Below are 57671 nucleotides of genomic sequence, written 5' to 3'. Positions count from 1 at the left end.
CTGCCCGGCCAGCTCACCGAGCTCGGCGATCTTGCGACTCGCCTCGGGCTCGCGGGACTCACCGAACTCCCGCTCCCCCAGCTCGATGAGCCGGGCCACGTCGGCGGCCGGGAAGAACTTCGTCACCACCAGCAACTCGACGTCACCGGGCTCTCTGTCCGCGGCCGCGACCGCCGCGTCGAGCGACTCGCGCACCGCGGCCAATCGCCCGGCGAGCTCCGCGGTCCGCCGATCGTTCATCGTCCGGCCTGCTCGGCCCCCGACGGTCCGGGCTCTGGTTCCATCCAGATGACCGACGCGAGCCGGCCGGTCGGCGCGCCGCGCCGATGACTGAACAGGACCCGGTCGGAGATCGTGTCTCGCGGATCTACGGCCACCGCGTTCACTCCCATGGCCAGCAGCTGACGCCGGATACCGGCCCTCAGGTCCAGGCCCGCGGTTCCGGCCGCGGTGCGGCAGGCACTTCCCGGCAGATACTCCTCGACGTCACGCTGCATCGAATCGGGAACCTCATAGTGTTCGCCGCCGGCCGCCGGACCCAAGAAGGCGCCGATACGTTCGGGCCGCGCGCCGAGGGTGATCATCGCCCGCAGCGCCGCAGGCACGATGCCGATCCGGGCACCCACCCGACCCGCGTGGACCCCGGCGATAACGCCCGCGACGTCGTCGCTGAGCAGTACCGGCACACAATCTGCCGACAACACCGCCAGCGCCACCCCGGGCAGCGCGGTCACCAAGGCGTCGGTGGCGGGCACCCGGATCGAGGGCCCGACGTGCTCGACATCCGACGACGAGAACGTCGACTCGTCGACCACGGCGACATTGCGACTGTGGATCTGCTCCATCCACACCAGCCTGGCCTCGTCCACCCCGATCCGCTCGGCCAACCGGGTGCGATTGGCCGCGACCGCAGCCGGGTCGTCGCCGACGTGATCGCCGAGGTTGAAACCGTCGTACGGTGCCGGCGACACCCCGCCCGCCCGGGTGGTCGTCACCCGCCGTACCCGAACCGCGGCCGGCGGTCGCCGCACCGCGCCCGCGTCGTTCACGCCTACCGCTTCATGAACGACGGAACGTCCACGTCATCGTCGTCGTCGAGCGTTACGTTGTTGCGGCGGGGACGTTCCGGGGCCGGCGACGCGAAAGGGTCGCCCTGGCCCGCCGGCATCTCACCGAACAGCGGATCGTTCTTGGACGCTCGGGTCACGTCGCCGGCCTGCGCCGCACCGACCTTGCCCGCGCCGGGCGCCGCGGCCGGGATGTCGGCCCGCTTGCGCGGTGATCCACTGTCGAATCCGGCGGCGATGACGGTCACCCGCACCTCGTCGCCGAGGTTGTCGTCGATGACGGTGCCGAAGATGATGTTCGCGTCCTCATGTGCGGCCTCCTGCACCTGGGTGGCGGCATTGTGGATTTCGAACAGGCCCAGGTCACTGCCGCCGGCGATCGAGATGAGCACACCACGTGCACCCTCCATCGACGCCTCGAGCAACGGCGAGTTGATGGCCGACTCCGCGGCCTTCTTCGCACGGTCCTCACCCCGCGACGATCCGATACCCATCAGCGCGCTGCCTGCATCGCTCATGACGCCCTTGACGTCGGCGAAGTCGACGTTGATCAGGCCGGGAGTGGTGATCAGATCGGTGATGCCCTGCACACCGTTGAGGAGTACCTCGTCTGCGCTACGGAAGGCGTCCATCAAACTCACCTGCGCGTCGCCGAGTTGCAGCAGCCGGTCATTCGGTATCACGATCAGCGTGTCGCAGGATTCACGCAGCGCAGTGATGCCGACCTCGGCCTGGTTGCCACGGCGCTTGCCCTCGAACGCGAACGGACGGGTCACCACACCGACCGTCAATGCCCCGAGCTTGCGGGCGATCGACGCCACGACCGGCGCTCCGCCGGTTCCGGTGCCGCCGCCCTCGCCCGCGGTCACGAAGACCATGTCGGCGCCCTTGAGGAGTTCCTCGATCTCGTCGCGGGCGTCCTCGGCCGCCCGTCGCCCGACCTCGGGATCGGCGCCGGCACCGAGCCCACGGGTCGAGTCCCGGCCGACATCGAGTTTGACGTCGGCGTCGCTCATCAACAGCGCTTGCGCGTCGGTGTTGATGGCGATGAACTCCACCCCCTTGAGCCCCTGCTCGATCATGCGGTTCACGGCGTTCACGCCGCCGCCGCCGATGCCGACGACCTTGATCACGGCCAGGTAGTTGTGCGGTGGCGTCATGACGCTCGCCTTCCTCTTGTCGATCTGTGAAACCCTAAACCTCAACCACAGATTCAGAGTTATGTCAAGTAGTGGTGTTGGGAACGACGCTAGGCATCGCCACCCCCGCGGGCCAGGACGTCGCCCGGCGTGTCGCCAAACTTGTGCCCGAACGGGCCGATCCGAGGCAAGATAGGGGTCAGGGCTCAGCGGTAGGCGGGGAAATTCGGTGCGGAGACGTTGTATTCGGTCGCATGCCGGGTCAACAGATATCCGAGCGTGCGCGCCTTCTCCTCGCCCCGCGAATCATCGCCCCAGATCACCTTGCGGTTGCCGGTAAGGGCGAACTCTATGTCCACCGGTGACGTCGCGATCACCTTGACCACCAGCGCCGACAATTCCGGCGGCAACCCGGCGACGGCTCCGAGTGCGGCCCGAGTCGTCGGGTCCGCGGGTCCGGGGGTCGCGGTCTGCAGAACCGGCAGCTTCTTGATCTCCGGCGGGCTCGACGCGACCGGAAACGTCAGATACCCGACTCCCGAATGATCGAGAACATGCACCTTGTCGCCCTCGGGAACCAGCGCGACCGGCACCCGCTCGGCGACGGTGATGTGCAATGTCGACGGGTAACCGCGTTCGACCCGGGCCGATTCGACCGACGGGATCGCCGCGATACGACGCGCCACCGCCTGCGTGTCGACCCTCAGCAGCGGGGTGCCGGGGGGCACCGCGGCCGCATCGAGGATCTGGGCGCCGGGCACGGTGCGGTTACCACTGACGTCGGTGTCGCGCACCGACATCAACGGGGTCAGATAGGCGACGAGCACCAAGCCGACCACGATCACCACTGTGAGCACCACTCCCAGTACGATTCGCGGACGACGACGTCGCGGCAGCACGCGCATCATCTCTCACCGCCGCCCGGTCCACCGCCACTCGAGACCTCGCCCCCCGGGCCACGGGCGGCAAGCGCGGCAAGAATCTCCGGCCCCTGCATGGTGATGTCGCCGGCACCGAGGGTCAGCACCACGTCGCCGTCCTCGGCCATCTCGGCCACGAATCGCGCCAGCGACGACAGATCGGGCTCGAAATGCGCGGTCCGGGTCATCCGGTCGACGATCATCCGACCGCTCACACCGGGTACCGGCTCCTCGCGCGCGCCATACACGTCCGCGACGACGACCGCGTCGGCCACATCGAGCGCCGCGGCGAACTGATCAGCGAATTCCGCTGTGCGCGAATAGAGATGCGGCTGGAACACGGCCACGACACGACGTCGGCGCCCACTACTGTCACCATCGACCATCGCGCGCGCGGCCGCCAACACCGCAGCAACCTCGGTCGGATGATGAGCGTAATCGTCATACACGTCGACCTCACCGACACGGCCCTTGAACTCGAAGCGCCGGCGCACCCCCGAGAATGCCTCGACCCCGCCGATCACCTCCGACAGCTCGCCACCGGCGCAGACCGCGGCGACGATCGCGCCGAGTGCGTTGCGGGCCATGTGGATTCCCGGCATGGTCAGTGCGACCGAGCACTGTGCCGGCGGGTCGGCCACCGGCGCGGAAAAACGCACCTGCACATCACTTCCGGCCGCGGTCGGCATCCATGACTCCATCGTCGCCACCGCCCGCACGCCGTCGGGAACGGCCGCTCCCGGCGCCCCGTACCCGAGTACCGACACGCCCCGCTCGGCCAGTGCCGCGGCGCATCGCCCCGCCAGCGCCGACGAGCCGCGATCATCCAGGCACACCACCAGCGCCCCGCCCGGCGTGATGCGCTCCGCGAAGGCGTCGAAGACAGCCACGTACTTCTCCGCCGTACCGAAGAAGTCGAGATGATCGACCTCGATGTTGGTGACCACCACAATGTCCGGCGTGTACTCGAGCAGCGATCCATCGCTCTCGTCGGCCTCCGCGACGAAGACCGGCCCGCTGCCGTGATGCGCATTGGTCCCCGACTCGTTCAGTTCGCCGCCGATCGCGAACGAGGGATCCAGGCCGCAGTGTTGCAGCGCCACCACCGCCATCGACGTCGTCGACGTCTTGCCGTGCGTCCCGGCGATCAGCACGGTGCGATAGCCGACCATCAACTCGGCCAGCACATGCGGGCGTAGCAAGATCGGGATCCGGCGCGAACGGGCCGCCACCAACTCCGGATTGGTCTTCGGGATCGCGGCATGAGTGGTCACCACGGCCGTCGGTCCGCCCGGGAGCTGGTCGAGGGCAGACGGGTCGTGGCCCACCTGGATACGGGCCCCGCGGGTGCGCAACGCGAGAATCCCCCGGCTGTTCTTGGCATCCGATCCCGACACCTGGCCGCCGCGGGCAAGCAGGATCCGGGCCAGCCCGGACATTCCCGCGCCACCGATGCCGACCATATGAACCCGTCGCAGATGAGCGGGAACCGGGTGCTCGAAACCCGGCTGCTCGGAAGTCTCCCCGACCGTCGGCCCGGGCACATCGCCGCTCATGGGTTCACCTCCATCGCCTCACCACACCACCGGGAGCCGACGCCGGTCCCCGGATGCCGCCGCTGCCAATTGTTCACTGCCCGGAGGTCGATCGTGGCGAACGAAACGCGGCGGCGAGGCCGCGACGATGCTCGCCGGCACGAAAGTCGGCCGCCAGATCCAATGCCGCACGCGCGACCTCGGTCGCCGCGTCACGATGCCCCGTCCCCGACGCCGCCACCGACATCGTCGCGAGCCGCTGCGGATCCGACAGCAGCGCCGGAACCTCCCGCCCCACCCACTCGCTGGTGAGGTCATCGTTGTCGACCAACAGTCCGCCGCCGGCCGCAACCACCGGCAATGCGTTGAGCCGCTGCTCGCCATTCCCGTGTGGCAACGGCACATAGATCGCCGGCAGCCCCGTTGCCGATACCTCGGCCACCGTCATCGCACCGGATCGACAGACCACCAGATCGGCAGCCGCATACGCCAGGTCCATCCGCTTGAGATAGCCGACACCCCGATACGGCGGCGCCCCCGGCGGTGATGCCGGATCGATCGAGTTCTTCGGACCGTACGCATGCAGCACACCGATCCCGGCCCGTCCCAGAGCCTCCGCCGCACCGGCCACCGCGGAATTGAGTTGCTGGGCGCCCTGCGATCCACCGAACACCAGCAACGTCGGGGCATCGGCATCGAGACCGAAGTAGTGACGGGCCTTGGGACGCAATGCGGCCCGGTCGAGTTCGGCGATCTGCCCGCGCACCGGAATCCCGACCACCCGCGCATCCGCCAGACCCGAACCATCGACCGCCGCGAGCACCACGTCGGCGAAACGTGCGCCCACCTTGTTCGCGATCCCCGCACTCGCATTCGCCTCATGGATCACCACCGGTAGCCGCCGCTTGCCACGTATGTGGATCTGCGCCGCCAGATACGCCGGGATCGACACATAGCCACCGAAACCCACCACCACGTCGGCATCGACCGCGGTCAGCACCTTGCGCGCGGCCAGGACCGACCGCGCCAGCCTGCCCGGCGTCTTCGCCAACTCCACACCGGGCTTACGCGGCAAGGGCACCGGCGGAATCAGCGACAGTTCATATCCGCGCTCGGGTACCAGCGTCGTCTCCAGTCCGCGTTTGGTGCCCAGGGCCGTGATCCGGGCCTGCGGATCGAGCCGGCGCACCGCATCGGCCACCGCCAGCGCCGGCTCGATGTGGCCGGCGGTTCCACCGCCGGCCACCACCACCGACAACGGGCGAGAATCCGACTTCCGGGGCGCGGACGCGCCTGCCTTCTCCGGCCGCACGTCGTCGGGCCCGGTCTCGTCAGGCGATTCCATCGCGGGGGTCTGCTCGGGCGATTGCATCGCGGGACTTCAACTCCATTCGGCCGCCGATTCGACGGATCGCACTCTCATATCCAACACTCGCCTCACCGGCGGTGCCCCGAGTCGGCTCACCGACGACGATTCGCACCACCGGCATATCCCCGTGGCTGCGACCGCGACGGCGTCGCCGAATAGCCCGAACGGGGCCGCCACGAATGGCCACCCGCCGTGCCGTACGGCCCGCTCGCTTCGCTCCCGGCGCCCCGAAAACCAGGCCCGCTCGCTTCGCTCCCGGCGCCTGAACGATACCTGCCCCGACCCGCCGGTGCCGGTACCGGGCGCGCCGCCGGATCCGGTACACCGGGATCGGACCGGCCACCCGGCCACATCCGCTTCCACACCGGCCGCTTGACCGCAGGCTCCGGCCCCCGGCCGCGACCCGGCCCGGACCGCGCGCGTCCCGGAGCCCCGGGCATAACGCCACCTCGACCGTCGAGCCGATCACGCAGCACCTCCGCACGAGACGGGGTGTAGGCCACCGGCGGCGGCACCCGCAGCAATCGGCCGAACCGTCTGGTCCGGCCCGACGACAACGCCACCACTGCATCGGGTTCGTGACGAGCGGCGTTGGCCAGCAAGCCCAACATGGCCAACACCGTCAGGGTCGACGTACCACCCGCCGACAACAGCGGAAGCTGAATACCCGTCACCGGCAGCAAACCGATCACATAGCCGATGTTGATCAGTGCCTGCGCGGTGATCAACACCGTGATGGTTGCCGTCATCAGCCGCAGGAACGGATCAGTCGACCGGTGCGCGATGCGGAAACCGACAAACGCGAAGATCACGAAGAGCGCCACCACCAACAACCCCCCGATGAGCCCCAATTCCTCACCGATGATCGCGAAGATGAAGTCGTTGTGCGCGTTGGGCAGATAGTTCCACTTCGCTCGACTCTGCCCGAGGCCGACTCCGAACACTCCACCATTGGCCAATGCATAGGTGGCCTGACGCGCCTGATACCCGGCACCCTGCGGGTCATCGATACCGCCGAGAAAGCTCATCACCCGCTGCGAACGGTAACTCTCGACCAACGCCAACACGACTGCGATCGCGATCCCGGTGACCACGAATCCGCTGAACACCTTGATCGGCAAGCCCGCGAACCAGAGCAACGTGCCCACGATGATCGCGATCGTGATCGTCGTCGACAGGTTTGGCTCGAGGATGATCAGCAGGCAGATCACCAGACCCACCGGCACCAACGGGACGAGTAGTTCCCGCAGCGGCGCATTCTCGCGACGGCGCGACGCCAGCAGGTGCGCGCCCCAGACACAGAGTGCGACCTTCACCAGCTCCGATGGCTGTACCGACAACCCGGAAATCACGAACCATCGGCGCGCACCCTGACTCAGGGTGCCCACCCCCGGGATCAACACCAGCGCCAACAGCATCGTCGTGATCACCATCAGCGGCGCGGCCAGGCGACGCAGCACCCGCACCGGCAGTCGGAGGGTGAAATAGAAGACCACGACGCCGAGTAGAGCGAAGACCACCTGCGTGGCGAACAGGCCGTAGGCCGATCCGTCCTGCGAATATCCCTCGACCGAAGACGCCGACAGCACCATCACCAGACCGAACACGGTCAGCAACAGCGCCAGCGTCAAGATCAGATGATACGACGCCAATGGCCGGCCCAGCAGGCTGCGCGTTCCCTCGACGATCGTCGACAAAGCGGTCCCGACCGTCTCCGCCGGGCGGGCACGCGAGTGCGTTCGGACGCCGGTACGCGGTGACGCCGAACGCCCTACACCGGCCACCCCGGTGGTGTCGTCGGTGCTGTCGCCGGATTCGGGGTCCGCCGCATCCACGTCGTCGGTCACGATGTCGCCGGACGCCGAATCCGGGTCGGCGGGTCGCGCGGCGGTGGTTCTGCGTCGGGACGACGCCGCGCTCATCGGCCTTGCGCCTGCTCGGCACCGCGCCGGGCGGTCAGCGACCGCGCGGCGTCGGCGAATGCGTCTCCGCGCCGGCCATATCCGGCGAACATGTCCAGCGATGCGGCTGCCGGCGCCAACAGGATCGCGTCGGGCCGGTCCTCGGCTCGGCCGGTGTCGGCCAGCGCCCAGGCGGCGCCGACGGCCCGATCCATCACCGCCACCGCCGCATCGCCCGGGCTCGGTGCCGTATGCGTGACGGCGGACGGGCTCGTCGGACCGGGAAGACACACACCAGCCGGAAAGGAGAGTTCACGCTGTAGGGTCACCGCCCCATCGTCCCCTGTGAACACTGTGACTGTTGGGACTTCTGGGGCGTGTCGCGCGATCGCTGCGACAACCAGGTCGCGGTCCCGCCCGATCGCAACGACCCCGGCGAGTCGATCGGCGATGGCGTCGAGCATCGTGTCGAGCGACGCACCCTTCAACAGTCCGCCCGCGATGAGAATCACCCGTCGGTGCGCCGCGATCGCCGCCTGGGCGGCATGCGGATTGGTGGCCTTCGAATCGTCGACGAACTCCACGCCGTCGATCCGCGCGACGATCTCGCCGCGATGGGCGGCGGGCCGGAAGTCGGCCAGCGCCGATCCGATCGCGTCCGGTGGCACGCCGATCGATCGCGCGAGCGCCGCAGCGGCCAGCGCATCGGACCGGCCCGACGGCCCCGGTGGACGAATGCCGGTGACATCGGCGAGTGCGACACCGGCCCCTGATGTCCCGGCACCGGGCTCCCCGACCGCAAAGGCGCGATCGACGATCTCGCCATCACGGATACCGAGCTGGCCGTCCCCGGGTTCACCGAGTGTGAAGCCGACTCGGCGGCCGGCGACCGGCAGTGCGGCAGCGACCGGGTCGTCGAGCCCGACGATGCCGATGCCACCGTGCAACGCGATCTGTTTCGCCTCGGCGTAGGCGCGGAACGACCCGTGCCAGTCGAGGTGGTCCTCGGCCACGTTGAGTACCACCCCGGCGGCCGGCGCGATCGACGGCGCCCAAAACAGTTGAAACGACGACAGTTCCACGCACAACACCTCGACGCGGGGCGTCTCCCGCATCGCGTCGAGAATCGGGAGCCCGATGTTGCCGCAGGCCGCAGCGGCGCGCCCGGATGCGGTGACGATGTCGGTGAGCATCGACGTGGTGGTGGTCTTGCCGTTGGTTCCGGTGACCACCAGCCACGTGCGTGGCGGACCGTAGACACGCGCGGCGTCGAGGCGCCAGGCGAGTTCGACTTCGCCCCACGTGGGGATGCCTGCGGCGTGTGCGGCCTCCGGCAGCGCGTGACCGGGCGCAAAGCCCGGGGAGACGATCACCACATCGGTGCGGTCGGTCCAGGCCGGGTCGGCGAGTAGATCGGCGACGGCGATGAGTCGGGCCCCGCGGTCGACGATGGCCGAGGCTCCCGCGATGGCGGCGAGTTCGCCGGTGGTGACGCGATCGTCGGCGATGGTGACGCGCGCGCCGAGGTCGAGCAGATGGTCGGCGGCCGACATCCCGGCCGCACCGCCACCGGCGATCACCACCGAGTCACCCGCCACCGGTTTCGGTAGCCGCGACGGGTCTTCCGGCATCACTGACACCTCAACCCCTGAGGGCCAGGAACTCGCCATAGAACAGCGACAGCCCCAGTGCGCAGGCGATCGCCGTCAGCAGCCAGAACCGGATGATCACCGTTGTCTCGGCCCAGCCGCCGAGCTCGAAGTGGTGATGGAACGGCGCCATTCGGAACACCCGTCGGCCGGTGGTGCGGAAGAAGGCGATCTGGATGACCACCGAGGCGATCTCGGCGACGAACAACGCGCCGATCACGACAGCGAGCAATTCGGTGCGCGTGGTGATCGACAGGCCGGCGAGCATCCCGCCGAGGGCGAGTGATCCGGTGTCACCCATGAAGATCTTCGCGGGAGCGGCATTCCACCACAGGAAGCCGAGACAGGCACCGCCACCGGCGACGGCGATCAGCGCGAGGTCCAGCGGATCGCGGACGTTGTAGCAGCCCTGCGGGATGTCGTTGGCCGGTTTCGCACCGCCCGAACATGCGTTGACGAACTGGAAGAACGCCACCAGCACGTAGGAGCCGAGCACCATGGCCATGGACCCGGCAGCCAGTCCGTCGAGGCCGTCGGTGAAGTTGACCGCGTTCGACCACGCCGCCACCACCAGCCACACGAAGATGACGAATGCGACCGACACCATCGAGACCGCGTCGATGTCGCGTACGTACGACAGATACGGGCCGGCCGGTGTGAGACCCGAGGCATTGCGGAATTGCAGCACCAGGATGCCGAACAGGATGGCCGCGACGAACTGTCCGATCGACTTCGCGGTCTTGTTCAGCCCGAGATTGCGATGCTTGCGGATCTTGATGATGTCGTCGAGGAATCCGACGATTCCCAACGCCGTCGCCAGACCGAGCACCAGCAGCCCCGATGCGCTGGGTCCGGAGCGGGAATCGGTGAACACTCCGGCGAGGTGCGCGCCGAAGTAGCCCGCCCACAACGCAATCAGGATCGCGACGCCGCCCATTGACGGGGTGCCGCGTTTGGTCTGGTGACTCTGCGGGCCCTCGACCCGGATCTCCTGACCGAAGCCCTGCCGCGAGAACAGCCGGATCAGCAACGGCGTGAGCATGATCGACACCGCCACCGCGATAGCCCCCGCGATGAGGATCTGGGTCACCTGAGCGTCCTCGCCTTCATTCGTTCGTTCCTGCGTCCGGAAGGGCCGGACGCAGGGTCACCTCGTGACCGAATCGCTGCCGCCACCGGTCTGCCAACTGCTGCACCGGAACTCCTGGCGCCGCCAGCAGGACCGTGTCACCCGGCTGCGGCATCCACTCCGGGTCCGTGCCGAGAATCTCGAGGGCTTCGGTGGCCGAGGAGGCCATCCGGACCTCATCTCCCCACGAACCCTCCATCACCGTGCCCTGGTACAGCGCGCGCACGGCCCTCGATGACCCTACGCACAGCACCTTGTCGACGGCGAGACGGACCGCCAGACGACCGACCAGGTCGTGTGCCACCGCACGCTGATTCTCGTCGACCGCACCGGCATCGTCGGTCACCAGCTCGCCCAGGACGGCCCAGGTACGGACGGCATCGGCGGACTGCGGTGCGGCGCCCACAGGTCCATCGGGCGCGGCCCGCCGGGCGCCGTCGGCCGATTCGACGAGGGTTCGCAGCGCCGACGTCACGTCATCGATCCGCGATGGCGCCGGCACGGCGATCACGGTGAGCGCGGCGCTCACCGTTGCGCTCCCGGCACCTGCGGTGCAGACCGCTCACGATGGCCGGAATAGGCGTTCGCCAATGCCTCACCGAGTACGAGCCGATCGTCGAAAGGATGTTTCACACCATCGATCTCCTGCCCCGGCTCGTGCCCCTTTCCTGCCACCAGGATGACGTCCCCGGGACGCGCCCACTCGACCGCCGCGCCGATCGCCGCCCGCCGGTCCCCGATTTCGCGGTGCTCGGCACCCGCGGGCACCTCGTCCGCGCCGACCGCGTCGACCCCGGCGACCATCGCTGCGCGAATCGCGGCGGGATCCTCGGTACGCGGGTTGTCGTCGGTGATGATGACCAGTTCCGCGCCGCGCGCGGCGGCCGCCCCCATCATCGGCCGCTTGCCGTGATCTCGATCGCCACCGGCGCCGATGACCACACCGATCCGTCCCGAGATCTGACCGCGCAAGGTTGCCAGTACCGCCTCGAGCGCACCCGGCTTGTGTGCATAGTCGACGATCGCGAGGAAGGGCTGGCCGCGCTCCACCCGTTCGAGCCGGCCCGGTACCGACACCGCCGCCTGGGCCTCGGCGGCCTGGCCGGCACCGACCCCGGCGGCGACCGCAACCGCCACCGCGAGTGCGGCATTGGCGACGTTGTATCGCCCGGGCAGCCCAAGCACGAGCTCCACGCCGCTGCGGCCGGGACCGGCAAGCGTGACGCGTTGCGACCCATCGGCTTCGACGGTGGAAGGTCCGGCCCGCCACTGCGCGCCGACATCGGTCGTCGACACCGTCACCGGTGTGATCGATGTACCGGCGGCGGCGAGTTCGGCCATGCGCCGACCCCATTCGTCGTCCACGCACACCACCGAGCGGACCGCCCGGGTGGACGAACCGGAGACGAACAACCGGGCCTTCGCCTCGAAGTACGCGCGCATGGTCGGATGGAAATCGAGGTGATCCTGCGAGAGATTGGTGAACGCCCCGACCGCGAAATGTGCACCGTCGACGCGGCCGAGCGCCAGTGCGTGGCTCGACACCTCCATCACCACCGCATCGACACCCCGTTCGACCATCGCCGCGAGCATGCCCTGCAGCGTCGGTGCCTCCGGGGTGGTCAGCGAACTGGGTACCGCCACCCCGTCGACCCGTGTCTCCACGGTGCCGATGAGCCCCACCGAATGTCCGGCCGCCAGCAGCGCCGCCTCGACCATGTAGGAGGTCGTCGTCTTGCCGGAGGTACCGGTGATCCCGATGAGTTTGAGTCGCTGGGACGGGTTGCCGTACACGCGGGCGCTCAGTCCGCCGAGGACGCTGCGCGGATCGGAATGCACCAGTACCGCGCAGCCGGCGTCGGTAGGCAGCGACCGGGCCAGCTCCATGCGGCCGGCGGGATCGGTCAGCACGGCGGTCGCACCGCGTTCGACCGCTTCGGCGGCGAATCGAGCGCCGTGGGTGCGCGCGCCGGGCAACGCAGCGAACAGGTCGCCGGCCCGAACGTCCTGGGCGCGCAAGGACACGCCGGTCACGGCGGTCGTCGCCGTCGCGTCGCCGACCAGATCGACCCGCGCGCCGGTGGCCTGCGAAAGCACCCGCACCTCGGTGGGATCCACATGCTGGGGTCGGCTCAGATCGGTCGGCCGACGGTCCCTCGACGAGCCGGTGCGTCGAGACGATCCGCGTTCGGATGCCATGTCGCCGATCGCCTCCTCTCACCCGTCGATGACGGCCGGGGACCGGCGTGGCCGGTGCCGTCTGAAACCCGCATGAACGCACTCACGATACCGTCAACACCTCGGGCGATTCCGCCGCGGGTTGTGCAGTGTCAGACGATGTCACGAGGCCTGCAGGATCAGTCGGGGCGCCGGGTGGGGCGATTGGGGAATCCGGTCGTGCTGCAGAATGAACGACGCAATCGAGCTGAACAGCGGCGCCGCGGACTGCCCACCGGAACCATCGGAGCTGCGCTTGGGATTGTCGAGCATGATGCCGACGACGAACCGCGGGTCATCGGCCGGGGCGATCCCGGCGAAGGTGATGTTGTAACTCGAGTTCGAGTAGCAGCCGCAGGCCGGGTCGACCTGCTGGGCGGTGCCGGTCTTGCCCGACAATTGATATCCGGGTACCGCGCCCTTGGCGCCGGTACCGGTCTGCTCGCCCGTCGGGTCGTCCTGGAACACCGCGCGGAACATGTTGCGAACCGTCTCGGCGGTCTGCGGGCTGACCACCTGCACGCCCTGCGGACGCGGATCCTCGGTGGCATCGTGACCCGCACGCTGCTCGGACCGCAGAATGCGCGGCGGGATCCGCAGCCCGTTGTTGGCGATGGCCTGATACATGCCGGTCATCTGCAGCAGTGTCATCGAAAGTCCCTGGCCGATCGGCAGATTCGCGAAAGACCCACCCGACCACTGGCTCAGTGCCGGCACCTCGCCACCACTCTCCGCAGGCAGCCCGACGCCGGTGATCTGGCCGAGACCGAATCGGTTCACCATGTCCGCGAAACGCTCCTCGCCGACCTGTTGGGCCAGCATCAGCGTCCCGACGTTGGAAGACTTACCGAAGATGCCGGTCGTGGTGTACGGCGCGACGCCATGGGTCCACGCGTCGTTGACGGTCACGCCGGCCATCCGGATGCTGCCCGGAACCTGGTGAACCTGTTCGGGAGTGGTCAGGCCGTATTGGATCGCGGCCGAGGCGGTGATGACCTTGTTGACCGATCCGGGTTCGAACGGAGAGGTCACGGCCGGATTTCCGAGGTCGGCGCCCGGCTGGTCCGCCAACGGCTTCGACGCATTGAACGTGCCGTCATTGGCCATCGCGACGACCTCGCCGGTCTTGGCGTCGAGCACGACCGCCGACGCCGACTTCGCACCGGAGGCCGCCTTGGCCTTCATCACCTCGGTCTGCACGAACCACTGGACGTCGGAATCGATGGTCAGTTGAACGGTGGCACCGTCGATCGCCGGATGCACGTTGCGTGTGGAGCCAGGAATGGTCGCACCATCGGAACCGCGGTCATAGGTCCGCGAACCATCGGTGCCGGCGAGCGCCGAATCCAGCGACGCCTCGAGGCCGATGAGGCCGTTGCCGTCGTAGTTGACGTCACCGATGATGTTGGCGGCCAAAGACCCGCCGGGATAGAGCCGGACGCTCTGCGGGTCTGCTCCCACCTCGGGATAATCCGCGGTGATCCGCGCCGCCACGTCCGGACTGACCGAGCGGGCCAGGTACACGAACGTCTCGTCGCTGGTGAGCTTCTTGTACAGGTCGTCGGCGCTGATCGATCCGCCCAGGGCCGTCGAGACACCGGCGGCGATCTGGTGCAGCCGGGTGTCGACGTCGGGCAAACTCGGATTGCCCTTGTGCGCCGCGGCGATCGAGTTGCGAACTGCCTTGGGCAGGAACGTCAGTGACCGCGCCTCGTCGGTGTAGGCCAGCGGCCGTCCGTTGCGGTCGAGGATCGCCCCGCGCTTGGCGGTCAGGATCTGCGTGTACTCACGCTGCTGGGCGGCCTGCTGCGCAAGTGCCGGGGCCTCGATGGTGTGTACGACCACCATCCGGATCGCGACGGCCACCACCGCCAGTACGACCACGACCCCCGCGATACGACTGCGGACGAGGAAGGTCTGCGTCCGCCCCCGAGGCCGGCGCGGCGGGGGCGGCGAGCCGCCTGCCCCGCCTGCAGCCGATCGGCCGGAGGTGACTGGCCGGGTCACACGTGTCGTCATGGTCGTCAATTGTCCACCGCGCTAACGACTCTGCGGCGAATTTCCGCCCGGCGGGTTGCCGGAGGCGGGTGCCGGCGCCGACTGCGGCAGCACATTGGGGGCCGGGGTCGGCGCGGCGCCGGGCTGCGCGGTGGGTGCCGGACCGGCAGCCGGCGGGGCAGGTGTCGGGTTAGGGGCAGGTGTTGGATTAGGGGCAGGAGCAGGCGCACTCGGCGACGAGGCGGCACTCGGTGCCGCGCCCGGCGTTCCGCCGAGCCCCACGGAGTCATCGACCTTGTTGGGGTCGATCCGCGAGGTCGGATTCGGTTGATCGGCAGGATTGATCGATGGCATCCGCTTGCCGGTCGCCGGCTCGGGATCGCCGACGACCCGCGGCTTGCCGTCCGGACCGATTACCATGCGCGCCGGGTTCTGGGCCGGTACCATCCCGAGCTGCGCTGCCGCATCAGCCAATTCGGGTGCCGAATTACCCGATTCGAAAGTTCGCTTGAGAGCGTCGTTGCGGTCCTGCAATGTCTGGTTCTGCTGTCGCGCCACACCGATCTCATACGAGTCCTGAGCTGCTTTGGTCGACAGCAACAGACTCAGACCGAGGCCCAGAGCGAGCACCGCGAGCACCGGAACCACGAACGGCACCCGAGAAAGACGTTGGGCCACAGTGATCCGCGCAGTCCGCTGGGCAGCGGGGGCGATCGGTTCGGACCGCGCGCCTCGCCTCGGAGATCTCGCCTCGGCGGCCAGTCGCTTGCCGCGTCGGTCGATTGCGCGTTGAGCCGCACGCGACCGGTGCGAGCGGTCGGCGGTCCCCCGAGAACGGCGAGCACCACCATCGATGGTGTCAGAATTCTTGTCGCGCAACCGATCCTGGCGATCAATGTCGTCGAGAAGGGTCATGCCACCTCCTCCTCGGCGATACGTTCGATCACGCGGACCCGGACCGGCGCCGACCGCGGGTTCGTGTCGATTTCCTGTTGGTCCGCGCGTTCGGCACCACGGGTGACGAGTCGAAAGCGGGGTGCGGTTCCGGGCAATTCGACGGGTAGTCGGGCCGGCGATGTCGAGGTCGTCCGTAAGGCGAACTCGCGCTTGACGATCTTGTCTTCGAGGGATTGATAACTCATCATCGCGACGCGGCCTCCGACTCTCAATGCCGCCAGCACGGCCGGCACCGCCTGGCGGAGGGCGACCAGCTCTCCGTTGACCTCGATACGCAGCGCCTGAAAGGTGCGTTTCGCGGGATGACCTCCGGTGCGACGAGTGGCCGCCGGAATCGTGGAATAGAGCAATTGCACCAAACGCGCACTGGTCGTGAAGGGTTCGCGTTCGCGTTCGCGCAGCACCGCCGAGGCGATCTTTCCGGCGAAGCGCTCGTCGCCGTATTCGGAAAGAATGCGGGCGAGCTCTCCATGTGAGTAGGTGTTGAGGACATCGGCTGCGGTCATCGGCCCCTCGGGGTCCATGCGCATGTCCAGCGGTGCATCGACGGCGTAGGCGAAGCCACGTTCAGCCTGATCGAGTTGCATCGAGGAGACTCCGAGGTCGTACAGGGCGCCGTCGACGCGGTCGATCCCGGCCTGCGCGAGTACGGAGGGCAGCTCGTCGAAACGCGCCTGGTGCAAGGTGATCCGGTCGCCGAAGGAAGCGAGGCGCTCCCGCGCGATCGACAGAGCTGCGGCGTCCCGGTCGATCCCGACCACCCGGACCGAGGTGAATTTGCGGAGAATCAGTTCGCTGTGTCCCCCCGCCCCGAGAGTGGCATCGACGAAAACCGGCTGGGCGACTGCAGCATTGACGAGCGCAGGCTCCAGTAGCGAGACGATTCGCCCAGCCATCACCGGGACATGTCCGTGTTCACCGGAACGACGGGACGGCGTGGCGTCGACGCCCGATCCGTTGTCGTCGTTCTGCGGTGTCACCGACCTACCTCCGAGTACGCCGATCCCGTGGCCCAAGGCCGGCTGATGGGACCGGATGTCGTGTGTTGGCTGCGGCGGATTCTGGTGGAGCGGGGTCCCGACCCGATCACGCACCTGGCGTTGGGGAAGTACGCCAGGGTCGGACCGGGTCGAGGCCTCGTGCCACCGGAAGCCATGTGCATCTGTCCGGCACTTTTCGACTCGGCTAGAGCACCGCGCTCAATGCCGCGGAGTTCGCCGCCGAGAAGTTCTCCTCATGCTGGCTCTGGTAGTCGCGCCATGCCTGCGCGTCCCAGATCTCCAGGTGATCGAAACTGCCGATCACCACACACTCCTTGGACAGTCCCGCGTACTGCCGATGTTCGGCGGACACGGTGACCCGCCCCTGCCCATCGGGTCGCTGTTCATCGGTGCTGGCAAAGAAGTACCGCTGGAAGGCGCGCGCTTCGGGATCGTTGCGCGAGGCCTCCATCGTCTTCTCCGCGATCGCATCGAACTCGTCGGCCCGATACACCGACAGGCTGTGGTCCTGACCGCGTGTGACCATGACCCCTCCTGCCAGTGCGTCGCGAAACTTGGCGGGCAACGTGAGTCGCCCTTTGTCGTCCAATTTCGGCGTGTAGGTACCGACAAATCGCATCGACATATCGGCACCTCCTGCCCACCGGAATCGGCGTTCCGATCGCCTCTCCCAGTGCCGCCCACACTACCCCACTTTCCACCACTTTCCACCCCTTACTCCCCACTCACCCACCACTCCCGCCGAAAACCGCAGTTCAGTGCGATTTCTAACGCGATGAGACCCGCGCGTCGCGTCGTGTCGCGACCGACGTCGGCAATGTATTGAAGTGACGCCAGATCACTCACGTGCCTGGTGGGGTCACTTTGGCGGGCCGGTGGGGCGCCGTGGGGATCGGGGTGGGGCGCCGTGGGGATCGGGGTGGGGCGCCGTGGGGATCGGGGTGGGGAAGGATGTGCAGGAATGAACGGGCTCCGGTCCTCCGACGCTCTGAAACCGCCCCAGCCCGACGGGCTCCCCAGTCCGACGGGCTCCCCGGATACGACAACAGCCGCACACCTGAGGGTGTGCGGCTGTGGTCGGTTGTCAGTCGTGAGGCACGCCTGCTGAGCCGTGCGGGCGCCTACGTCGCCGGCGTTGTTCCTATGTCGCAGTTGTCGGCAATGTCACTCGCGCGGACAGGTTCATTCCTGCTCGAAGCGACGGTTGAAACGATCTTCCATCCGCTCGGAAAACTTCCGTTTGGGCGTCGATGGCTTCGATCCGCGGCCACGCGTGCCACCGTCAGAGGCCGACGAGGCCCCCTTACCGGGTCGGCCGCCCCACAACGCGAGGAGCGCGGCGGCAAACATCACCAGGAAGCCGATAAGACTCAAGATGGGGAATCCGCCCACGTCGAGTCCGGTGATGGGACCCACGACCAACAGCGCCAGGCCGATGACGAAAACGACGGCTGCCTGCAGGCGGCGACGACCTGTCGAACGTCCGAGACGACGACGTGTGACGCTGGACGCAAACTTCGGGTCCTCGGCGTACAGAGCGCTTTCGATCTCTTCGAGCATGCGCTGCTCGTGCTCTGAGAGTGGCACCGACCCTCCTTAACTGTTACCGACGAGCCATCGACGCGATGTCCGCCGCGATACTCGCCCGATGACTATCCTCGCGGCCTGGTGACCATGATACGAGGTGATTCCGGTGGCGACCACCATTACCGTATTCGCGGGATCGTTTTTGTGCTCACCGCCGTCGTCGTGCGCGAACACCGCCCGCGACGGGACGTCTCGCCATGTCATGCGGGGTGCGCCAGCGAGCGCGATCCAGGAGCCCCTCCGCCTTGCTCGTAGGCGATCACCAGACCCTCGACCGTGTCGAGAAACGTCAACACGAGACGGTGCAGCTCGGCGACGACCACCGGGTCCACCCGGCGCTCGATCCCGGCCTCGATATTCATCCGAAGAGACGACCACGCGCAAAACCGGCCGGCCTGATCTGCGAGCTCGGGCACGACCGCAGCCAGGCGATTCCACGCGTTCGACGACAGCCCGCGCGTCGAGCGACCGTAAGCGGGCTCACCGATGGCCAGCGCGGCACCCGCGGCTCGCAATGCAGTCAGATACAACTGGCGGAAGCGTTCGGCGTCATCGGCGATTCCGCTCGCGTTGTCGAGGAGGTTGTCCGCGCGTTCGAGGAGTCCGCGGGCACGGCCCACCACAACCGGATCCACCTGCGCCCGATGCGTCGTCCGACGTGTCATCATGGGCTCCCTCCTTCGGGTGCGGAGCCGCCCATCGGCGACTCGACTCGGTCAACGCGATCCGGTGGCAGGCGCTTCCCTCGCCCACCGCCGGATGGCGTCGGTCGTCGGGTGAAGGCGAACAGCTTGCGGAGGCACATTCATCGAACACCCGTTCGACAGTTTCAATATAGCCAGATCTGCTCTCGGGATCAAGATGCCCGAAGCCACCGACAAAAATGTCCGCGAGGGCGCACGAGAGACCCGGTCCACGACCGATCAGAGAGGATGGGACGTGACTGTCCGCCTGGCCCGCCTCGAGCAACGCGACTGCGCGGTGTGGCTCGGGCCCGCACTCGAGATCTACGTCACCGCGATGAACTACCCCCGCGGCACCGAGATGCATCGCGCGGGGCTGTGGCGCGAGCACATCGCCCGCCCCGGATGGAACGCCTACGGCGCAATCGCCCACGCGCCCCCCGCGGAGTCGACCTCGATGGACCTCGCCCGCCGCCGGCTGCGTCACCCGGTGTCCCCGGCCCAGGACGAAGTACTCGTCGGGATCGCCTACGGCTATCGCGGCGCGCGAGACCAATGGTGGAATCAACAACTGCGCGCCGGTCTTCGGACGTCGGGGCGCGATCCGCGGGTTGTCGACGCGATCACCGACGACTATTTCGAGCTGACCGAATTACATGTACACCCCACCGCACAGGGAAACGGCATCGGCCAGTGGCTGCTCCGCCAGTTGCTCGCCGACCGCCCTGAACGCCAGGTGCTCTTGTCGACTCCCGAGATCCCGGCCGAGCAGAATCGCGCGTGGTCGCTGTACCGCCGGCTCGGATTCGCCGACGTGCTGCGCAACTTCACCTTCACCGGCGATCCACGGCCCTTTGCCTTCCTCGGCCGACAGCTGCCGTTGACCGAGCCCGCACCCGCCCCGCCCGACGCGACACGATGAACAGTCACCATCGGGTGGTCGACGCCATCGTCGTCGGTGCCGGACACAACGGCCTGGTCTGCGCCGCCTATCTGGCCCGCGCCGGCCGATCGGTCCGCGTCCTCGAGCGCGACACCGTTCCCGGCGGCGCGGTGTCGACGGTCGAGCGGTTCCCCGGCTACCGGGTCGATCGCGGGTCATCGGCGCACCTGATGATCCGGCACTCGCCGGTCCCCGACGAACTCGGCCTCAGTGACGCGGGACTGACCTACCTCGACTGCGATCCGTGGGCGTTCTGCCCGGCCACCGACACCGCACCGGCAATCGTGTTCCGCACCGACCTCGACGCCACGTGTGCGTCCATCGAGCTGTCCTGCGGGCGCGCCGACGCCGACGCCTACCGCGCCTTCGTGGCCACCTGGACACCGCGCGCACAAGCCCTCATGCGCTCCTTCTACGAACCCGCGACGCCGGGCCGTTTCGCACGCACCTTCGGCGGTCTGGGTCATACCGCGACCACCGCGCGTTCGGGTCCGCTCGGAGCGCGCTCGGGACGGCTGATGTCCCTGACACAGGAGCTGATGGCCTCCGGCGACGCCTTGTTGGACCGTTGGTTCGCCTCCGAACATCTCAAGGCCGCCCTGGCCTGGTTCGGCGCACAATCCGGCCCACCGATGAGCGCCCCGGCGACGGCACCGATGATCGGATTCGCCGCCCTGATGCATCAGATCCCACCGGGTCGGGCCGTGGGCGGCAGCGGTGCGCTCACCGACGCACTCCTGCGTCGCCTCGCCGCGGACGGCGGCGAGGTGGAAACCGACGCGCCGGTCACCGAGATCACCCGGTGCACCGACCACTGGCGGGTACGGGGCGCCGGTGGCGACAGCTGGTGTGCGGACACGGTCATCAGCGCGTGCCACATCATGACCACACTGGATCTGCTGGGCGCCGGCGGCTTCGACGCGGACCTGCTGGCGCGCTGGCGATCGGAGATCGCGGTCGGCACGGGCATCGGCATGGCCGTCCGGCTCGGCACCCGCGAGCTGCCCACCTATCGCGGCCTACCCACCGACCTTCCGGCGCATGGCGTGCACTCGGCCCTCGGCCTCCTCGTCACCGACCGCCGCCAACTGCGCCGGGCCGAGGCCGCCGCGGCGCTCGGCGAACTGCCTGCCCGGCCCGCCTGCGTGGCGATGAGTTTTTCCGGAATCGATCCGACGCTCGCCCCACCCGGACGCCATCTGGTCAATCTGTGGGCCCAATGGCACCCCCGCCATCTCGCCGACGGCACCGAGTGGTCGCGCGCCGCGTCGGTGGCAGGTGAGGCCGTCATCGCCGAGGTCGAGCGCCACGCCCCCGGCTTCGCCGAGGGCATCGAACACCGGCACGTGCAGACGCCGGAATCGCTGGAGACGGAGCTGGGCCTCGTCGGCGGGAACATCATGCATGTCGAGATGTCGATCGACCAGATGTTCATGCTGCGTCCGCATCCGGATCTGTCCGGCCACGAGGTCCCCGGCGCCGGCGGGATACTGCTCGCCGGGGCATCGACGCACCCCGGCGGTGGGGTCACCGGGGCGAGTGGACGCATCGCCGGGCGGGCCGCCATCGCACGCAGCGGCCGTCGCGGGCGCCCGCGACGCTGACCGGCGGCCCGGAATCGGCCGCCGATCGATACACGCGGTTGCGCCTGCGGCCGTGACCACTGTCGGGTCTGGCACGATGAGCACGTGCGTCCGCCGATCCCCCGCCTGAGCCCATCCCGCGCGTCTGCCCTCCTGTTCGCGGTCATGCTGCTCATCGCGGCCCCGCTGATGTCGGGTTGTCTGGAACGATCCACCACTGTCGGTGACCGCTTCGCCGGCAGCGTGATCGTCGCGACGACACCGGACAACCCCGGTGGGGCACCGCAATTCGACATCCCCGAATCGATGCGGGGCAACATCGCGGTCTCGGAGTACCGCCAGCACACCCCTTCGGAGAGCTCTGCGGCTCCGAGTTCGGTGCCACCGGGCGCCGGTAGCGGTAACAGCAACCAGGGTCTGATCGGCAGTCGTGCGACGTTCAGCAACCTCACCACCGGGCAGCTCGGCCAGCTCGGCGACATCGTGGCGGATGCATTCGGCGACACCTCGATGACCATGGAGCTCGGCGCGAAACGCAGCGGCGAGGTGGTGCGCTTAACGGGTTCGGCCGATCTCAACGGGCTCATCCCGCGGCGGGACTACCTCAAGTTCACGATCTCCTTCGCCGGACCGATCAGCGCAACCAACGGCGATCAGAACACCGACACCTCCGTCTCGTGGACGCCAGAGCCGGGCAAACCCGCCAACTTCACCGCCGAGGCCACCTACGCCGACCCGTCGACGGCCGCCTTCGGTGGCTGGACGTGGCTGATGATATTGATCTGCGCGGCCGTGGTCCTCGTCGTGATCCGGCTCGCCTACGTCTCCCGTGATCGCCGACCACGGCCCGGTCGGCCCGTCGACGGATCGCCGGGCGCCGGGAAGTCATCCGGCAACGGACTGCGAGGTCTGTTCGGAAGGGGCGCGGGGTCCTCGAAGACGACCGGGAAGAGCTCGGCCGGCCCCTCGGGTGCGACCGGCTCAGTCGATGCCGACAAGGCCACTGCCACGTCGGCATCCGAGAGTCATCCGGTACCCCCGGCCGGTGGCCCGAACAAGTCCTGAGCGATGGCGTCGGGCGCGGCTCCGGTAACTCAGCGCGCGGCGACGGCAGGTAATGCGTCGTGAGTGTCGACGCCGAGACGCTCGAGCACCTCACATGTGGCCTTGGCGAAGTTCAGACTGCAGAAATGCAGTCCGGGAACGCCTTCGGCGATCAGCCGCTGCGCGGTTTCGGTGGCGAAGTCGATGCCGACGGCGCGGACGGCCGCGCGATCCTCCTCCGGGCCGTCGCCTGCGGCGGCGGCGAAACGGGACTCGACGGCCGACGGGATCACCGACCCCGACAGCTGTGTCATTCGCCGCGCGCTGGCCAGTGAGGTGATCGGCATGATGCCCGGGATCAACGGTTTGGCGCCCTGTTCCGGGTCGGCACGCGCCACGCGGTCACGCAGGCGCAGGAAGTCCTCGACGTCGAAGAACATCTGGGACACCGAGTACTCGGCTCCCGCACGCAGTTTGCCGACCAGGACCTCGGTGTCCTCGTCGAGGTCGCGGGCGCGATGGTGTCCCTCGGGGAACGAGGCCACGCCCACATGGAAGTCACCGAGCCGGGAGATCAGTTCGACGAGTTCGCTCGCGTACTCCACACCCGCCGGGTGAGCAACCCACTCGCCGAGTGGGTCACCAGGTGGATCACCGCGCAGTGCAAGCAGATTGGTGATGCCCCGATCGGCGTAGGAGCCGATGAGGGCACGCAGTTCGGCGATGCTGTGATCGACGGCGGTCAGGTGCGCGACGGTCACCAGTGTCGTCTGCGTGGCCAATTCCCCGGCGATGCGCACCGTCCGGTCCCGGGTCGATCCCCCGGCCCCATAGGTCATCGACACGAACGCGGGATCGAGCCGTTCGAAGACACGTACCGCCCGCCACAAACGGGCCTCGGCCTCGTGATCGCGCGGCGGGAAGAACTCCACCGAGAAGTGCACGACACCATTGGACGGCGGCGTGGCGAGGCGCTCGACGACCGATGGCGCCGGTACGGATGAGGTCACCGCGCCATTGTACGTATGCATGATCGGCCGTCGACGATCCCGACCCGCCGCGGCGGCCACCGGCGCAGGACGTGTGCGGCGCGCCGCGGCGGGGATGTGCGGCGCGCCGCGGCCGATGTCTAGCCTGATGGGGTGAGCACCGCCCCGCTGCCGACCTCGTTGTCGGAGGTACCCGCCGCCGCCGGTGCGGTCCTCGATGATTTTTTCGACATCACCCTTCCGGTCACCCGCGCCATCTCTCCGGTGGTCGGACAGGCCTCCGAGGTGGTCGCCGACTTCGTGCGCCTCGGCGGCAAGCGGGTGCGTCCCACCTTCGGGTACGCGGGCTGGTTGTGCGGTCTGAGCAGTCCCGACCGCCGGCCACCGATTCCCGAGCAGCTCGGCTCCGACGCATTACGGGTCTGTGCCGCACTGGAATTGGTGCAAGCGTGTGCACTCATCCACGACGACATCATCGATCATTCCGACACCCGCCGGGGCCGCCGCACGGTGCATCGACTCTTCGCCGCCCACCATCGGGATGCGGGCTGGTCCGGCGACGCCGACGATCATGGTGTCGCCGCAGCCATCCTCGCCGGCGATCTCGCACTCGCCTGGGCCGACGACCTCCTCGGCGGGCACACCCCGGCCCGGCGGCCGGTCACGGTAGCGCCGAGCCCACTGCCCGCGGAGGTATCTGCGGTGTGGTCGGCCATGCGCACCGAGGTCCTCGGCGGGCAGTATCTCGACATCGTCAACGAGGTCAGCGGCGACGAGACGGTCGAATCCGCCTACCGCGTCATGGAATTCAAGACCGCGGCGTACACAGTCGCACGTCCCCTCGAACTCGGCGCCCGGATGGCGGGCGCTCCCGACGAGCTGCTCGACGACCTGCGTTCGGTGGGACACGACCTCGGGATCGCCTTTCAGTTGCGCGACGACATGCTCGGGGTGTTCGGCGATCCGCAGGTCACCGGTAAACCGTCCGGCGACGACCTCGCCGAGGGCAAACGCACCGGACTTCTCGCGATCGGTCTGCGCCGCGCCGACGAGCAGGATCCCGCCGCAGCGCGGTCACTGCGCGCGGCCCTCGGGCACCGGCTCGGGCCCGGGGAACTGGCCCGGGTACGCGAGACCTTGGTCGACCTCGGCGCGGCCGCCGAGGTGGAGCGGCATGTCGACGACCTGCTCGGGACGGCCGTCGTCCGCCTCGAGCACGCCGCGATCGACGAGGACATCCGCGCCGAGCTGATCGCGATGGCCGGGCGGATCGCCCATCGTGAGGCCTGAATGACCGCCTCCGAAGCCCCGGTCCGGTCCGCACCGACACGCCGGCCGCTGTCTGCCGACCTCCGCGTCGGCCTTCTCGGCTCGATCCTGGTGTGCCTCGGCGGCTTCTCGGTCGCCGACATCCCGCGCAATCATCCCGGTCTATCGAGTCTGGGACTCGACGCGATCACCTATGGGCACGGAAAGACCTTGGGCGCCATCGTTTTCTGGGTCGGGGTGGCCGCGATGATCTTCGCGTGGGTGCGCCTGGGACGGCAATTGTGCAATCCCGCCATCCCCGATTCGCATACCCCGAGTGTCGCGACGCTGCGCTGGACCGTGCTCGGATGGTCGGTGCCCCTGTGCCTGACCGTCCCGCTGTTCAGCCGCGACGTGTATGCCTATCTCGGCCAGGGAGCGGTCTTCGTCGCGGGATTCGACCCCTACGCCGACGGTCCGGCACATCATCCGGGACCGGTACTCGACAGCATGGCGCAGGTGTGGGCCTCGACGACCGCACCGTACGGGCCGATGTTCATGGCCATCACCCGCGGCGTCGCCGAGGTCTCCGGCGGCCACGTTCTCACCGGTGTCTGGCTGATGCGGCTGGTCCTGTTGCCCGGATTGTTGTTGTCGCTGTGGGCCATTCCGCGCCTCGCAACTCACTTCGGTGCATCGCCGAAGGCCGGGCTCTGGCTGGCGCTACTGAATCCGATGGTATTGATCCATCTGGTCGGCGGTCCGCATGTCGAACTGCTGATGATGGGGGTGCTCGCGGCCGGACTGGCCCTGACCGTGCAGGGCCGCCACGTCGCCGGCCTGACCGTCCTCGGATTGGCCGTGTCCATCAAGGTCACCGCCGGGGTGGCGATCCCCTTCGTGTTGTGGATCTGGCTGTCGCACATCCGCTCCCAGCGTCCGGTCACCCCGACCGACGTGGCCCGCGTTCTCGCGGTGGTGATCGCCGTGCCCGTCGCGGTCTTCGCGGCATGGACCGCGGCGCTCGGACTCGGACTCGGCTGGCTGACCGGTCTGGGCTGGGCCGATCAGATCATCAACTGGTTCACCCTGCCCACCGCCGCCGCCCATCTGGTGACCCTGCTGGCGGCACCGTTCACCTCACTGAATCTCTGGCCGGTACTCACCGTCACCCGCGCGATCGGCGCGGTATCCCTCGCCATCATCCTGGTGATCTTGTGGTGGCGCTTTCGCCGGGACGAACGATCGGCGATGGCCGGTCTGGCATGGGCGATGCTCGCGGTACTCATCCTCGAACCCTCGACGCTGCCGTGGTACTACACCTGGGTCCTCGTCGTCGCGGTCGCGTTCACCCTGCCCGGTTGGGTGCGCGCAGTGGTGGTGGGCATCTCGACGTTCATGTTGATCGTCTTTCAGCCCGACGACTCGATCGTGTTCTACAAACTGCCCGAGGTGCTCTTGGCCGCCGCACTTTCGGTGCTCGCCGCGGTGTCACTGGTGCATCCCGATCCACTGCGTCTCGGTCAGGGCGCGCGCCGGCTCTGGGGTAGGTCCTGAGAACTCAGAACGCCTGCGCCTGGGCGCGCCGGATGACCTCCCGCGCCGAATGGGTGTGCAGCGCGGCCGCCGGGTGCATGTCGAGGTCCTCCTGCACCGTGAACAACCAGCGTATCGCCTCGTCCCGGCCGAATCCCCCGTCCATCAACACGTCGACGAGCCCGGTGAAGTGCTTGGCGATGCCGAGGTCGTCGAAGAACAGACGCGGCACCACGGGCTGCCCGTCACGGGAGATGGCCAGCAATCGGTGATCGCGGATCAGGGTGCGTACCCGGCTCGTCGACACGCCCAACCGGTCGGCCACCTCGTCGAGCGAATAGGTGTCGGCCTCGGTGGGGATGATGTCGGGCGAGAGCGGCAGTGAACTCACCGCCCAGACACTACCGTCTGCCACGCCGTAGGTGGTCACCGACTCATCACGCCGTGGTGCACGGGTAGATTCACTGACGTGCAGGCAGGGGTCGACGAGTTGATCGGAGCGGTATTGGAGGACCGCTACCGTATCGACGCGCCCATCGCCCGGGGCGGGATGTCGGCGGTATACCTGGGTCTGGATCTGCGCCTGGGGCGCGACGTCGCGGTCAAGGTGATGGACACCCGCTACGCGTCGGACCCACAGTTCTTGCGCCGCTTCGAATTCGAGGCCCGGGCCGTCGCCGGGCTCAAACATCCCGGACTCGTCGCCGTCTACGACCAGGGCATCGATGACGGCGTCGCCTTCCTGGTGATGGAACTCGTCGAAGGCGGCAGTGTGCGTGAATTGCTGCGTGAACGTGGCCCGATGCCGCCGCACGCGGTCGTCGCCGTCGCCGATCCGGCACTCGGCGGTCTGGGCACCGCGCATGCCGCCGGTCTGGTCCACCGCGACGTCAAACCCGAAAACGTCTTGATCTCCGACGCCGGCGAGGTCAAGGTCGCCGACTTCGGGCTGGTGCGCGCCGTCGCCGAGTCGAGTGTCACCTCGGCCAGCGTGATCCTCGGCACCGCGGCCTATCTCTCGCCCGAACAAGTCGAGTCCGCGCATGCCGACGCCCGCAGCGACGTCTACTCCATGGGCGTGATGGTCTTCGAATTACTCACCGGCCGTACGCCCTTCCGCGGTGACACGCCGCTCTCCCTGGCATACCAACGGCTGACCTACGACGTCCCGGCCCCCGGCGACGTGATCGCCGGGGTTCCGGTCGAGCTCGACGAGGTGGTGCTCCGCGCCACCGAGCGCCGTCCCGCCGACCGCTACGCGAACGCCTTCGAGATGCGTGCGGCGCTACTCGACGTGGCCGACGAACTCGACCTGCCGCCGTTCACCGTGCCGGCCCCCCGACGCTCCGCCGAACGGGAGACGATGGCGCGTCAACGGGCAGTGGCCGCCCGCCAGCACACCCGGGTTGCGTCCGCTCCGTCCACCGAACCCGCACGGCCCGCGACGAAGGCCTCGGCGGCCATCCCGGAGACTGCGGGCGGTGACGCCCGATGGGAGGTGGGTGCCCTTCCCGCGGGGGCCGATTCGCCGGATCACGATGCGGCCGATGGCCGGGTCCGCACGCTCATCTGGCTGGTGCTCGTGCTGATCACGGCAACGGCCGCGGGCGGCGTCGGGTGGTGGGTCGGCTCATCGCTCATCCTGACGTGAGCCGCCTGACGGTGAGCGCGCAGCCGCGCAACATCTCTCAGCCGCGCAACATCTCGGCGACCAGGAACGCCAACTCCAGCGACTGTTGGGTGTTGAGCCGCGGGTCGCACGCCGTCTCGTAACGTCCGGCCAGATCGAGATCCGAGATGTCCTGTGCCCCACCGAGGCACTCCGTGACGTCCTCACCGGTGAGTTCGATGTGGATGCCGCCGGGATGGGTGCCCAGCGCGTGGTGCACCTCGAAGAAGCCCTGCACCTCGTCGACGACCCGATCGAAGTGACGCGTCTTGTATCCGGTGGGCGACGAGTGGGTGTTGCCGTGCATCGGATCGCTCTGCCAGATCACCTTGTGTCCACTGGCCTCGACCGCCGTGACGATCGGCGGCAGCACCTCGCGCACCTTGCCGTTGCCCATGCGTGCGACCAGGGTGAGCCGGCCCGACTCGTTGTGCGGGTCGAGTCGTTCGACGTATTCGACGGCCTGCTCGGGGGTCGTCGTCGGCCCGATCTTGACGCCGATCGGGTTGCTGATCAGTTCGGCGAAGGCGATGTGGGCCCCGTCGAGCTGACGGGTGCGTTCACCGATCCACAGGAAGTGTGCCGACAGATCGTAGAGCACCTTGCCGTCGGCGCCCCGCCCGTGCGCCCCGTCGGGCTTGTCGGCCAGGCGCAGCAGCGCCCGCTCGTAGTCGAGGACGAGCGCCTCATGGGACGCGAAGATGTCGGCGGCGCCCAGCGACGAGTCGGTGACACCGCACGCGTCCATGAAACGCAGTCCCCGGTCGATCTCCGACGCGAGCGCCTCATAGCGGGCGCCGGCCGGTGAGGTGCGCACGAATTCGCGGTTCCAGTCGTGGACGCGTCGCAGGTCGGCTTCCGAATGTGTAAGAGCGCGCACCAGATTCATCGCGGCCGCGGCATTGGCGTAGGCGCGGACCAGCCGTGAGGGATCGTGGGCCCGGGTGCGCTCTTGCGCCGGGAAGCCGTTGACCATGTCGCCGCGGTAGGACGGCAGCCCCAGTGCGTCGGTGTCGGACGAACGCGGCTTGGCGTACTGCCCGGCGATCCGGGCCACCTTGACCACCGGCAGACTCGCTCCGTAGGTCAACACCACCGCCATCTGCAGCAGCGTGCGGATGTTGCCCTTGATGTGCGGTTCGGTATTGGCGGCGAAGGTCTCCGCACAGTCCCCACCCTGCAGGAGGAAGGCACGGCCCTCGGCGACCTCGGCCAGCTGCGCCGACAGCGAGCGAACCTCGGCGGGCATGCAGATCGGCGGCACGCTCTCGAGTACGGTGCGCATGCGCCGGGCATCGTCTGCAGGCCAGCTCGGCTGCTGCAGTGCCGGTCGATTCATCGCGTCGGCGAAACGCGATTGGAGATCGCCGGGCAGCGCCGGAAGTTCGGGAAGTTCGTCGATCGGAACGTCTACGGTCCAGTTCACCACCGCTCCAGGGTAGCGATGCGCACTGCGAATACCCGCATCGGCCGCTCGGGGACCAGTGCCTGGCGATCCGGACGGTGGCCGTACCCGAGGCCTCACCTGCCCGCCGGACGGACCTCCTCGATCGCCTGCCACTTGCGCCGGTTGTGGCGAGCATCGCTGAGCGCATCGTGGGCGTCGGCCGGCGCCGGGGGTAACGGGGGTCGGCCCGCGTACTCCCAGTGCTGGCGCAGCTCCCTGGTGAAGCGCGGGATCTGACGCGGCAGAGCGGTCATCGGCCCCCACAACTGGCACAGCACCACGTGGTCGTAGGCCCCGACCCACGCCCACAGTTCGACCTCGCCGGGCTCCGCCGTGAGGAACTCGAGGAGCTCATCGCGAATCTGCCGCCGGGAGCGCCACACCGACGCCGCCGGTGACGGCAGCTTGGGCAGCACATGTGCCCGTACCCAGTCACCGGCCCGGCCGGGATCGAACTCGGTGGACACCGCGTAGAATTCTCGCCCGTCCTCCGCCACGACACCGATCGAGATGAGTTCGATCGTGGTGCCATCCTCGATAAACTCCGAATCGTAGAAGAACCGCATACTGGTAAGTATCACCCGCCGCGGCAGCGAGGCCGCCGCCGGAGAGGAAACGAAGAGCCCGTCATGACGACAATGCTGACCGCGGTGGACGAGTGGCTGCGCCGCTGGTCGCCGACCCGGCGTGTCCGCGTCGTCATCGGCGTGATCTTCGCCGCCTCCGCCGGCATGCAGATGTTCGGGGTTCCGTTCACCTCGAGTTTCGCCACCCGCACCCGCATCGACCTGGACGTCTACCGGATCGGTGCCCAGATCTGGCAGCAGGGCCAGAGCCTCTACGCCGACGGCTCGATGCCCTTCACCAGCGACGGGATCTGGCTTCCGTTCACCTACCCGCCGTTCGCGGCTCTGGGCTTCGTACCGTTGGGCGCTATGCCGCTGCCGGTGGCCGGGGTGGTGATGTCGGTGTTCACCATCGGCCTGCTGGTGTTGAGCCTGCACATCGTGCTGTCCCTGATCTCGGTGGGCACCCATGGCAATCGGTGGTGGCTGGCGACATTGATCGCCGCAGGCGCGCTGTGGCTCAATCCGGTGTGGATGACCCTGGGATTCGGGCAGGTCAACGTCATCCTGATGGCGATGATCCTCGTCGACGTGTTCGTCGTCGCCCGGATGCGCCGGCCCTGGGGCCGGGCACAAGGCATCCTGGCCGGCCTGGCGTCGGCGATCAAGTTGACGCCGTTGGTCTTCATCGGCGTATTCGCCGCCGCCGGCCGCTGGCGAGCGGCCGCGACCGCCGGCCTCGCCTTTGTCCTCGCCGGCGCGTTCGCCTGGGTATGGCTGCCCGGCGATTCGCTGGGATATTGGACGCACACCCTGTTCCACACCACCCGCATCGGCGATCCGGCCGGCCGGATCAACCAGAACCTCAACGCAGCCTGGGTGCGACTGCTGCCCGGACTCGACGGACAGATCGCCTGGGTGATCAGCTCGTTGGCCATCACGGCACTCATGGTGTGCGCGGTACGCGCCTGCCGCCCCCGCGAGTCGTTCCGTGCGGGCGCGAACGCGTCGGCACGCGTCAACGCGGTCCTGGCCACCTGTGCGATCGCGGTGTGGGGTCTGCTCGTCTCGCCCACGTCCTGGGCCCACCACTGGGTGTGGGCGATCCCGCTGATCGTGACCGCACTCGCCGTGTCGGCTCGTACATCGTCGCGCGCCACCCGGGTGGCCTATCTGGTGCTCGCGGTCGTCGGCGTGATCCTGTTCTCGCTCGGACCGTTTCAGTTCCTGCCGCAGAACTCGTCGTCGTGGTCGGCGCCGGCTCAAATCGTCGGCAGTTCGTACTCGATCTGGGGTATCGCGGCACTGGTGGTGCTCTGGCGCTTGCCATTTCACAGTGCCGATGAGGCAGATGACGACGATGCCGCCAAGCGGCGAGCGCTCGCCGACACCCCGATCAGTTGAGGTGACGAGCCGGCCTCAGGCCGCCGGTGTCGCTTCCTGGCTCTCGGCGGGCTTGTCCTTGAGGCTGGCGGCGTAGACGTCAACGTACTGCTGACCCGACAGGCGCATCAGCTCGTACATGATCTCATCGGTCACCGCACGTTCGATGAAGCGGTTGCCCTGCATGCCCTCGTAGCGGTCGAAGGACAACGGCGTGCCGACTCGCACGGTGACCTTGGTCGGCCGAACCCGCACGGTGCCAGGCGGGTTGAACTTGTTGGTGCCGATCATTGCGACCGGGATCACCGGCACGCCCGTCTCCAGCGCAATGCGCGCAAGGCCGGTCTTGCCCTTGTAGAGGCGGCCATCCGGGGAGCGGGTGCCCTCGGGATACATGCCCATCAGCTCACCCTTCTCGAGCTGTCGGCTGGCGGCGGTCAATGCACCGGCTGCGGCCTCGGCGCCGGAGCGGTCGATGGGGATCTGCCCGACGGCGGTGTAGAACCAACGCTGGAAACGGCCCTTGAGTCCGGTGCCGCTGAAGTATTCGGCCTTGGCCAAGAAGTAGATGCGGCGGGGGCACATCAACGGGAGGAAGAAGCTGTCCATCACGGCCAGGTGATTACTGGCCAGGATCGCCGGCCCGCGGACGGGGATGTTCTCCAGTCCTTCGATCGTCGGGCGCCCGAACAACCGGAGCAGCGGGCCCAGCAGCACGTATTTGAACGTGTGGTACCACATGTGTCACTACCCTTCATCACGCCGACGAGCGCTTCGACGCGACTCGACCCGGTTGTGAACTCTACTCATCTGACGGTGCGACCGTCACACGTCGGCCGACTGTGTGATGTCGGCCGCGATGGCCCGACGTGCGATCTCGGCGGCACCGAGCACCCCGGCGTTCTCGCCTAGTTGTGTCCCCCGGATGCGGGCGAGTTGACGATGCCCGGCACCGGTGATCAACCGCGCGTAATGCTCCCGTGCCTCGTCGAGATAGAGACCGGACGCCGTCCCCACACCACCGGCGATGACGATGAGATCGGGATCGAAGACGTCGGCGATCATCGCCAGACCTTGTCCGAGTGAAGCGGCGAACGCCGCGAACGCCGCGACCGCGACGGCATCACCGTCGGCCGCGGCACCGGCGACACGGCGGCCGGTCAGCGAACCCGGATCGGCGGCGAGGTCGGCGGCCAGTTGCGAGCGCCCCCAATCGTCGTCGGCGAGCAGTTCCACCACGGTGTCCGCCAGAGCCGTTCCGCTGCAATACCTTTCCCAACATCCCCGCTTTCCGCAGGAACACGGGCGCCCATCGGGCACGATGGTGAGGTGACCGAGTTCGGGGGCCACCCCGAAACTGCCGCGGTAGATCTCACCGTCGATCAGCAGCCCGGCACCGATGCCCGTGCCGATCGCGAGGACGAGCGCGTTGTGTCCGCGGGCGGCAGCACCGTATCGACGCTCGGCGACCGCGGCCGCATTGGCGTCGTGTTCGGCGAAGACCGGAATCCCGATCCGCGCCGTCATCTCCTCGGCAACGCGTGTCTCCCGCCACGGCAGGTGCGGGGCGAAGCGCACCACCTGCCGGTCCGGCGTGAGGAATCCGGCGATGGCCATTCCGACCGCCTTCGCCGACCATCGTGAGGTGAGTTCACCGACCAGCCGGTCCAGGCAGTGCTCGAGCGCGGTGGCCGTCGGCGGAGTTGCCGCGCGCAGCGTGTCCAGCATGACGCCCTCGTCGTCGACGACCGCCGCACGCACGCTCGTACCACCGATGTCGATGCCAATCGTCAGCTCCGCCATCAGTTCTCACCTTCGGGCGCCGAGTGGTCGGACCGGCGTGGCCTCGGCGCGTCCGCCGACGGCATGCCCGGCCGGTCGGAGCCCGGCGCGCGAGGGGCGCGAGGGTCGTCCGAAAGCCGCACCGAGATCGGCTGGTACCGACGCGGCGCCGGACCGGCGTCGGCGGGCACGGTCCGCAAGGCCGCCGCGATCGCCTCGAGCAGGGTGATGAACGCCGCGATCAGCCGGGCCAGCAGGTCACCGATCTCGCGCATGAGCGAGGTGACGTCGCCGACGAGGTCGGCGCCGAGGCCATCACGCAGAAATGTCTCATGCAGAAAGGTTCCGGCTCCCGAGGGCGCACCCGCGGGCTGCTCGCCGGTCCCCAACCAGCCGGCAACCACGTCGATCTGGCCGGCCAGGGAAAGCAACAACTCGCGCAGCGGATCGCCGGCCGACCCACCGCGATCCGCGCCGGACGCCGACGCGCGCCCGCCGTCGGTACGACCGTTCTCGTCAGTATTCATACGTGTCGGGGCTCATGTGATCCGGGTTTCGGGTTTGGGCGTTCATGGGATTCGGCGCTCATGGGTTTCGGCGTTCATGGGATCCGGGGCGGCTCATACGGTCGGTACTCCATCCGGCAGCACTCCATCTGGCGTTTCGCGTGCACAAGCACGGTACCCTCTGCGCACGTGCCGCCCTATCCCGGGCAAGTCCGTGTCCGCGTCGCGCGTCGACGTCGGGTCTACTGCCCCCGCGGCCAGACGGCCGGGTCCGGAGCGAACCGCACACGCACCGACCGGCCGTCCCAACTCGCCTCGACGACGTCGCAACGACGGAGCACCGACGGCAGCCGCACCGCGTGCCGGAACCCGTCGACGGTGACCAGCAGGTCGTCGCCGCTGCGCCCGAGATCAAACCGTTGCGGGTCGGGCAGTCGCTGCTCCCATGACATCTCGAAGATCGTGTCCAGACCCGTGCCGCATACGGTGCGCACCTGCGCGGCACCACTACCCCGCGCGTCACCGGTCGGCTCGGCCAGCGTCACCGCGAGCTTCCGCAGGCGCGCAGGACGATCCAGCGGCGCGGCGGCAGCCTCGACCATTCGGATGACCACGTGCCGGTCCTCGATGTGCACCTCGGCCGGCTCGCCCGCGCGGACGCCCCGATTCACCAGAACCGAACGGAGCGGAAAGCCCATCAGGTCGGCGAGCGCCAGGTGTTGCGCCACCGCACGCGCCCCCCGGGCGTCGGCCGCGACGACGAGGTGACCGGCCAGCACATGCGGATCCGACAGCACCTCCGCGATGTCCTCGCAATCGCGGGCGATGGTGTCCATCGCGGCGGCCAACTGTGCGAGTACCGGACGCTCGGTGGCTGCGGCCAATCGGCGGTGCCGCGGCCAGAGCCGTTCGATCCCCTGCTCGAGGAACGACGGTGCACGAAGGAGAGCGAAGACGTCGGCCACCCCGGACAGGTCGACGACGATGCGTTCCCAGCTACCGCTGACGGCCTCGTCACGGATGCGCCGCAGCAGCAGGAATTCCTCCACACCCGGCAACGTGGCGAGTTCGGCGGACTCGATACCGGCGAGGGTTCCCAGCATCGGCAGATTCAGCTTGGTGTCCCGGATACCCGCGGTCAGCAGACCCGCGAACGCCGACCACGTCTGTTCGACCGATTGCAGCCGTTCCAGGGTCAGCAGGTGCACCCCGGATGACACGGCGACCGTCGAACCGGGCAGACGGAAGACACCCAACAGATCCGGCGTCGGCGAGAGCCGGTCGATGGTGATCAGCAGGGTGTGGCGACCCGGCCGCGACAACGGCGCGCGGCTGGGTGGCCGACCGCGCTCGCGGCGCAGGGCGCCGGCGGCCGCGACCACCGAAATCCCGGAACCCCCCGGCCCCAGCACCATATGGATGGGAGTGAGATCGATCAGCCTTCGACCCTCTTCTTCAGTTCGTTGAGGGCCGAATCGGTGATCGCCTTCTCGGCACGTCGCTTGAGCCTGCCGATCATCGGCACCAGCAGGTCCACCATCAACGTGTAGGTGACCTTGCTCGATCCGGGAACCTGCTGGGTCACCTCGTATCTGCCGCGCTGATCACGCTGTAGATCGCTGGAGACCAGTTGCCAGGACACCCCGGTCCCGTCGCCGTCCCATTCGTAGCGCAGTTCATAGGTGTCACGCAGCACGCCCGCATCCAGGATGAAGCGCACCCGGACAGCGCGGTCGGCGCCGTCGCGTTCGAGGACCTCCACCGCCCGCGCCGCACTGACCCATTCCGGGTAGTTCTCGAAGTCGGCGATCACCGTCATGATGTCGGCGGCGTCGGCATTGACGACGATGGATTGCTCGGTGTGATCGGCCATCACGCACCGGTCCGGCCGGTCACAGACACAGCCGGCTCGCCGACCCCGCGGCCGCCCTCGAGGAAGTCCTTGCATTCGAAGGCCATCACTTTTCCGGCCGCCCGGCGGCGCCGATTGAGTTCGGCGATCCGGTCCGGACGCATCGCCTCGGCACCGCTTTTCCGCTCGACGGGTTCGGCATGGAGAAAATAGTGCAGGACGAAGCCGTCGAGCGCCGGCTCGCACCAGATCTCCATGGTCCCCGAGATGGGACCCGACACCTGCCAACGAATCCCGGCGTCCCCGCGGTCCTCGACGACCTCGAGACGCAGGTCGGGCCACCACCGCCGCCACCTGCTCCGATCGCCGACGACCCCGGATGCACTGCCCGGGTCCGCGGCGACGAAGGTGTCGTCGGCAACCTGAATGATCGTCACGTCTCCAGCTTCACATATCGCCCGCGGCGATCGGTAGCCAACCGGCGCGCCGGTACCCGATCCGGCGCCCGGCGGGACCCCGTGGCCCGCCACACCCGTGACACGGCGTGTCATCGAGCGTCGTTACGATGGTCTGGTCATCGATGATGCAGGAGAGGTCCAGGATATGAACGAGTACAGCGTTCCGGCAGAGTTCACTGTCGGTGCCGACGAGAACGCCACCTCGATCATCTTCGGCATCGCCGAACGTACTCCCGCCAAGACGGTCTTCCGCCGCAAGGAGGGCGATTCGTGGGTTCCGGTGCGCGCCGACGATGTCGCCGCGCGAATCACCGCGCTGGCCAAGGGGCTCATCGCCTCGGGTATCGGCCCCGGGGACCGCGTCGGACTGTTGTCGACGACCCGCCTGGAATGGCTGCTGCTCGACTTCGCCATCTGGTCCGCAGGAGCCATCACGGTCCCGATCTACGACTCGTCGTCGACTTCGCAGATCGAGTGGATCATGACCGATTCCGGCGCCACGATGATCCTGGTCGAGGAGGACAAGCACCGCGAGCTGTTCGAGGCGGCCGCCCTCGAGCGGCCGGTCACGGTGCTCCAGATCGACCGCACCGACGGCCCGGGTGCACTCGACGAACTGACCGCGCTCGGCGCCGATGTACACGACGACGAGGTCACCAAGCGACGCGCGACCGTACACGCCGCCGATCCGGCGACCCTCATCTACACCTCGGGCACCACCGGCCGCCCCAAGGGATGCGAACTGACCCACGCCAATATGCTCTCGGAGGTTCGGGGCGTCCTCGAGGGCAACATGTCCACCCTCCTCGGCGACGGTAAGCGGCTGCTGATGTTCCTGCCGATGGCCCACGTGCTGGCCCGGGCCATCACGCTGGTCGCGATCGAGGCGGGCGTCGAGGTGGGCTTCACCAACGACATTCCCGGTCTGGTACCGGAATTCGCGGTGTTCAAACCGTCACTGATCCTGTCGGTGCCGCGGGTGTTCGAGAAGGTCTTCAACACCGCCCAGCAGAAGGCCCACGACGAGGGCAAAGGCAAGATCTTCGATCTGGCCGCGACGACCGCGGTGCAATATGCCACCGCGGTCGAACGTGGCGATGCCGGAATCCTGTTGCGCGCCAAGCACGCGGTATTCGACAGGCTGGTCTACCGCAAGCTGCGCGCCGCGCTGGGCGGACAGTGTGAACTCGCGATCTCCGGCGGCGGCCCGCTCGGCGCACGCCTCGGCTTCTTCTTCTCCGGCATCGGAATCCCGGTATACGAGGGTTACGGACTCACCGAGACGACGGCCGCGGTCACCGTCAACACACCGGGCGCCGTCCGGATCGGTACCGTCGGAAAGCCGTTGGCGAGCAACGCCGTTCGTATCGCCGAGGACGGCGAGATCATGCTGCGCGGCGGGGTCGTGTTCGAGGGCTACTGGCACAACGACGAAGCAACCGCCACCGCGATCTCCGACGGCTGGTTCCACACCGGTGATCTGGGTTCGCTCGATGGCGACGGATTCCTCAAGATCACCGGCCGCAAGAAGGAGCTCATCGTCACCGCCGGCGGGAAGAACGTCTCCCCCGCCGGCCTCGAAGACGTGATCCGCGCCGACGCCTTGGTGTCACAGGCCGTGGTCGTCGGTGATCAGAAGCCGTTCATCGCCGCCCTGATCACCGTCGATCCCGAGGCGTTCCCGGCCTGGAAGGAACGCAACGGCAAGCCCGCCGATGCGTCGGTCGCCGATCTGGCCGACGACCCCGACCTGCGCGCCGCGATCCAGTCGGCGGTCGACGAGGCCAACAAGACCGTCTCGCATGCCGAGTCGATCAAGAAGTTCCGGATTCTCAACTCGGACTTCAGCGAGGAGACCGGAGAGATGACGCCTACCTTGAAGGTCAAGCGCAACGTGGTGGTCGACAAGTTCTCCGACGACATCAACGCCCTCTACACCAAACGCTGACACCGCGGCTTCGCGTCAGAGCAGCTGCCGCAGGCGCGCCGCGATCTGTGCCCACTGCCACCGTTCCTCGACGAAAACCCGTCCTTGGCGGCCCATCTCGGCCGCGGCATCCGGATCCGACAGGATCGCGATGAGGGCGAACGCCACCGCGGCCACATCGGTGCCGTCGACGACGGTTCCGGTGATGCCCTCACGCACGGTCTCCGGCGCCCCACCAGAATTCCCGGCGACCACCGGCACCCCACTGGCCGACGCCTCCAGATAGACGATTCCGAGTCCTTCGACGTCGAGGCCGCCGGCACGGGTGCGGGCCGGCATCGCGAAGACGTCGGCAGCCGCGTGGTAGGCGGGCAGATCGTCGGCAGGTACCGAGCCGGTGAAGATCACGTGCTCGGCCACCCCTTCGGACTGCGCGAGCTTGTCCAGCGTGTCGGCATATGGACCGCCCCCGACGATGACGAGCACCGCGTCGGCGATCTCGGACCGGATGAGCGGCAACGCCCGGATCAGCACATCCTGTCCCTTGCGCGGCACCAGTCGAGACAGACAGAGGATCGTCGGCCGGTCCCCCAGACCCAGCTGTCCGCGAATCCGCCTGCGGGCCTGGTCATCCGGCGCAAAACGCGTCACGTCGACCCCCGGCGGCAGATACTCGAGGGCCGCGCGCGGGCCGAATGCCGAGGCGAAGCGGCCACGGGTGTAGCGACTCACGAAGGTGATGACGTCGGTGTTGTCACCGATGTGGCGTAAGACCGCACGGGCGCCGGGGAGCATCGACCAGCCGACCTCATGACCATGGGTACTGGCGATGACGCGGCTCGCCCCGGCCCGACGCAGGTGCCCGGCGAGCACCGCCAGGGGTGCGGCAGCACCGAACCATACCGTCGAAATCTGTTCCTCACGAACGATTCTCGCGGCTCGGCGGGCGACGAACGGCGTGGGCAACATCAACGTCGTCGGGTGCCGGTAGACCCGGTAGGGCACTTGGGCGTCGAATTCCTTGTCGCTGCGTCCGCGCCATCGCGGTGCATATACGACCACCTCATCGGGATCGAGGAGATCCACCAGGTTCTGCAGGTACGACTGGATTCCCCCACGACGGGGCGGAAAGTCGTTGGTCACCAGGAGGGTTCGGCGCGTCACCCCATCATCCTCGTCGATCTCATCGCAATTCCCGCGTCAGCCACGCCTGCCACCGCTGAACGAATTGGGCCCGCGACAGGCCCAGCGTGGCCGCGAGCGCCGCATCCTGACGGCCGCCGTCGCCGGCAGCGCCCACTGCGGTGTAGAGCGTCTTGAGCTTGTTTTCCCCATAGGTACCGGCGACGAACGCGGCCACCGACCACGCCGATTGGTACGCCATCTGCGGCGAGTCGCCGCCGAGTGAGAATTGTGCATCGCTCGGCAGGTCCGTCGGCACCTGACCGGATTGCACCGCCGCAGCGAGATCTGGGGCCGCATCGGCCGGGCGGGTGTAGGTGCCCTTGCGTCCGACATATTCGGCGACTCCCTCGGTGAGCCACATCGGCGCTGCGGTCGCCGTTTGCGCGCGGGTGGCGACGTGGGTCAGTTCGTGCCGAAGTACCACTCCCAGGACCGGGTCGGGCAGGTCCCGGGCGGCCGGCGTCAAGATGACGCGTTGACCGGTTGCGGTGCGCGCCGAGAGGTCGAGTCGCGCATAGATCGTCGCGGCTGCAGCGGTGTCGGTGGCCGACCCGGCCACCGCGTGGAACTGGTCGTCGGTGTCGGTGGCGAGTATCGCCGCGCGTTGCGCCCAGTCCGAACCCCAGAACCCCGACACCGCGGCCACCGCCCCCGGCAAGAGCTTGCGAATGCGGTCGACGGTGGCGGAGGTACCCGGGTAGGAGGCGATCACCGACGTACCGCCCACGGTGGCGACATCGGTCGCGGTGAGTCCGGGCAGATCCCACATCTGGGTCGGTGGCGCCGGCTCGCCGACCAGTGTCGCGTCCCCCACCAGCTTCCAGGTGTCGTCGTAACGCGCCGCCACGAGCTGGGTGTTGATGACCACGTCGTCCTCACCGATGCCCGGCGTCGACGCACCGCCGAGAGCCACATGCATCTCGACCGGTGCCACCCAGGTGTCGGAGCTGCCCTGTTGGTTCAGACGGGCCTGCAGCCCGGCCGGGATCAGCGTCTCGGCCTCTTCGGTAGGTGCGAGCTGGTAGCGCAATTCCTTGAGCCGCAGCCGATTGGGCGTGCTCGAACCCGACGGTCCGGCCCGTCGAACGGCCGGCGAAAGATTGTCCTGAGCCGTCTGTAGCCGGTCGCGCAGCGCCGGCGTCACCGACGGATCCAGCAGTGCGGCGAGATCGGCTGAACTGCCACTGTGCAGCGCACTCGCCAGCGCGTCGAGCAGTCTGGTGACGCCCTGCGTCCGCTGCTGGAAATAGACGTTCGTGGTGGTCGCCGACGCCGACGAAGACCTGCCCGGCCCGCTCCCACCACCGCCATCGCCGCACGCGGTCACCAACAGCGCAACGGCTGCCAGCGTCGCGAGGAGTCCCCGCGCCTGACACGCCGAGGCTCGCCGACCGACGCGGACTCCCTCCACGCGCAGCGGGATCTCAGTAGCGACGCGCGGAGTTGTACGGGCCCGCATCGTCGATCGGGACGACCTTGACCGGCACGCCGAAGGTGGACGCGTGGATCACATAGCCGTCGCCGACATACATGCCGACGTGGCTCGCGTCAGAGTAATAGATGATCAGGTCGCCGGGCTGAAGGTCCGGCCGGGCGACGGGCGTGCCCCCGGCCAGTTGCGCCTCACTCGAGCGCGGCAACGTCTTTCCGGTCTGCTTGTACGACCACACCATCAGGCCGGAACAGTCGAAGGAGTCCGGGCCGGTGGCACCCCACACATACGGGTCGCCGATACGAGTCAGTGCGGCCTGGACGGCAACGAGTGCCGGGGCGGTGCCGCGCGGGATCGAAGCCGGATCGAAGTCGATACGGGGGCCGGCCAGCGCTGCGAGCTCTTTACCGGTCAGACTCTGGTAGATCACCCGGACCTGTGCGGCCTGCAGTTGGAGTTCGGCCTGCTTCTTCTGCAGGTCACCTCGTACGCGCTCGGCATCGGTGACCGCCCGGGTCGCCGCTGCCGCCGTCGAGTTCGCGGTCTCGAGAGCCGAAACAGTGTGGGCGCGTCCCTGTTTGAGGGCGGACAGTTCCGTCGCGGTACGGCGCGACACCATCTCGAGGCCGGACATCTGATCGAGCAGGTTTTGCGGCGAATCACTGGTCAAGACTGCGTAGAGACGGTTGGACCGGCCACCCATGTAGCTGACCCGGATCAGCGAGTCGAAGCGCGACTGCAACCCGTTCAGCGCGACCTGCGAACGGTCGAGCGAGGTCTGTGCGTCGGCGGCGGCCTTCTTGGACCGGCCGACGATCTGACGCTGTTTGTCGTACTCGATCTGAGCGTTGTGCATCTGCTCGGTCGAGGTCTCGGCCTCCCGGCTGAGTGCGCGGTAGCGCGCAAGCAACTGGTCGGCCGATTGCGGTGGATCAGCCGCGGCCTGCGGACTGTCGAAGACCGCCCCGAAGGGGGTCATCGCGATCGCCAATACCGCGATCACGGTGGTCAGCGCCAAACGTACGGATCGATTGTGAACGATCGCCGAACCGGCTCCCACGGTTGTCACCACACTTCCCTAGCCACTTCCCCAAACGACACGGGCCAGACACCCTGTGCCCGCGGCGATTCACACCCGTCCTCGACGGGGCTCAGGCGGATCGCGCCGCGCACGATCCGCCCGAAACACACTCACACGTTTTCACCGGAGCCGAGGTCAGTATCGACGAACTCCCGTCAGCGACCAACCCTTGACGGCGGACTTCTCCACCGGCACGCCCTCGGTGGACGCCTGGATGAACTGGCCGTTGCCGATGTAGAGGCCCGCGTGGCTGCCACCGTTGAAGATCAAGACATCGCCGGGCTGCGCGTCGGCGTAGTTGACCGCACGTCCGCCGCCGAGTTGTCCGTAACTGTCGCGCGGGATGGTCTTTCCGGCCTGCTGGTACGACCAGTAGACCAGGCCCGAGCAGTCGAAGGCATTGGGGCCGGCCGCACCGTAGACGTACGGTGCGCCGATCTTGGATTCCGCGGCGCGAACGGCCTTTTGCGCGGCCGTGTCGACCGGCGCGGTGATGCCACCGCCACCGCCACCGGGACGGAACTGGTTCGGAACCTGGTTCTGATCAATACCGGGCAGCGTGAACTTACCGAGATTCGGGATCTCGATGGTCGCGCTCGGCGCCGGAGCGGCCAGAGCCGGACCTGCGGCAACGGCAAGCGAGCCGACGGTCAGCGAGCCCGCGATCATCGCCTTCTTGGCGATGCTGCTGCCGCGATTCGGCTGTTCCAAACGATGTTTGGCCACGAAACGAGTTCTCCTTTGGTTCTCCCTTGACCGCCTACCGAGTTAGCTGTCGGGTTCGGGCCGAGAGAATGGCCCTATGCGATCCGGGCACAGGTGTGCCCGGGGCGCAATTCACCCCAATCCGGATTGCTCCGAAAACGTGTGGTTCCCCGGTTCGTCCGTCGGACGATTGAGCGGTGATCTTCACAGACCACTTCTTGGTGAAGCGGGACGCTCTGCGAAGGTCTCGGAAAGGTTACGAAATCAGATGCAGGTCTGTCCACTAGGGGACACGACGTCCGACTTCGGCCGACGACTAGCCCGCACGCAAAATCCGCAACCCGGGCCTCGCTGCGGGCCCGCACGCTGGGCCGATGGTTAGTTTTGCCGATCGTGCAGCGGCGGTGCTGACCATCGAAGCATCGGCGAAGACGCCTACGGCCGAACAGATCTCGGCGTCGGAATCGCCCATCTGCCGACCCTCTCGGACGCCGCGGCGATCGGGGTCGAGAGCAGCGTCGCCGCTGGTCATGGGCCCCACAAGAAGGCTCATCATGCAGCCGTCACACGCCCGGTGACGACCGGGACAACTCGTGCAGTCGATGTACATTGTGATCTCCATCTCACTCGGTCGTCGTTGGCTGTGTCGGCGGGCGATTCCATTGGAACCCGGCCCCGTTTCAGGTGGGCGACCGGAAGGATTCGGCCCTGGTGCTGACCACCGCCGACGACACTAGGACCGGCCACCGACACAAACGGCTCGTCTGCCGTTCGAGGTGCGCGCGTCGATGCGGCACCGGGGCGGTCCGCCGACGAAGGTTGTCGGTAGGTCGAACTAACGTTCGCGATGTGGTGGCAGATACAGCTCAGCTCTCGTTCGCCGACCTGACCCGGTCGGCGGCCGGAGACCTCGGTTTCGGTGAACGTTCGCTGTTCGACACGACGATCGTGGTCGTCGACCTCGAGACCACCGGCGGCGATCCGGCGCGCGATGCGATCACCGAGATCGGTGCCGTGAAGGTGCGCGGCGGCGAGATCCTCGGCGAATTCGCCACTCTGGTCGATCCGCAGCGGTCGATCCCGCCGCAGATCGTCACGCTCACCGGCATCACCGAGATGATGGTGTACGACGCACCGCGGATCGGCGAGGTGCTCTCTTCGTTCATCGAGTTCGCACGTGGATGTCTGCTCGTCGCCCACAACGCACGCTTCGACATGGGATTCCTCCGGCACAACGCCACCCGGCTCGCGATGGACTGGCCGTTTCACACCAGTTTGTGCACCGTGCGCCTCGCTCGGCGCGTCCTGACGCGCGACGAGGCGCCGACGGTCCGGCTCGGTGCGCTGGCCGAGCTGTTCGATGTCTCGGTGCGGCCGACGCACCGAGCCCTCGACGACGCGCGGGCCACCGTGGAGGTACTGCACCACCTCCTCGAGCGCATCGGCAATCAGGGCGTACGCACCTATGCCGACCTCACCGCATACCTACCCCGTGGCAATCCGCGGCTGCGCGCGAAAAGAAGTCTGGGTGAAGGACTTCCATCGCGGCCAGGGGTTTACCTTTTCCGCGGTCCCTCCGATGAGGTGCTCTACGTCGGCACCGCCACCGATCTGCGGCGCCGCGTGCTGTCCTATTTCACCGGCTCCGACCCGCGCGGCCGGATCAACGAGATGGTGACTCTCGCCGCTCGCGTCGACCACGTCGAATGCGCACACGCACTCGAGGCGGGCGTGCGTGAGCTTCGGCTGATCCTCGGGCACTCCCCCGCCTACAACCGGCGCTCCACCCGCCCGCACCGCGGTTGGTGGATCACACTGACCGCCGAGCGCTTTCCCCGCCTGCAGATCACCCGCACACCGGGTATCGATTCGGTCGGACCGGTCCGCAATCGCAACCGCGCCGCGGAGATCGCCGAGATCATCGCCCGCGCAACCGGACTCCGCACCTGCCGGGCGCGGCTGCCGGCCGGCACGGTCCATCACTGGTGCCCGACCCCAGCCGACGGCGGCGACATCGTCGGCGGATGCGCGGCCGCTTCGACACGTCCGCTGACCGTCTCGGACTACGTGCGTCGGGTACGTGCGGCACACGATCTGCTCACCGGTCGCAACGCCGCGGCGCTGTCGGATCTGATTGCCGAACTCGAGCACCTCACCGCGGCGCAGATGTTCGAAACCGCTGCCCGGCACCGGGATCGGGTGGCCGCAACCATCGAAGTCCTCGCCCGGTGCCAACGCCTGGCAGCGCTCTGTCGGATCGAAGAACTCGTCGTCGCCCGGCCCGACGGCGAGCGCGGATGGGAACTGGCCGTCATTCGGCACGGCCGGCTGGCCTCGGCCGGGCACGCTCCCCGTGGGGTGGCGCCCATGCCCGTGGCCGAGGCGCTCATCGCGGCGGCGGAGACCGTGCTTCCCGGCGACGGACCGCTGCTCGGTGCGTCGCCGGACGAGTCGGCGCTGTTGTACCGGTGGATCACCGAACCGGGCATCCGCATCGTCTCGACGACCGACGGCTTCGCGGTCCCGGCCGGCTCCGCGATGAGCCGGGTCGATTGGGCCTCGGCAGCGCGTAACGCGGCACAGTCCCCGCCTCCCGACGCGTCGGTCCGCCGCCCACGCGGCGCTGTCGACCGTCGGTCGTCGGTCCGGCCCGGGCATAAGGTGATGCCATGATCACCGCCATCGTCCTCATCCACGCCGATGTCCACCAGATCCCGGAGACCGCGCAGGCGGTCGCCGACATCGCCGGTGTCGCCGAGGTGTACTCGTGTGCAGGCGACGTGGATCTGATCGCGAAGGTGAAGGTGCGTGACCACGCCGAGATCGCCGAAGTGGTGACCGGCCGGATCAATCGGCTCCCCGGGGTGACCCACACCGCCACCCACATCGCCTTCCGAAGCTATTCCAGCTCGCAGGTCGAGGGTGGCTTCTCCATCGGCGAAGAGTAAGAGGACAACGCAAGCAGCTTCCGGACGACACCGCTTCCCGGCGCGGCCGCCTCAGGAGCGCGGGCTCAGCTCCTGCGAGCGGAGAACCCAGCGGTCGAGCAGTGCCGTGGCGTCCCCGGAGTCCAGAACACGCTCGGCACGCCCCTTCGCAGCGCTCATCGCCGTGACGAATCCGGCCGCATCGAAACGTTCGGTCATCTCCGCCGAAACGATCGCGCCGGCTGCATTGAGAACGACGGCATCGCGCACCGGCCCTCGCCGGCCCGCGAAGAGCTCCTGCGCGATCGCGGCGTTGACGGTTGCGTCGCCACCCTGCAACGCCGAGAGGGCAACGTAATCGATCCCGAGGTCTCGTGGATCGAGTCTGAGCTGGGTGACCTCGCCGCCGATGACCTGCCAGACCGTCGATGTGGTGGTGGTCGTCAGCTCGTCGAGGCCGTCGTCGCCGCGCACCACCAGCACCGTGGCGTCGCGTTCGGCGAACGCTTGCGCGAGTACCGGCGCGAGGTCGGCAAAGGCGCATCCGATCAGACCACGCGACGGCCGCGCGGGGTTGGTCAGCGGTCCGAGCACATTGAAGACGGTAGGAATGCCGATCTCGCTGCGCGGCGGCCCGGTGAACCGGAATGCCGGGTGAAACACGGGGGCAAAGCAGAAGCCGATGCCCAGCTCGTCGACGCACCGACCCACCTCGGCCGCGCCGAGTCCGATCGACACGCCCAGCGCCTCGAGCACATCGGCACCGCCGCTCTTCGACGACGCCGCCCGGTTCCCGTGTTTGACCACCCCGACGCCGGCCGCGGCGATGACGATGGCGGTCATGGTCGAGATGTTCACCGTATGTGAGCGATCCCCACCTGTACCGACGACGTCGATGGCCGGCCGCGACACCGACACAGGCACCGCGTGCTCGAGCATGGCGGCGGCGAGTCCGCGCAATTCGGCGGGCGCAGCACCTTTCATCTTGACGCCGACCCCGAAGGCCGCGATCTGCGCTCCTGTCGCACTGTCGGTCATGATCTCGTTCATCGCCCATGCCGCTTCGTCGACGGTCAGATCGATCCCGTCGGTGACCCGGCCCAGGATCTGCGGCCACGTGTACGTCTGCGCGCTGCTCACGTCAAGAACTGTAGTGGCCACGGGTTTCGCCGCGGACCGCAGGCGTTCACCCCTCGCCGGGTCACGGTTCCTGGGTCGCGACGGCTCGCTGCAGCACCTGCCACGCCAGGGCCACCCCACCGTGGCGCGCCCCGAGTCCGGCCATCCGAGACCGTTCCTGCGACAGATGCAACGCATCGACGAGTTGCACCCGGGCCAGCAGCACGGACACGTGACCGTCGGGGATAGCGATTTCAGGAGCCGGCAGTGCGGCCGTGGGACTCACCGGCCGGTATCCGTCGAGCGCGGCCAGCGCGACCGCCTCGTCGACGCGCTCGCCCGGCAGTGCCACCAGATGGCGCACCACCGCTTGGTCGTCGGACCGCCACGGGGACCCGGCCAACACGGCCGAACTCGATGCGGCATCGTCGGTGCACGCGACCACAACCTGCAGGTCAGCATCGTCCACGCCGATCGCCGATGGTGCGCGCCGGCCACCGAGTCTGGCCGCAAGGCGCTGCCGCCGCGACGGCGGCACCGGGCGCCCGTTGAGGTCGTGCGGCACGCGACCGCCCGACGCCTCGGACCCCGACTGCGACGAACCCATATCACCGAGCAAACCACACCTATGGGAGACGAGGACACGCCGAGCGGCCCAGCGCAGTGGCGCCGACCAGCGGGAAGAGAAAAAGTTCCCACCAATCTCGGACCCAAGTGGTCACCGCGTACTACGAACCGTCATACTTCAACTTGTGACTAGCGCTGTAGGTACTTCCGGGACGGCCATCACCGCGCGCGTGCACTCACTCAACCGACCCAACATGGTGAGTGTCGGCACGATCGTCTGGCTGTCCAGTGAGCTGATGTTCTTTGCGGGTCTGTTCGCGATGTACTTTGTCGCGCGCGCCAACGCCAACCCGCAATTGGGCTGGCCGCCCGAGCCCACCGAACTGAATCTCAAGCTCGCGATTCCGGTGACGACAGTCCTCATCCTGTCGTCGGTGACCTGCCAGATGGGCGTCTTCGCCGCCGAACGCGGTGACGTCTTCGGCCTGCGCCGCTGGTACGTGCTGACATTCCTGATGGGCGCCTTCTTCGTCTGCGGCCAGGGCTATGAGTACTTCCACCTGGTCCAGGAGGGCACCACACTCTCCTCGAGTTCCTACGGCTCGGTGTTCTACATGGCCACCGGATTCCACGGACTCCACGTGATCGGCGGACTGGTCGCCTTCATCTTCCTGTTGATCCGGACCAAGCTGTCGAAGTTCACCCCGGCCCAGGCAACCGCCGCGATCGTCGTGTCGTACTACTGGCACTTCGTCGACATCGTCTGGATCGCCCTGTTCGTCACGATCTACTTCATCCGATGACGGCGCCGTACACCGCCCCGGCCCATCCGGATAGAACATGCTCCCGCGGGTGATCCCGCACCACAGCCCAGAGTCCGTCCGCTAGTAGAGAGACACAGATGAGTTCATCTCCACCGCGCTCGTCGGATAGCGATGCAGCTGATGCGGTTGATTCGGTCGTGACGCCGACGCCGCCGTCGGGCGGCACCGCCCGCCGGTCGAAGGCACGACGTAAGCTTCGCCGCCGTGTCAGCGGCCTGATCCTGTTGCTCGCCGGCCTGTTCATGGCCGGACTGGTGGCGTCGCTGCTGACGCCCAAGCCGCAGGTCGCCACCGCCGACGTCGACAACGCCGCGCTCATCACCGCCGGAAAGCAGCTGTATGACACGTCATGTGTGACCTGTCACGGCGCGAACCTGCAAGGCGTGCCCGACCGTGCCCCGTCGCTGCTGGGCGTCGGTGACGCGGCAGTCTACTTCCAGGTGTCGACCGGTCGCATGCCCGCGGCGCGCGGTGAGGCGCAGGCGCTACGCAAGCCGGCGAAGTTCACCACCGCCCAGATCGATCAGCTCGGCGCCTACGTACAGGCGATGGGTGGCGGTCCCAGCGTCATCTACGAGCACAATCCGGACGGCTCGATCAAAACCGAGAACGGTGTGCGCGTCGTCGCCCAGGAATCGCTGCGCGGCAAGAATCTCGGCCAGGGCGGGGAGCTGTTCCGACTGAACTGCGCCTCCTGCCACAACTTCACCGGCCGCGGCGGTGCCCTGTCCGGCGGTAAGTTCGCACCGCCACTGAGCGACGTCAAGGAACAGCAGATCTACACGGCCATGCTGACCGGACCGCAGAACATGCCGCGGTTCTCCAACCGGCAGCTCTCGACCGAGGAAAAGCAGAACATCATCGGCTTCGTCAAGTACGTCACCGAATCCAAGCCGCAGGGTGGCCTCGGGCTCGGTGGCTTCGGCCCGGTCAGTGAGGGCATGGTGATGTGGTTTGTCGGGGTTGTGGCGCTGGTCGCCGCCGCGATGTGGATGGGATCTCGAGCATGAGCGTCAGCGACAAGGACGCCCCTACCAGGGACGAACTCGATCAGATGAGCACCGACGAGCTGGTCAAGCTAGGCACCAACCTCGACGGGGTGGAGATCATCCACCGGGGTCAGCGCTATCCCGAGCCCGGTACCCGCGCAGAGAAGCGCGCGTCCCGCCAGGTCACGATCTGGCTGACCATCTCAGGGATCTCAGCCCTCGCCTGCTTCGTCGTGTTCTGTTTCAACCACTGGCGTTTCACCATGTCGGGCTCGCCGAAGTACTGGTGGTACACCCTCAACACGCCGCTGCTGGGCATCACCTTCGGTCTGTCGATCCTGGCGATCGGTATTGCACTCGCGCTGATCACCAAGAAGTTCCTGCCTTCGGAGCTGTCGGTGCAGGACCGTCACGACGGACCCGGTTCCAGTGATGTCGACAAGGCGACCATCGTCGCCCAGCTCAAGGACACCGGCACCACCTCGACCCTCGGACGCCGCAAGATGCTCATCGGATCGGGCCTTTTCGCCTTCGGTGCGCTGGCCTTCACCGGTGTGATCGCGGCGCTCGGTGGCTTCATCAAGAATCCGTGGGCCGATCGTGGGGATGCCCCGCTGTGGAATACCGGATGGTCCCCGATCTACAACTCCAAGGAGAACCCCAACGAGACGGTGTTCTTGCGCCGCGACGTGGGTGACCCGTACCGGGTGGCACTCGTGCGGCCCGAGGATCTCGACTCCGGCGCGATGGAGACCGTGTTCCCGTGGCGCGCGTCCGACGGCCTCGGTGAGACCGAGGAGTCGCGGGAGAAGCTGGTCTGGGGCCTCCGGTATGTCAGCAACCCGGTGATGCTCATCCGCCTGCGTCCCGCCGATGCCGCGCACGTCATCAAGCGCAAGGGCCAAGAGAGCTTCAATTACGGCGACTACTTCGGCTACACCAAGGTGTGCAGTCACCTCGGCTGCCCCACCTCGCTCTATGAGCAGCGCACCAACCGCATCCTGTGCCCGTGCCACCAGTCGCAGTTCGATGCGCTCGACTCGGCCAAACCGGTCTTCGGACCGGCCGCACGTGCCCTGGCACAGTTGCCGATCACAGTGAATGATCAGGGTTATCTGGTCGCCAACGCCGCGATCAACCGCGGCAACTACATCGAACCCGTCGGACCGGCTTTCTGGGAGCGTGATTCATGACCATCGCCGACCGCCTGGCGACGCAGGCCGAAGAGGTGGACTCCCGGTATCACCTCGCGTCGGGTATGCGCCGACAGATCAACAAGGTGTTCCCGAGCCATTGGTCGTTCCTGCTCGGTGAGATCGCTCTGTACAGCTTCATCATCTTGCTGTTGTCGGGTGTGTACCTGACCTTCTTCTTCGATCCGTCGATGAGCGAGGTCATCTATCACGGGGATTACGATCCGCTCAAGGGCGTCATGATGACGCGCGCATACGAGACCACGCTCAACATCTCCTTCGAGGTTCGCGGCGGTCTGTTCGTCCGGCAGATCCACCACTGGGCGGCGCTGCTGTTCGCCGCCTCGATCGTCATCCACATGGCGCGCATCTTCTTCACCGGCGCGTTCCGGCGACCACGCGAGGCCAACTGGATCATCGGCTGCCTTCTGCTGATCCTGGCGATGTTCGAGGGCTTCTTCGGCTATTCGCTTCCCGACGACCTGCTCTCGGGTACCGGCGTCCGTGCCGCGATGAGCGGTATCGTCCTCGGAATCCCGTTGGTGGGCACCTGGATTCACTGGGCACTGTTCGGTGGTCAATTCCCGGGCGACATCATCATCCCGCGCCTGTACGTGATGCACATTCTGTTGTTCCCGGGCATCATCCTGGCGCTCATCGGTGCGCACCTGGCACTGGTCTGGTACCAGAAGCACACCCAGTTCCCCGGCCCCGGCCGCACCGAGAAGAACGTCGTCGGTGTGCGCATCATGCCGGTGTTCGCCGCCAAGGGTGGAGCGTTGTTCGCCCTGGTGACCGGTGTTCTCGCGATTATGGCCGGCATCTTCCAGATCAACCCGGTCTGGGTGCTCGGTCCGTACAACCCGGGCCAGGTGTCGGCCGGCTCGCAGCCGGATATCTACATGATGTGGACCGACGGCCTGCTTCGTCTGGTGCCCGACTGGGAGCTGTACTGGGGTCACTACACGATCCCCGCGGTGTTCTGGGGTGTGGTGATCATCGGCTTGGTGTTCGCGGTCATGTTCTCGTACCCGTGGATCGAGAAGCGGCTGACCGGCGACGACGCGCACCACAACCTGCTGCAGCGCCCGCGTGACACCCCGGTCCGCACCGGGCTCGGTGCGCTGGCGTTCTCCTTCTACATCATCTTGACGTTGATGTGCATGAACGACATCATCGCGCTCAAGTTCCACATCTCGCTCAACGCCACGACCTGGGCCGGGCGTATCGGACTGATCGTGGTGCCGCCGCTGATGTACTTCATCACCTACCGGTGGGCGTTGGCGTTGCAGCGCAGCGACCGCGAGGTCCTCGCCCACGGCATCGAGACCGGCATCATCAAACGACTGCCGCAGGGCGAATACATCGAGCTGCACCAGCCCCTCGGCCCCGTCGACAGTCATGGTCATCCGATTCCGCTGCCATACCAGGGTGCGGCAGTCCCGAAGCGGATGAACAAGCTGGGGTCCTCGGGTGCACCCGGTACCGGTTCGATCCTCATCGCCGATCCGCCCGAGGAGCAGGCACACAATGCCGCACTCGACCATGAGCACGAGATCGCCGAGCGCAAGGCGCTGCGCGAGTTGCAGGAAAAGGGCGGTAATCCGCTCGAGTGATCCCGCGGACCGGGCTCTGACCCGGGAAGCGACTGTCCGACAACACGAATCGGCTGCCGTCACCGAACTGGTGACGGCAGCCGATTCGTATGTTCACTTCCGGGGATCGTGACCCGGCACGCTATCGACCTCGGCCACAGCGGGTCTGCCCACTCCCCTACCCCGGCCAGTTCGGTGGCAACCATGCCCCGAATCACACGCTGCCGCTTGCCAGTCCACGCGGTCGACCAGCGAGTGAACGAGGTGACTCGCTCACTCGGCGCGCTCGACGCCGCCGTCTACGACTCGATCGCCCGATCTCCCAGCCCACTACTCGACGCGACGATGCCGAGCCTCACCCGCGCGGCCGACCACAGCAAGCTGTGGCTCGTCGTCGCAGCCGCGCTGGCCGTAAGCGGCCGGCCCGACCTTCAGCGCGGTGCCGTGCGTGGTCTCGGTTCACTCGCGGTGACCAGTCTTGTGACCAATCAGGTCGCCAAACGCATCCGCCGACGAGCCCGGCCGAACACCACCCTCGTGCCTGCCATCCGCCGAAGTCGCGTCCTGCCCACATCCAACTCACTGCCCTCCGGCCATTCGGCCAGCGCCGCGGCGTTTGCGATCGGTGTCGCGATCGAGAATTCCGTTGCGGGCCTTGGGCTATCCGCGTTGGCGGGTCTTGTCGGATTCTCGCGGGTCGCGACCGGCGCACACTATCCGGGCGACGTGGCGATCGGACTGGGCATCGGCGCGGCGGTGGCCACCGCCGGCGCTCGGATTGCGCCGCCGATCATGCGCCGGCGCATCTGCATCCCGCCGACAGCCGCCTACCCGCGGCGACGGCCCGCCGGTGACAGACGGCGCAAATGTCACCGTCCTGCTCAACCCATCGTCGGCAGCGGGAGCGGCGGCGCGATCCGGGCACAGCTCGTCGACGAGCTGCCGGCCGCGCGCATCGTCGAACTGGGCTCCGACGACGACTTTCGCGACGTCGCTCGCGCAGCTGCTGCCGACTGTGAGGTGCTCGGCGTGTCCGGCGGGGATGGGACGGTGGCTGCCGCTGCCGCGGCCGCATTGGCCGCCGATCGTCCACTCGCCGTGTTTCCCGGCGGCACCTTCAATCACTTCGGCCGCGACATCGGCGCCCTCACCGTCGACGACACCCTCGATGCACTGCGAAACCGGCAGGTGTGCCGTGTCGATGTCGCCTGGATCAACAACGAACGGTTGGTTCTCAACACCGTCAGCATCGGCTCATATCCGCATTTCGTCCGCGCGCGCGAACGCCTCGAACACCGCACGGGAAAAACGGTGGCGAGTACCGTGGCGATTCTGCATGTGTGGGTCATGCGCGCCCGCAGCGCATCCGGGTCAACGGCGAAGAACTCGATGTGACGCTGTTCCTCCTCGGAAATTCCATGTACGGTTCGTCGGGTTTCGCCACTTCCCGCCGCGAACGCCTCGACGACGGACTCCTCGACGTGCGCTTCCTGCTCAGCGGAAACCGGTGGGCGTACGCCCGTTTGGTGCTCGAATTGGTCAGCGGCCGTCTGCAGCGGTCGAGCTCGTATCGAGAGATGCAGGTACCGCAGTTTTCCTTCACCTCCGACGACCCGGTCGTCGTCGCGCACGACGGTGAAATCGGTGAGTCGTACCGCGCGGCACGGTCCGCGTCGCCTACCGCGCTTTGCAGGTGTACGGGTCGAGCATCGTCGGCCGGTGACCTGCGAGCAGTCGCGTCGCCCGCCGGTCACGGTGTGGGTCGGACCTGCCTCCGCCGGCCCGACCGCGTCGCCGTCATATCCGTCGAGCCCATAGGAATGACTCAGCCGCACCCCGAGTCGGGGTGCGGCTGAGTCTGATCGTGGTGGGTCGGCGCCGGCGGCCCCCCGACGGCTCATCGGCCGTCGGTCAGTGCTTCTCCGGTCCGACGTGGTACTCGAAGACCAGCCCGGCTGCGCTGCCGATGATGCAGACGGCGGCGAAGATGCAGAACCAGATGTTGCCGGTCGCGAAGCCGATGGCGAACATCGCGGCCGAGGCGGCGACCAGGATCGGCCACCACGAATGCGGGCTGAAGAATCCGAGTTCACCCGCACCGTCCTCGACGTCGGCGTCCTCGTAGTCTTCCGGCCGGATCTCTACGCGACGTGCGACGAACCGGAAGTAGGTTCCGGCGATCAACGTCAGTCCGGCACTGAAGAACATGCCGACGACGCCCACCCACTCCACGCCGCGCGACGTGAAGGCGGTGCACAGCGTGTAGATGACGCCGGCGAGGAAGAAGAACGCAGTCAGGAGCTCGAAGAGCCGTGCTTCGATCTTCACTGGAAGTCACTCTCCTTGATCGTGCAGCCCGGGAGGCGGGTGTTGTTCGGATCGCCGGTGGCGGTTGCGGTGCCGTCGGATTGGCGGCGGGTGTCGAACGGCACGGTCACCACCGATTTCGGTTGCTGGCAAATCGCCTGCAGCGCTTCGGCGTTACTCGCACGCGGGTTGTTGTCCCGGTAAGTCATGTACCGCTCGAAGTCTTGCGGCGAGATCGCTCGCACCTCGAAGTTCATCATCGAGTGGTAGGTGCCGCACATCTCCGCGCACCGCCCCACAAACGCGCCGGTACGATCGATTTTCTCGATCTGGAAGACGTTCTCGGTGTGGTTCTGTTTCGGGAACGGCATCACGTCGCGCTTGAACAGGAACTCGGGCACCCAGAAGGAGTGGACGACGTCGGCTGCGGCCAGCTCGAATTCGACACGCTGATCGGTCGGCAGCACCAGGATCGGGATCTCGGTGGAGGTACCGATGGTCTCGACCTTGTCGAAACGCAGGTAGTCGCGGATGTCGTTGTTGCGTCCGTTGTCCGGTCCGGGCAGCGGCTCGCCGTCGTGCGTGTTCTCCTGTTGCACCTGCAGATCGAAGGGGTTACCCAGCGTGCTCTGGTAGTGCTTCTCCTGGCCACCGATCTCGGCCTGCCGGTACCCGAACTTCCAGTTCCACTGGAAGGCGGTGACGTCGACGACGACCTTGGGGTCGTCGGTCTTCTTCTCCACGTCGGTCTGCACGATGACCGTGAAGTAGAACAGGACCGCGATGATGACGAACGGAATGGCCGTGTAGGTCAGCTCCAGTGGCACGTTGTAGGCGGTCTGTCGCGGGAATTCGTCCTGACCTTCCTTGTGCCGGTGGAAGGTGATGGTCCAGAAGATCAGACCCCACACCAGGATGCCCATTATCAATGCCGCGATGACCGACCACGTCCACAGGTGGCGCATTGCCTCCGCCTGTGGGGTTATGCCGGTGGGCCAGCCGAACCTCGCGACGTCGTCGCCTCGGCAGCCCGTCATCACCAGAGCACCGACGGCGAGGATCGCGACTATGCCGAACCGTTTTGTCACCCGCGACGCGGACGAAACACGCCGGGCTCGGGGCCGTTCACCGTGTGCCAATTTCACGCCTTCCTGCTCGCTCGCCGCGACGTTCCCGTCACGCGAGTCGCATGCCACATGACCTGCTCCGACGCGTTGTCTCCGAAGGGAACCCGGCCACCGGCCGAACTGCCCGCGGGCACCACGGTCAGACCGTGGCCGCGCCTATGTACTACGCAGCGTAGACCAACTCTCAGGAACTTTTTCGGTTGGGGTGGATCAGCGCGTCGAATTCGCGCCGGCCGCCCCGACATGCCCTGTCGGCCGATGATTTGGTCGCCGACGAGCCCTACGCCGGAGCACCCGGACATCCCCGATGCGGCATACTCGGACCCGGCCGGATCATCTTGTTCGGTGACCTGTTCCCACTATCCGAAAGAGGCCTGAATCCCTGTGTGTGGCTTGCTCGGTCTGCTGACCCCCGACGGATCGGCCGGATCCGCCGTCGACCTCATCGCCGCGGCCTCGCACTGCATGCGTCATCGTGGCCCGGACGAACCGGGCACCTGGCACGACGACGATCTGGTCCTCGGGTTCAATCGCCTCTCGATCATCGATATCGAGCACTCGCATCAGCCGCTGCGCTGGGGCCCGCCGGAAAGTCCCGAACGCTATGCCCTGGTGTTCAACGGCGAGATCTACAACTACTTGGAGGTGCGCGCCGAACTGGCCGACGACGAGCACGCCGTATTCCGCACGGAGGGCGACGGCGAGGCGATTGTCGCGGCGTTCCATCATTGGGGGCCCGATGCGGTGCGCCGGCTGCGCGGCATGTTCGCCTTTGCCATCTGGGATACCGAAACCCGGACGCTGTTCCTGGCGCGCGACCCGTTCGGTATCAAGCCGATGTTCCTCGCGACGGGCCCGGGCGGCACCGCCTTCGGCAGTGAGAAGAAGAGCCTGCTGGAGCTGATCGATCGACTCGATGTGTCGGCCGACCTGGATCTGCGCGCGCTCGAGCACTACACGGAACTGCAGTACGTGCCCGAGCCGGAGACGCTGCACACCTCGATCCGTCGACTCGAATCAGGTTGCCACGCAACGGTTCGCCCAGGCCAAGCCCCTTCGGTGACGCGCTATTTCACACCGCAGTTCGGCATCCGGCCGGTCACCGACGCGACCCGGCAGAAGCGCTATGACGAGATCGCCGACGTGCTCGCCGATTCGGTGGCCAAGCACATGCGTGCCGACGTGACGGTTGGCTCGTTCTTGTCCGGTGGCATCGATTCCACGGCGATCGCGGCGCTGGCGATCCGCCACAACCCCGACCTCATCACGTTCACCACCGGATTCGATCGCGACGGCTATTCCGAGATCGACGTCGCCGCCGAGTCCGCTGAGGCGATCGGCGCCCGCCATATCGTCAAGGTCGTCGACGAGGACGAATTCATCAGCGCGATCCCGAAGATCGTCTGGTACCTCGACGACCCGGTGGCCGATCCGGCGTTGGTGCCCCTGTACTTCGTCGCCGCCGAGGCCCGCAAACATGTCAAGGTGGTGCTCTCCGGGGAGGGCGCCGACGAGTTGTTCGGCGGCTACACCATCTACAAGGAGCCGCTGTCGTTGTCGGCGTTCGACCGACTGCCGCAGATGTTGCGCCGCATGGCGGGCAAGGTGTCGGACCGCATTCCCGAGGGCACCCGCGGCAAGAGCCTGCTGCATCGCGGGTCGCTGACGCTCGAGGAGCGCTATTACGGCAATGCCCGCAGTTTTGACGACGCGCGCCTGCGCGCGGTCTTGCGCGATTACCGTCCGGAGTGGACGCACACCGATGTGACCGCACCGATCTACGCGCGCAGCCAGGACTGGGATCCGGTTGCACGGATGCAACACATCGACCTGTTCACCTGGCTGCGCGGGGACATCCTCGTCAAGGCCGACAAGATGACGATGGCCAATTCGCTGGAGTTGCGTGTGCCGTTCCTCGACCCCGAGGTGTTCGCGGTTGCCGAGGCGCTGCCGTTCGACGAGAAGATCGCCCACGGCACCACCAAGTACGCGCTACGCAAGGCGCTCGAGCAGATCGTGCCGCCGCACGTGTTGCACCGCAAGAAGTTGGGCTTTCCCGTCCCGATCCGCCATTGGCTCGCCGGCTCACAGATGTATGACTGGGCGCACGAGACGATCACCGCCTCGCAGACCGATCACCTGTTCAACAAGGCGGCCGTCATCACGATGCTCGAGGAGCATCGAGAAGGCACCGTCGACAACAGCCGCCGGTTGTGGACGGTGCTGATCTTCATGGTCTGGCACGCCATCTTCGTCGAACAGACGCTGGTTCCCGAGATCACCGACCACACCTACCCCGTCCGGCTGTAGCTCGCCGACTCCCGCCGTGCGCGTCGGGTCCGCACGACGCCAGCTGCTCCCCCGCCGAGCGCGTCGGGTCTGCACGACGAAGAGCGAGGAGCGCAGCGACGATGCGATGAGGAGGAAGACCCGGCGCCAAGAGCCCGGCGGGCGCGATGGCGAAGCCGGCGCCAACAACTCCGCCGAGCGCGTCGGGTCTGCACGACGAAGAGCGAGGAGCGCAGCGACGATGCG

52 protein-coding genes and 1 riboswitch (1 of these 53 only partly in view) are annotated in these 57671 nt (G+C 67.6%); of the genes, 17 read left to right on the top strand and 35 right to left on the bottom strand.

Features of this window, described 5'->3' with window-relative positions:
- From ACLQ3C_RS14975 to ACLQ3C_RS14895, 17 genes are all read right to left on the bottom strand, one after another.
- A protein-coding gene (locus ACLQ3C_RS14975) for a YggS family pyridoxal phosphate-dependent enzyme (protein WP_425705867.1) crosses the window boundary here: on the bottom strand, positions 1 to 240 show its start. It extends 492 nt beyond the left edge of the window; only the first 240 of its 732 coding nucleotides appear in the window; its start codon is at positions 238 to 240; its stop codon lies off the left edge, out of view.
- Positions 237 to 1031, bottom strand: a complete 795-nt coding sequence (pgeF, locus tag ACLQ3C_RS14970; protein ID WP_425705879.1) for a peptidoglycan editing factor PgeF — start codon at positions 1029 to 1031, stop codon at positions 237 to 239. The genes ACLQ3C_RS14975 and pgeF overlap by 4 nt, the downstream gene beginning before the upstream one ends.
- 20 nt (positions 1032 to 1051) lie before the next feature.
- Complete coding sequence (ftsZ, locus tag ACLQ3C_RS14965; RefSeq protein WP_425705866.1) at positions 1052 to 2227, bottom strand: cell division protein FtsZ; 1176 nt, start codon at positions 2225 to 2227, stop codon at positions 1052 to 1054.
- Between the two features lie 185 nt (positions 2228 to 2412).
- On the bottom strand, positions 2413 to 3111 hold the full coding sequence (locus ACLQ3C_RS14960; RefSeq protein ID WP_425705878.1) for a cell division protein FtsQ/DivIB: 699 nt from the start codon (positions 3109 to 3111) through the stop codon (positions 2413 to 2415).
- Positions 3111 to 4682, bottom strand: a complete 1572-nt coding sequence (murC, locus tag ACLQ3C_RS14955; protein ID WP_425705865.1) for a UDP-N-acetylmuramate--L-alanine ligase — start codon at positions 4680 to 4682, stop codon at positions 3111 to 3113. The genes ACLQ3C_RS14960 and murC overlap by 1 nt, the downstream gene beginning before the upstream one ends.
- A gap of 73 nt (positions 4683 to 4755) precedes the next feature.
- Positions 4756 to 6033, bottom strand: coding sequence for an undecaprenyldiphospho-muramoylpentapeptide beta-N-acetylglucosaminyltransferase (murG, locus tag ACLQ3C_RS14950; protein WP_425705864.1), 1278 nt, complete (start codon positions 6031 to 6033; stop codon positions 4756 to 4758).
- An 89-nt stretch (positions 6034 to 6122) separates the two neighbouring features.
- On the bottom strand, positions 6123 to 7952 hold the full coding sequence (gene ftsW / locus ACLQ3C_RS14945; RefSeq protein ID WP_425705863.1) for a putative lipid II flippase FtsW: 1830 nt from the start codon (positions 7950 to 7952) through the stop codon (positions 6123 to 6125).
- The gene (murD, locus tag ACLQ3C_RS14940; protein ID WP_425705862.1) at positions 7949 to 9562 is read right to left on the bottom strand and encodes a UDP-N-acetylmuramoyl-L-alanine--D-glutamate ligase; all 1614 of its coding nucleotides are present in this window, start codon (positions 9560 to 9562) and stop codon (positions 7949 to 7951) included. Before murD ends, ftsW begins: the two co-directional genes overlap by 4 nt.
- Before the next feature lie 10 nt (positions 9563 to 9572).
- On the bottom strand, positions 9573 to 10670 hold the full coding sequence (gene mraY, locus ACLQ3C_RS14935) for a phospho-N-acetylmuramoyl-pentapeptide-transferase (protein WP_425705861.1): 1098 nt from the start codon (positions 10668 to 10670) through the stop codon (positions 9573 to 9575).
- A gap of 16 nt (positions 10671 to 10686) precedes the next feature.
- Positions 10687 to 11238, bottom strand: coding sequence for a UDP-N-acetylmuramoyl-tripeptide--D-alanyl-D-alanine ligase (locus tag ACLQ3C_RS14930; RefSeq protein ID WP_425705860.1), 552 nt, complete (start codon positions 11236 to 11238; stop codon positions 10687 to 10689).
- A complete protein-coding gene (locus tag ACLQ3C_RS14925) occupies positions 11235 to 12908 on the bottom strand; it encodes a UDP-N-acetylmuramoyl-L-alanyl-D-glutamate--2,6-diaminopimelate ligase (protein ID WP_425705859.1) in 1674 nt (557 codons plus the stop codon). The genes ACLQ3C_RS14930 and ACLQ3C_RS14925 overlap by 4 nt, the downstream gene beginning before the upstream one ends.
- A 141-nt stretch (positions 12909 to 13049) precedes the next feature.
- The gene (locus ACLQ3C_RS14920) at positions 13050 to 14945 is read right to left on the bottom strand and encodes a peptidoglycan D,D-transpeptidase FtsI family protein (protein WP_425705858.1); all 1896 of its coding nucleotides are present in this window, start codon (positions 14943 to 14945) and stop codon (positions 13050 to 13052) included.
- A 21-nt stretch (positions 14946 to 14966) separates the two neighbouring features.
- On the bottom strand, positions 14967 to 15839 hold the full coding sequence (locus ACLQ3C_RS14915; protein WP_425705857.1) for a hypothetical protein: 873 nt from the start codon (positions 15837 to 15839) through the stop codon (positions 14967 to 14969).
- Positions 15836 to 16777 carry a 16S rRNA (cytosine(1402)-N(4))-methyltransferase RsmH gene (gene rsmH / locus ACLQ3C_RS14910; RefSeq protein WP_425705877.1) on the bottom strand — a complete coding sequence of 314 codons (942 nt, stop codon included), beginning with the start codon at positions 16775 to 16777 and terminating at the stop codon, positions 15836 to 15838. The genes ACLQ3C_RS14915 and rsmH overlap by 4 nt, the downstream gene beginning before the upstream one ends.
- Positions 16778 to 17066: 289 nt before the next feature.
- Complete coding sequence (gene mraZ, locus ACLQ3C_RS14905; protein WP_425705856.1) at positions 17067 to 17507, bottom strand: division/cell wall cluster transcriptional repressor MraZ; 441 nt, start codon at positions 17505 to 17507, stop codon at positions 17067 to 17069.
- Between the two features lie 557 nt (positions 17508 to 18064).
- Positions 18065 to 18469, bottom strand: coding sequence for a DUF3040 domain-containing protein (locus ACLQ3C_RS14900; protein WP_425705855.1), 405 nt, complete (start codon positions 18467 to 18469; stop codon positions 18065 to 18067).
- 200 nt (positions 18470 to 18669) lie between these two features.
- A complete protein-coding gene (locus tag ACLQ3C_RS14895; RefSeq protein WP_425705854.1) occupies positions 18670 to 19137 on the bottom strand; it encodes an SAV_6107 family HEPN domain-containing protein in 468 nt (155 codons plus the stop codon).
- Between the two features lie 271 nt (positions 19138 to 19408).
- Between ACLQ3C_RS14895 and ACLQ3C_RS14890 the strand changes: the two genes are divergently transcribed.
- The 3 genes from ACLQ3C_RS14890 (at position 19409) to ACLQ3C_RS14880 (ending at position 22743) form a co-directional block, all read left to right on the top strand.
- Positions 19409 to 20074 carry a GNAT family N-acetyltransferase gene (locus ACLQ3C_RS14890; RefSeq protein WP_425705853.1) on the top strand — a complete coding sequence of 222 codons (666 nt, stop codon included), beginning with the start codon at positions 19409 to 19411 and terminating at the stop codon, positions 20072 to 20074.
- Positions 20071 to 21699 carry a phytoene desaturase family protein gene (locus ACLQ3C_RS14885; protein ID WP_425705852.1) on the top strand — a complete coding sequence of 543 codons (1629 nt, stop codon included), beginning with the start codon at positions 20071 to 20073 and terminating at the stop codon, positions 21697 to 21699. The genes ACLQ3C_RS14890 and ACLQ3C_RS14885 overlap by 4 nt, the downstream gene beginning before the upstream one ends.
- A gap of 84 nt (positions 21700 to 21783) precedes the next feature.
- The gene (locus ACLQ3C_RS14880) at positions 21784 to 22743 is read left to right on the top strand and encodes an LppM family (lipo)protein (protein WP_425705851.1); all 960 of its coding nucleotides are present in this window, start codon (positions 21784 to 21786) and stop codon (positions 22741 to 22743) included.
- Between the two features lie 29 nt (positions 22744 to 22772).
- Here ACLQ3C_RS14880 and ACLQ3C_RS14875 read toward each other — a convergent pair whose 3' ends face one another.
- A complete protein-coding gene (locus ACLQ3C_RS14875; protein ID WP_425705850.1) occupies positions 22773 to 23753 on the bottom strand; it encodes a methylenetetrahydrofolate reductase in 981 nt (326 codons plus the stop codon).
- 111 nt (positions 23754 to 23864) lie between these two features.
- On the opposite strand from ACLQ3C_RS14875, the gene ACLQ3C_RS14870 reads away from it, so the two are divergent.
- Positions 23865 to 25001, top strand: coding sequence for a polyprenyl synthetase family protein (locus tag ACLQ3C_RS14870; protein ID WP_425705849.1), 1137 nt, complete (start codon positions 23865 to 23867; stop codon positions 24999 to 25001).
- Entirely contained in the window at positions 25002 to 26516 is a 1515-nt protein-coding gene (locus ACLQ3C_RS14865; protein ID WP_425705848.1) for an alpha-(1->6)-mannopyranosyltransferase A, read from the top strand.
- A 4-nt stretch (positions 26517 to 26520) separates the two neighbouring features.
- On the opposite strand, the gene ACLQ3C_RS14860 is transcribed toward ACLQ3C_RS14865, so the two are convergent.
- Positions 26521 to 26886, bottom strand: a complete 366-nt coding sequence (locus tag ACLQ3C_RS14860) for an Rv2175c family DNA-binding protein (protein WP_425705847.1) — start codon at positions 26884 to 26886, stop codon at positions 26521 to 26523.
- 78 nt (positions 26887 to 26964) lie between these two features.
- Here ACLQ3C_RS14860 and ACLQ3C_RS14855 point away from each other — a divergent pair, with 78 nt between their 5' ends.
- Entirely contained in the window at positions 26965 to 28146 is a 1182-nt protein-coding gene (locus tag ACLQ3C_RS14855) for a protein kinase domain-containing protein (RefSeq protein ID WP_425705846.1), read from the top strand.
- 37 nt (positions 28147 to 28183) lie between these two features.
- On the opposite strand, the gene ACLQ3C_RS14850 is transcribed toward ACLQ3C_RS14855, so the two are convergent.
- Both ACLQ3C_RS14850 and ACLQ3C_RS14845 read right to left on the bottom strand, forming a co-directional pair.
- Positions 28184 to 29593, bottom strand: a complete 1410-nt coding sequence (locus ACLQ3C_RS14850) for a class II 3-deoxy-7-phosphoheptulonate synthase (RefSeq protein WP_425705845.1) — start codon at positions 29591 to 29593, stop codon at positions 28184 to 28186.
- Positions 29594 to 29685: 92 nt separating this feature from the next.
- Positions 29686 to 30177, bottom strand: coding sequence for a polyadenylate-specific 3'-exoribonuclease AS (locus ACLQ3C_RS14845; RefSeq protein ID WP_425705844.1), 492 nt, complete (start codon positions 30175 to 30177; stop codon positions 29686 to 29688).
- A gap of 63 nt (positions 30178 to 30240) precedes the next feature.
- On the opposite strand from ACLQ3C_RS14845, the gene ACLQ3C_RS14840 reads away from it, so the two are divergent.
- Positions 30241 to 31581 carry a glycosyltransferase 87 family protein gene (locus ACLQ3C_RS14840; protein WP_425705843.1) on the top strand — a complete coding sequence of 447 codons (1341 nt, stop codon included), beginning with the start codon at positions 30241 to 30243 and terminating at the stop codon, positions 31579 to 31581.
- Positions 31582 to 31596: 15 nt separating this feature from the next.
- Here ACLQ3C_RS14840 and ACLQ3C_RS14835 read toward each other — a convergent pair whose 3' ends face one another.
- The 6 genes from ACLQ3C_RS14835 to ACLQ3C_RS14810 all read right to left on the bottom strand — a co-directional run bounded on the left by ACLQ3C_RS14835 (position 31597) and on the right by ACLQ3C_RS14810 (position 36137).
- On the bottom strand, positions 31597 to 32301 hold the full coding sequence (locus tag ACLQ3C_RS14835) for a lysophospholipid acyltransferase family protein (RefSeq protein ID WP_425705842.1): 705 nt from the start codon (positions 32299 to 32301) through the stop codon (positions 31597 to 31599).
- Between the two features lie 84 nt (positions 32302 to 32385).
- Entirely contained in the window at positions 32386 to 33363 is a 978-nt protein-coding gene (locus ACLQ3C_RS14830; RefSeq protein ID WP_425705841.1) for an ROK family protein, read from the bottom strand.
- Positions 33363 to 33869 (bottom strand): hypothetical protein, encoded by a 507-nt coding sequence (locus ACLQ3C_RS14825; protein ID WP_425705840.1) that lies wholly within the window; start codon positions 33867 to 33869, stop codon positions 33363 to 33365. Before ACLQ3C_RS14825 ends, ACLQ3C_RS14830 begins: the two co-directional genes overlap by 1 nt.
- A 221-nt stretch (positions 33870 to 34090) precedes the next feature.
- Positions 34091 to 35263 carry an ArsA-related P-loop ATPase gene (locus tag ACLQ3C_RS14820; protein ID WP_425705839.1) on the bottom strand — a complete coding sequence of 391 codons (1173 nt, stop codon included), beginning with the start codon at positions 35261 to 35263 and terminating at the stop codon, positions 34091 to 34093.
- A gap of 20 nt (positions 35264 to 35283) precedes the next feature.
- Complete coding sequence (locus ACLQ3C_RS14815) at positions 35284 to 35721, bottom strand: SRPBCC family protein (RefSeq protein WP_425705838.1); 438 nt, start codon at positions 35719 to 35721, stop codon at positions 35284 to 35286.
- The gene (locus tag ACLQ3C_RS14810; protein ID WP_425705837.1) at positions 35721 to 36137 is read right to left on the bottom strand and encodes a hypothetical protein; all 417 of its coding nucleotides are present in this window, start codon (positions 36135 to 36137) and stop codon (positions 35721 to 35723) included. Before ACLQ3C_RS14810 ends, ACLQ3C_RS14815 begins: the two co-directional genes overlap by 1 nt.
- 166 nt (positions 36138 to 36303) lie before the next feature.
- Here ACLQ3C_RS14810 and ACLQ3C_RS14805 point away from each other — a divergent pair, with 166 nt between their 5' ends.
- Positions 36304 to 38106: an AMP-dependent synthetase/ligase gene (locus tag ACLQ3C_RS14805; protein WP_425705836.1), complete on the top strand. Its 1803-nt coding sequence runs from the start codon at positions 36304 to 36306 to the stop codon at positions 38104 to 38106.
- A gap of 15 nt (positions 38107 to 38121) precedes the next feature.
- Here the strand turns inward: ACLQ3C_RS14805 and ACLQ3C_RS14800 are convergent, their stop codons facing one another.
- The 4 genes from ACLQ3C_RS14800 to ACLQ3C_RS14785 form a co-directional block, all read right to left on the bottom strand.
- Entirely contained in the window at positions 38122 to 39249 is a 1128-nt protein-coding gene (locus ACLQ3C_RS14800) for a glycosyltransferase family 4 protein (RefSeq protein ID WP_425705835.1), read from the bottom strand.
- A gap of 19 nt (positions 39250 to 39268) precedes the next feature.
- Positions 39269 to 40681: a peptidase MA family metallohydrolase gene (locus ACLQ3C_RS14795; protein WP_425705834.1), complete on the bottom strand. Its 1413-nt coding sequence runs from the start codon at positions 40679 to 40681 to the stop codon at positions 39269 to 39271.
- Positions 40682 to 40694: 13 nt separating this feature from the next.
- Positions 40695 to 41774 (bottom strand): NlpC/P60 family protein, encoded by a 1080-nt coding sequence (locus ACLQ3C_RS14790; RefSeq protein ID WP_425705833.1) that lies wholly within the window; start codon positions 41772 to 41774, stop codon positions 40695 to 40697.
- A 144-nt stretch (positions 41775 to 41918) separates the two neighbouring features.
- Complete coding sequence (locus ACLQ3C_RS14785) at positions 41919 to 42509, bottom strand: C40 family peptidase (protein ID WP_425705832.1); 591 nt, start codon at positions 42507 to 42509, stop codon at positions 41919 to 41921.
- Between the two features lie 16 nt (positions 42510 to 42525).
- Positions 42526 to 42695: riboswitch (cyclic di-AMP (ydaO/yuaA leader) on the bottom strand.
- 642 nt (positions 42696 to 43337) lie between these two features.
- Between ACLQ3C_RS14785 and ACLQ3C_RS14780 the strand changes: the two genes are divergently transcribed.
- Entirely contained in the window at positions 43338 to 45161 is a 1824-nt protein-coding gene (locus ACLQ3C_RS14780; protein WP_425705831.1) for a DEDD exonuclease domain-containing protein, read from the top strand.
- Entirely contained in the window at positions 45158 to 45436 is a 279-nt protein-coding gene (locus ACLQ3C_RS14775; protein ID WP_425705830.1) for an Lrp/AsnC family transcriptional regulator, read from the top strand. The genes ACLQ3C_RS14780 and ACLQ3C_RS14775 overlap by 4 nt, the downstream gene beginning before the upstream one ends.
- Positions 45437 to 45487: 51 nt before the next feature.
- Here the strand turns inward: ACLQ3C_RS14775 and trpD are convergent, their stop codons facing one another.
- A complete protein-coding gene (trpD, locus tag ACLQ3C_RS14770; protein ID WP_425705829.1) occupies positions 45488 to 46555 on the bottom strand; it encodes an anthranilate phosphoribosyltransferase in 1068 nt (355 codons plus the stop codon).
- A 61-nt stretch (positions 46556 to 46616) separates the two neighbouring features.
- Positions 46617 to 47141: a hypothetical protein gene (locus ACLQ3C_RS14765; RefSeq protein ID WP_425705828.1), complete on the bottom strand. Its 525-nt coding sequence runs from the start codon at positions 47139 to 47141 to the stop codon at positions 46617 to 46619.
- A 145-nt stretch (positions 47142 to 47286) separates the two neighbouring features.
- Between ACLQ3C_RS14765 and ACLQ3C_RS14760 the strand changes: the two genes are divergently transcribed.
- The 6 genes from ACLQ3C_RS14760 (at position 47287) to ACLQ3C_RS14735 (ending at position 53558) form a co-directional block, all read left to right on the top strand.
- Positions 47287 to 47904, top strand: coding sequence for a cytochrome c oxidase subunit 3 (locus ACLQ3C_RS14760; protein WP_425705827.1), 618 nt, complete (start codon positions 47287 to 47289; stop codon positions 47902 to 47904).
- 98 nt (positions 47905 to 48002) lie between these two features.
- A complete protein-coding gene (locus tag ACLQ3C_RS14755) occupies positions 48003 to 48935 on the top strand; it encodes a c-type cytochrome (RefSeq protein WP_425705826.1) in 933 nt (310 codons plus the stop codon).
- Positions 48932 to 50107 carry a ubiquinol-cytochrome c reductase iron-sulfur subunit gene (locus tag ACLQ3C_RS14750; RefSeq protein ID WP_425705825.1) on the top strand — a complete coding sequence of 392 codons (1176 nt, stop codon included), beginning with the start codon at positions 48932 to 48934 and terminating at the stop codon, positions 50105 to 50107. Before ACLQ3C_RS14755 ends, ACLQ3C_RS14750 begins: the two co-directional genes overlap by 4 nt.
- Positions 50104 to 51723: a cytochrome b gene (locus tag ACLQ3C_RS14745; protein WP_425705824.1), complete on the top strand. Its 1620-nt coding sequence runs from the start codon at positions 50104 to 50106 to the stop codon at positions 51721 to 51723. The genes ACLQ3C_RS14750 and ACLQ3C_RS14745 overlap by 4 nt, the downstream gene beginning before the upstream one ends.
- Positions 51724 to 51966: 243 nt before the next feature.
- Complete coding sequence (locus ACLQ3C_RS14740) at positions 51967 to 53097, top strand: bifunctional phosphatase PAP2/diacylglycerol kinase family protein (RefSeq protein WP_425705823.1); 1131 nt, start codon at positions 51967 to 51969, stop codon at positions 53095 to 53097.
- A gap of 23 nt (positions 53098 to 53120) precedes the next feature.
- Entirely contained in the window at positions 53121 to 53558 is a 438-nt protein-coding gene (locus ACLQ3C_RS14735; protein ID WP_425705876.1) for a hypothetical protein, read from the top strand.
- 55 nt (positions 53559 to 53613) lie between these two features.
- On the opposite strand, the gene ACLQ3C_RS14730 is transcribed toward ACLQ3C_RS14735, so the two are convergent.
- Together ACLQ3C_RS14730 and ACLQ3C_RS14725 are read right to left on the bottom strand one after the other, a co-directional pair.
- Entirely contained in the window at positions 53614 to 54030 is a 417-nt protein-coding gene (locus ACLQ3C_RS14730) for a cytochrome c oxidase subunit 4 (protein WP_425705822.1), read from the bottom strand.
- On the bottom strand, positions 54027 to 55097 hold the full coding sequence (locus ACLQ3C_RS14725; protein WP_425705821.1) for a cytochrome c oxidase subunit II: 1071 nt from the start codon (positions 55095 to 55097) through the stop codon (positions 54027 to 54029). Before ACLQ3C_RS14725 ends, ACLQ3C_RS14730 begins: the two co-directional genes overlap by 4 nt.
- 423 nt (positions 55098 to 55520) lie before the next feature.
- Between ACLQ3C_RS14725 and asnB the strand changes: the two genes are divergently transcribed.
- Positions 55521 to 57446, top strand: coding sequence for an asparagine synthase (glutamine-hydrolyzing) (gene asnB, locus ACLQ3C_RS14720; RefSeq protein WP_425705820.1), 1926 nt, complete (start codon positions 55521 to 55523; stop codon positions 57444 to 57446).
- The last annotated feature ends 225 nt before the right edge of the window (positions 57447 to 57671 follow it).

The organism is Gordonia sp. DT30, assembly GCF_049844915.1.
In the GTDB taxonomy this organism is placed as follows: domain Bacteria; phylum Actinomycetota; class Actinomycetes; order Mycobacteriales; family Mycobacteriaceae; genus Gordonia.
This window is presented reverse-complemented; position numbering and strand designations above follow the sequence as displayed.

Coding starts and splice junctions, on each gene's coding strand:
- ftsZ (WP_425705866.1), bottom strand. CDS start 2,227: ATGACGCCACCGCACAACTACCTGGCCGTGATCAAGGTCGTCGGCATC.
- ACLQ3C_RS14960 (WP_425705878.1), bottom strand. CDS start 3,111: ATGCGCGTGCTGCCGCGACGTCGTCGTCCGCGAATCGTACTGGGAGTG.
- murC (WP_425705865.1), bottom strand. CDS start 4,682: ATGAGCGGCGATGTGCCCGGGCCGACGGTCGGGGAGACTTCCGAGCAG.
- murG (WP_425705864.1), bottom strand. CDS start 6,033: ATGCAATCGCCCGAGCAGACCCCCGCGATGGAATCGCCTGACGAGACC.
- ftsW (WP_425705863.1), bottom strand. CDS start 7,952: ATGAGCGCGGCGTCGTCCCGACGCAGAACCACCGCCGCGCGACCCGCC.
- murD (WP_425705862.1), bottom strand. CDS start 9,562: ATGCCGGAAGACCCGTCGCGGCTACCGAAACCGGTGGCGGGTGACTCG.
- ACLQ3C_RS14925 (WP_425705859.1), bottom strand. CDS start 12,908: ATGGCATCCGAACGCGGATCGTCTCGACGCACCGGCTCGTCGAGGGAC.
- ACLQ3C_RS14920 (WP_425705858.1), bottom strand. CDS start 14,945: ATGACGACACGTGTGACCCGGCCAGTCACCTCCGGCCGATCGGCTGCA.
- ACLQ3C_RS14915 (WP_425705857.1), bottom strand. CDS start 15,839: ATGACCCTTCTCGACGACATTGATCGCCAGGATCGGTTGCGCGACAAG.
- rsmH (WP_425705877.1), bottom strand. CDS start 16,777: ATGGCTGGGCGAATCGTCTCGCTACTGGAGCCTGCGCTCGTCAATGCT.
- mraZ (WP_425705856.1), bottom strand. CDS start 17,507: ATGTCGATGCGATTTGTCGGTACCTACACGCCGAAATTGGACGACAAA.
- ACLQ3C_RS14895 (WP_425705854.1), bottom strand. CDS start 19,137: ATGATGACACGTCGGACGACGCATCGGGCGCAGGTGGATCCGGTTGTG.
- ACLQ3C_RS14885 (WP_425705852.1), top strand. CDS start 20,071: ATGAACAGTCACCATCGGGTGGTCGACGCCATCGTCGTCGGTGCCGGA.
- ACLQ3C_RS14875 (WP_425705850.1), bottom strand. CDS start 23,753: ATGCATACGTACAATGGCGCGGTGACCTCATCCGTACCGGCGCCATCG.
- ACLQ3C_RS14865 (WP_425705848.1), top strand. CDS start 25,002: ATGACCGCCTCCGAAGCCCCGGTCCGGTCCGCACCGACACGCCGGCCG.
- ACLQ3C_RS14845 (WP_425705844.1), bottom strand. CDS start 30,177: ATGCGGTTCTTCTACGATTCGGAGTTTATCGAGGATGGCACCACGATC.
- ACLQ3C_RS14840 (WP_425705843.1), top strand. CDS start 30,241: ATGACGACAATGCTGACCGCGGTGGACGAGTGGCTGCGCCGCTGGTCG.
- ACLQ3C_RS14835 (WP_425705842.1), bottom strand. CDS start 32,301: ATGTGGTACCACACGTTCAAATACGTGCTGCTGGGCCCGCTGCTCCGG.
- ACLQ3C_RS14830 (WP_425705841.1), bottom strand. CDS start 33,363: ATGGCGGAGCTGACGATTGGCATCGACATCGGTGGTACGAGCGTGCGT.
- ACLQ3C_RS14825 (WP_425705840.1), bottom strand. CDS start 33,869: ATGAATACTGACGAGAACGGTCGTACCGACGGCGGGCGCGCGTCGGCG.
- ACLQ3C_RS14820 (WP_425705839.1), bottom strand. CDS start 35,263: ATGGTGCTGGGGCCGGGGGGTTCCGGGATTTCGGTGGTCGCGGCCGCC.
- ACLQ3C_RS14815 (WP_425705838.1), bottom strand. CDS start 35,721: ATGGCCGATCACACCGAGCAATCCATCGTCGTCAATGCCGACGCCGCC.
- ACLQ3C_RS14805 (WP_425705836.1), top strand. CDS start 36,304: ATGAACGAGTACAGCGTTCCGGCAGAGTTCACTGTCGGTGCCGACGAG.
- ACLQ3C_RS14775 (WP_425705830.1), top strand. CDS start 45,158: ATGATCACCGCCATCGTCCTCATCCACGCCGATGTCCACCAGATCCCG.
- ACLQ3C_RS14765 (WP_425705828.1), bottom strand. CDS start 47,141: ATGGGTTCGTCGCAGTCGGGGTCCGAGGCGTCGGGCGGTCGCGTGCCG.
- ACLQ3C_RS14755 (WP_425705826.1), top strand. CDS start 48,003: ATGAGTTCATCTCCACCGCGCTCGTCGGATAGCGATGCAGCTGATGCG.
- ACLQ3C_RS14750 (WP_425705825.1), top strand. CDS start 48,932: ATGAGCGTCAGCGACAAGGACGCCCCTACCAGGGACGAACTCGATCAG.
- ACLQ3C_RS14745 (WP_425705824.1), top strand. CDS start 50,104: ATGACCATCGCCGACCGCCTGGCGACGCAGGCCGAAGAGGTGGACTCC.
- ACLQ3C_RS14735 (WP_425705876.1), top strand. CDS start 53,121: ATGTACGGTTCGTCGGGTTTCGCCACTTCCCGCCGCGAACGCCTCGAC.